This window comes from Amycolatopsis halotolerans (genome assembly GCF_042647905.1).
GTDB lineage: Bacteria > Actinomycetota > Actinomycetes > Mycobacteriales > Pseudonocardiaceae > Amycolatopsis > Amycolatopsis halotolerans.
Map to the genome: position 1 here is coordinate 56,682 of NZ_JBHRWI010000040.1, position 55,789 is coordinate 112,470.

Consider the following 55,789-nt stretch of genomic DNA (forward strand, 5'->3'; position numbering starts at 1 on the left):
CTTCAGGTCGATCACGCTGGCGCCGTTGGGGTTCTGGAACACCGTCGCCTCGCGCGCGGCCGGGTAACGGCTGATGTAGTAACTGTGTTCCTTGTGCCCGGCGTCCTTCATCCCGGAGAAGTACGCCGCGTTGTACAGCGTGGTGGCGAACTGCGAAATGCCGCCGCCCACCTCGCGGGCAGGCGCGCCGTTCTCGATCACGCCCGCCTCGACGTACCCCTGCGGACGCCCGCGCGCGCCGGTGAACCCGTTGAGGCTGAAGGTTTCTCCCGGCTTCACAATCGCGCCGTTCACCTTCTCGGCGACCACGCGGATGTTCGTCCCGGAGTCGGGCGCGAACCCGCCGGTGCTGAATTCGCCGATGACTTCCTTGACGCCGAGCTTGTCCGCCTGCTCGGTGGTGACCTTCGCCGGAGTCTTCTTGTAGATCGCCTTCAGCTCACGGCTGTCGGTCTGCTTCAGCGTGTTCGGCAGCGGCTTGAGGCTCTGCTCCCAGTCGACGGTGTTGCCGTCCGCGGACGGTTCGACGACCGGCTTGCCGCCGGAGAACGCGATGGCCGCGTCCTTCCCCTCCTGCTCGGTCGACTTCAGCTGCGGCGCGAGCGCGTCGGTGACCTTCTTCGGGTCGACCTGCGGCGCGAGGCCGCCGCCGTCGCCGGGCACGAACGTCAACGCGCCCGCGATCTGCTCCGGACTCAGCGTCGCGTCCGCGCCTTCGCCCTTGACCACGATCGGCGCGGACACCGCGGGCTTGGCGAACTCGGTCAGCGCCCGCTGGACGCCTTCAGCGGTGGTGCGCACCGGTGTCGGCGCGACCGGGAGCGTCAGCTCGTTGCTGGAAGCCCAGCCGCTCAGCACCTTCGCGCGTGCCGCCGCGACGTCCAGCTTCTGCCCGGCCTGCGGCGGGACCGCGACCGGGGTGGTGCCGTCGAACCGGATCGTGCCCTCGACCGGCTCCCGGTCGACGCGTCCGCGCAGGTCCTCGAGCGCCGGGTCGAGCTTCTCGGCCTCCGCGTGCGACACCACGCCGAGTTCCCGCGTGCTGAAGAACGACGCGAGCCGCGTGAAGGGGTTGATCGGCTGGTCGCCCGCCTGGTCGAGAGTGCCGCTCCAGTCGAGCCCCAGCCCGGCCTCGGTCGGCGACAGCTTGGTGTGCGCGTTGCCCGCGGTGACGGTGAGCGGCTGGGTGAGCCGCGGCTCGATCTTCCCGCGCAGTTCGCGTTCGGCGACCGGCCGCTCCAGCCCGCCGACGTCCACGCCGGCCACGACGACGCCGCGCGGCACCCGGCCCTGGCTGGTCAGCAGGTCGATGAGGTAGGCGACGACCAGGACGCCGAGCACGCCGCCGCTGATCCAGCCCGCTTTGCGCAGGCCCCGCCTTCGCGGCGGGGACGGAGGTTCCTCGGGCGGCACGACCGGCAGGATCTCGGTCTGGTCGCTGTCGGTTTCCGGCCAGCGCGGTTCGTACTGCACCTCACGACCCCTTCGATTCGCTGCGGTCAAGGGCACAGCGTACGGGCCGAGCCGGACATGCCGGACTACTGCCCCCAGCGGAACAAACCGGTCACCCGGCGTCCGGTTCCGGATTGGCCCCGGCGCGGGCGAGGAAGTCGAAGTCGCAGCCCTCGTCGGCCTGCGTGATGTGCTCCGCGTACAGCGCACCGTAACCTCGTTCGAACCGCGGCGCAGGGGCGGCCCACGAAGCGAGACGACGTTCAAGTTCGGCGCCGTCGACCTGAAGCCGCAACGTCCGGGACGGCACGTCCAGGGTGATCAGGTCGCCGTCGCGGACGAGCGCGAGCGGTCCGCCGACGTGCGATTCCGGTGCCACGTGCAGCACGCACGCGCCGTAGCTGGTGCCGCTCATCCGGGCGTCGGAGATCCGCACCATGTCCCGCACACCTTGTTCCAGCAGGTGCGCCGGGATCGGCAGCATGCCGTACTCGGGCATCCCGGGACCGCCGAGCGGACCGGACCCGCGCAGTACCAACACGGAATCGGCGGTGATACCCAGCGCCGGGTCGTCGATGCGCTTCTTCAGGTCCTTGTAGTTGTCGAAAACCACCGCCGGACCGGTGTGCGTGAGCAGTGCGGGATCAGCGGCGATGTGCTTGATCACCGCGCCGCCGGGAGCGAGGTTCCCGTGCAGCACGGCCACGCCGCCTTCGCTGGCGACCGGATTGTCGCGCGGGCGGATCACGTCGTCGTTGTGCACGCCCGCGTCGGCGAGAGAATCAGCGAGCGGACGCCCGGTGACGGTGATCCGTTCGAGGTGCAGCAGGTCGGTCAAGCGGGACAACAATCCGGGCAGGCCGCCCGCGTAATAGAAGTCCTCCATGAGCCAATCGCCGCCCGGCCGGATGTTCGCCAGCACCGGCACCCGGCGCGCGATCTCGTCGAAATCCTTCAGGGACAACGAAATCCCGCTGCGTCCGGCCATCGCGATCAGGTGGATCACCGCGTTGGTCGATCCGCCGAGCGCCAGCACGGTGGTGATCGCGTCGGCGTACGCGTGCTCGTCGAGGATCTTCGCGATCGTGAGGTCTTCCCACACCATGCCCACGATTCGCGCACCGCTCGCCGCCGCCATCCGGTGGTGCGCGGAATCGACCGCGGGGATCGACGCCGCGCCGGGCAGCGTCAGCCCGAGCACCTCGGCGGCGGACGTCATGGTCGACGCGGTGCCCATCGTCATGCAGTGGCCGGGGGAGCGGGCGAGGCCGCGTTCCAGCTCGGCGAGCTCGCGGTCGCCGATCGTGCCCGCGCGCCGTTCGTCCCAGTACTTCCACATGTCGGTGCCGCTGCCGAGCACCTCGCCGCGCCAGTTTCCGCGCAGCATCGGCCCGGCGGGCACGAAAATCGACGGCAGTCCCGCGCTCGCCGCACCCATCAGCAGCGCCGGGGTGGTCTTGTCGCAGCCGCCCATCAGCACCGCACCGTCGACCGGATACGACCGCAGCAGTTCCTCGGTCTCCATCGCCAGCAGATTCCGGTACAGCATCGGCGTCGGCTTCTGATACGTCTCCGACAGCGTCGCCACCGGGAACTCCAGCGGGAATCCGCCCGCCTGCCACACACCGCGCTTGACCTGCTCCGCGCGTTCGCGCAGGTGCTGGTGGCACGGGTTGATGTCGCTCCAGGTGTTGAGGATGCCGATCACTGGCTTGCCGAGGTGCTCCTCCGGCTCATAGCCGAGCTGCCGGGCACGGGTGCGGTGGCTGAAATTCCGCAGGTCGTCGCCGCCGAACCAGCGGTGGCTGCGCAAGTCCTCGGGTGCCTTCATCGGGCTGAGTCTCCTCGGTCGGCGGATGGCATCTGATATATGATCGTACGTGTCGACGCTCGGAGACGCCCGCCTGGTTGAATGTGCGGGGACGAGCGCGAAAGCCAGGAGGGTCGGCATGCCGTCCACGTTCAGCCTCCCCGCCTCCCGCACCGAGGTGGTGCTGGAGGAGATCCGGCGCGGCATTCTCGCCCGCGAGCTGGTGCCCGGTCAGCAGCTCGTGGAGGCGGAGCTGGCCGCGCGGCTCGGGGTGTCGAAGACGCCCGTGCGCGAGGCGCTCAAGGTGCTGTCCAACACCGGGCTGGTCACGTTCAGCCCGTACAAGGGCGCGTCGGTGTGCGTGGTCGACGCGGAGCTGGCGCGGTCGGTCTACGACGTGCGGATGGTGCTGGAGCCCGAGGCGCTGCGCCGCGCCATCCGGTCTTCGGACCGCACGGCGTTCGACGAGGCCGCGCAGGTCCTCAAGGAAGCGTCGGGCGCGGAGGCCGACCAGACCACGTTGAGCCTGCTGAACCGGCGGTTCCACCGCGCGCTGTACGCGGGTTGCGGCAACCCGCTGATGGTGTCGATGCTGGACGACCTGCGCGACCGCGCGGCGCTGATCACGGTGGTCGGCTGGGACGCGAATCCCAGCTGGCGCAAGGAATGGAACGAGCACAAGGCGGTGCTCGCCGCCGCGAAGAAGGGCGACGAGGACGGCGCGGCCGAGCTGCTGCGCGCGCACATCGCGGCGTTCCTCGACCACGTGCTCGAGGCGATCGGGGAGGAGTGACGGCGTGCGGTTGCTGCTCCTCGCGGACACCCACCTGCCGAAGCGGGCGAAGGAACTGCCCGCACAGGTCTGGGACGAAGTCGCGAAGGCGGACGTCGTGGTGCACGCGGGCGACTGGGTCGACGTGGACACTCTCGACGCGCTTGAGGCCCGCAGCGCCCGGCTGATCGGCGTTTACGGCAACAACGACGGCCCTGAACTGCGGAAACGCCTGCCTGAGGTGGCTCGCGAGACGCTGGAAGGCGTCCGGCTGGCGGTCGTCCATGAGACTGGCGACGCGAAGGGCCGTCCCGCTCGGTGCGACGCGTTGTATCCGGACGTCGACGTGCTGATCTTCGGCCACAGCCACATCCCGTGGGACACGGTGACGCCCGGCGGGCTGCGGCTGCTCAACCCCGGTTCGCCCACCGACCGGCGGCGGCAGCCGTTCTGCACCTACCAAACCGCGGAAATCCGCGACGGCCGTCTCCGCGGCGTCGAGCGGCATGAGCTGCCTCGGCGCGGCTGAACGGGTAGAACGGGAGTCATGGACCCGGCCCGCGCCCTGCGCGACATCGCCTTCCAGCTCGAACGCGCCGGTGAACCGACTTACCGGGTGCGCGCGTTCCGTCAGGCCGCCGCGGTGGTCGACAAGCTCTCCGAAGACGAACTGGCGTCGCGCGTCGGTGCGAAGACGCTTCAGGCGTTGAAGGGGATCGGCAAAGCCACTGCGGGGGTCATCGAAGACGCGTGGCACGACCGTACGCCCGCGTACGCGGCGAAGCTGTCCGAAAAGAAGCTGCCGGACGGCGGTGCTCTGCGTACGGCGCTTCGCGGCGACTGTCACACGCATTCCGACTGGTCCGACGGTGGCAGCCCGATCCTCGAGATGGCCGAGACGGCGCGCGAGCTGGGGCATGAGTGGATCGTGCTCACTGATCATTCGCCGCGGCTGACCGTCGCGCGCGGCCTGTCCCCGGAGCGGCTGCGCGCGCAGATGGACGAGGTCGCGCGAGTGAACGAGCAGCTGGCCCCGTTCCGCCTGCTGCACGGCATCGAGGTCGACATCCTCGACGACGGTGCGCTCGACCAGACCGAGAAGCTCCTGGACCGGCTCGACTTCGTGGTGGCGAGTGTGCACTCGAAGCTCCGCATGCCCGCGCGGGAGATGACTCCGCGGATGCTGGCGGCCGTCGAGAACCCGCACGTCCGCGTGCTGGGCCACTGCACCGGACGGCTGGTCGGCGGACGCAGCAGGCCGGAGTCGCAGTTCAACTCGGAGAAGGTGTTCACCGCCTGCCGCGAGAACGGGGTGGCGGTGGAGATCAACTCGCGGCCGGACCGGCTCGATCCGCCGATGCGGTTGCTGCGCCAGGCCGTCGAGCTGGGCTGCGAGTTCGCGATCGACAGCGACGCGCACGCGCCCGGTCAGCTCGATTGGCAGGTCTACGGCTGCGAGCGGGCGGAAAACGCGGGCATCGGACCGGAACGGATCATCAACACGCGGACGGCTGATCAGTTATTGCGATGACGGGTTTCCGCGCGGGGTCGAGCCAGCGCAGCACTGCGATGAGATCGTTTTGCGCGAGAGCGACACAGCCGGCGGTCGGTCCGCCGGTGGTCACGTGCAGGAAAAACGCCGAACCGGCACCGGGCACGACCGGCGAGCGGTTGTAGTCGATCACCACCGCGTGCGCGTACGCCGGGCCCGCCGCACCGAGGTTCTCGCCCGCCGCTTCGTCGAATTGGCCTGGTGTGCCTCGGTAATGCGTGTTGTAGAGCGGAGAGTGCACATCGGACACCCACCAGTCCGAAGTGGTCACCTGCCGATAGGGGAGCCGGGTACCGGGGTTCGGCTCGATGCCGAAAGCCTCGGTGAGCGGCCAGATTCCGGCTGGGGTAAGGGAAAGTCCTTCGCGCGCGACGCCGATTCCTTGCGCGCCGACTTCCGCTGGGTACGGACCGAGTGCCCGTACCCAGCGGTCGCCGTCGTGGTCCCACGCGGACGCGCTGTGCGCGGTGACCGTGAGAACTTGCCGGGGATTCAGTTGATCTCGTATGGGTCGCCGTAGACCTGCCACTTTAGCGGCGTGTGCAGATCGAGGTTGCCGTCGTTGAGGAACACCAGCTGCTCGGTGTCGACGCGGGACGTGTCCGCGTGCGCCTCTTCCTTCTTCATGACCACCTTGCGCGCGTCGAGGAATGCCTTGAGGTAGGCGGTTTCGTCGCCGCCCTGGGCCGGTGGCTTCGCCTTCGACAGCGCGGCGTCGCGGATACCGCCGAAGCTGTCGGTGCTCGTGCCGGGGCCGTGCATCACGATCGCGTCGTAGTAGATGAACTGGCCGAGCGCGCCGAGACCGTCCGACTTGCCCTGGTTCACCGCCGGGTCGAAGTACACGCGGTCGCGCTCGCTGTTCTGCGCGGCCTGGAATTCCTGAGTGCCCGCGGCTTCCTTCCAAGCGCTCTCGAACGGCGCGCCGAGACCTTCGTGCGAATCGGAGCCGTTGACCTTTTCCAGCGCTGGCAAGAACTTCGCGAGCGGGTTGTCCGGCACGGACTTGGTGTAGGCCTGCACGAGTTCGAGCATGTCGCCGGTGCCGGAGCAGAACCCGATGATGCCCGCGGTGTAGCCGCGGCCGTCCTTGATGTCCTCGATGTACGAGTACTGCTTCTTCCAGTCGAGCGACGAGTTCTCCGCACTCGACACGAGCTGCATCGCGATCTCTTTTTTCTCGGGAGACGCGAGGTCGCCGCCGGATCCCAGCACGGATGAAGACACTGCTGAGGCGGCGAGCGGGGCGGGCACGGCGGCGGCCGAGAGAGCGGGGGTGCTGAACACGAGGGCGAGGGCCGAGGCAGCCGTGAGACCGGCGACCAGCGTGGGCCGCATCGTCTTGCGCATGAGGGGAATCCCTTTCCGCGGTACGTGGGCAAGGCGGCCGGACCGGCGAATGACCGGTTCCGGGTACTGCTGCGGCGTAGCGCCACGATAACCGAGCGTGAAGCCGCGAGGCAAGGGATGCGAAAACTTTTCACAGATGTGAACGCGGTCGATCCACTGTGGACGATGAAGATTGCCTGAAGGCGGCTGAAAATCCACTGGAACAGCGGGAGTCGTCGTTGGACTGTCCACTATGGACGTCAGCAGAAGCTCTCGGCGCACGTTAAAGACATGGTAAACTCGTCCCGAGATGACGACTGCTGCCGCCGCTTCCGCGCCGCGGCACCGGTCCATCCTCGTCGTGGCACTTGCCGCGCTGCTCCTGCTCGGCGTCGCCGTCCCCGGCCCGGGACCGGCCGGCCCGCGTCCGCACGACCCCGAACCGGCCCTGGTCCAGGAACAGGGCCCGCACCTCGTCGCGGCGCACCCGCTGCCGCTCGCCGACGCCCCGGGCGAGATCCGCCTTGCCCGGCCGGATCGGTGCACTGTCCCGTTTTCCGCCGCACCGCCGGCGGAACTGGACCGCGCGCCCGCGCCCGCCGCGGCGCGGGCCCCTCCCGAGTGCTGAGTACTCGTTCCCCACCTGTACCCGGCTCTCAAGAGGATTTCATGAGCAACGGTCATGCTTTGCTGGCCGTCGGCGGCGCGTTTCTCGCCGCCGGCGCCCTCGCCCGCGTCGGCGCCCGGATCGGGCTGCCCACGATTCCCCTGTTCATGCTGGCCGGTTTCGTCTTCGGCCCGCACACCCCCGGACTGTCCCTTGTGGACGATCCGGCCGAGTTCGGCGTGCTGGCCGGGCTCGGCCTCGTGTTCCTGCTCTTCTATCTCGGCTTGGAGTTCTCGCTCGACGACCTCGCCCGCGGCGGCGCCAGACTCGCCTGGGCGGGGCTGGCGTACCTCGTGCTGAACATCGGCGGCGGGCTCGCGTTCGGCTTCGCGCTCGGCTGGGGCACGCGCGAGGCGCTGGTGATCGCCGGCGCGATCGGCATCTCGTCCTCGGCCATCGTCACCAAACTGCTCCTGGAAACCCGGCGGATGAACAACCGGGAATCCCGCCTCATCATGGGCATCGTCGTGCTGGAAGACCTGTTCCTCGCGCTGTACCTGGCCCTGCTGCAGCCCGTGCTGAGCGGCGCCGACGGATTCGGCGCGGCGCTCGCCGACTTCGGCAAGGCGTTCGGCTTCCTGCTCGTCCTCGCCGCGCTGGCCCGCTGGGGCGGACGGCTGGTGTCGCGGCTCTTCGGCTCGGCGGATGACGAACTGCTCACCGTCTGCTTCGTCGGCGTCGCCGTGCTCGGTGCCGCGGCGGCCGAGGAGGTGGGCGTTTCCGACGCGATCGGCGCGTTCATGGTCGGCATGATGCTCGGCAATTCCCAGGTCGCGCCGCGGGTGCACAAGCTGGTGCTGCCGCTGCGGGACGCGTTCGGCGCGCTGTTCTTCTTCATCTTCGGGCTGTCGATCGACCCGGGCGCGGTCGGCACGGTCGTCCTCCCGGTGCTCGCCGCCGTCGTGCTGACGCTGGTGCTGAACCTCGCCGCCGGGGCGTTCGCCGCCCGGCTGCACGGCTTCGACCGGCAGGAAGGCGTGAACATCGGCCTGACCGTGCTGACCCGGGGCGAGTTCTCGCTGGTACTGGCGACGATGGCGACCGCGGCCGGGCTCGACTCGCGGGTGGCCCCGTTCGTCGCCGGATACGTGCTGCTCCTGGCCGTGATCGGACCGCTCGCCGTGCTCCGCTCGGACCGGCTGACCTGGCTGCTTCCGGCCAAGCTCGTGCAGCCGCGGCCGGCCCCGGTGCCGTGAACCGGCGAGGCGGGGCTGTCACTCGCGGCATATTCGGAAGCCACGACCGTCACGCACGGCTATCCTTGGCCCAAGTATGTCCACTCCATCCCCCTTCGCAGAGCTGCGCGCCCAGCTGCCCGAACTGATGCTGCGCGACGAGTACCGGCTCCGTCGTCGTCTCGACGGCGCGCGCCGGTCTCGTGGCAAGCAGGAGACGGCCGAGCGCATCGCTGCCGACGTCGAAACGGCGCTGCTGCGCGTGCAGCAGCGCCGCGAAAGCGTGCCGAAGATCGAGTACCCCGCCGAGCTGCCGGTCAGCAGGCTCAAGGACGAGATCGGCGACGCGATCCGCGATCACCAGGTGGTGATCGTCGCGGGGGAGACCGGGTCGGGCAAGACCACGCAGCTGCCGAAGATCTGCCTGGAGCTGGGCCGCGGCGTGCGCGGGCAGATCGGGCACACCCAGCCGCGCCGGCTCGCCGCGCGCACGGTCGCCGACCGGATCGCCAGCGAGCTGAAGACCGAACTGGGCGACACGGTCGGCTACAAGGTCCGGTTCACCGACCACTCCGGCCAGGACACCCTGGTCAAGCTGATGACCGACGGCATCCTGCTGGCCGAGATCCAGACCGACCGGATGCTGCGCCAGTACGACACGCTGATCATCGACGAGGCGCACGAGCGCAGCCTCAACATCGACTTCATCCTCGGCTATCTCAAGCAGCTGCTGCCGCGCCGTCCCGACCTGAAGGTCGTCATCACGTCGGCGACCATCGACCCGGAGCGGTTCTCGCGGCATTTCGACGACGCGCCGATCGTCGAGGTCTCCGGCCGGACCTACCCGGTCGAGGTGCGCTACCGCCCGCTCGTGGACCCGGACGAGCCCGAGGGCGACCCGGACCGCGACCAGACGCAGGCGATCGCCGAGGCGGTCCAGGAGCTGTCCGGCGAGGCGGCGGGCGACATCCTCGTGTTCCTCTCCGGCGAGCGCGAAATCCGCGACACCGCGGACGTGCTGAACCGGCTGGACCTGCGGAACACCGAGGTACTGCCGCTGTACGCGCGGCTGTCCGCGGCTGACCAGCACCGCGTGTTCCAGCGGCACACCGGACGGCGGATCGTGCTGGCCACGAACGTCGCCGAGACCTCGCTGACCGTGCCCGGGATCAAGTACGTGATCGATCCGGGCACCGCGCGCATCTCCCGCTACAGCCACCGCACGAAGGTGCAGCGGCTGCCGATCGAGGCGGTCTCGCAGGCGTCGGCGAACCAGCGCAAGGGTCGTTGCGGTCGTACCTCGGACGGTATCTGCATCCGGCTGTACTCGGAGGAAGACTTCGAATCGCGGCCGGAGTTCACCGATCCGGAGATCCTGCGGACGAACCTGGCGTCGGTCATCCTGCAGATGACGTCGCTCGGCCTCGGCGACATGAACGCGTTCCCGTTCGTCGAGCCGCCGGACCGCCGCCAGGTCACCGACGGCGTGCAGCTGCTGCAGGAACTCGGCGCGTTCGAGACCGGCGATTCCTCGAAGCTCACCGAGGTCGGCCGGAAGCTCGCGCTGCTGCCGGTCGACCCGCGGATGGGCCGGATGGTGCTGGAGGCCGCGCAGAACGGCTGCGTGCGCGAGGTGATGATCATCGCCGCCGCACTGTCCATTCAGGACCCGCGCGAGCGTCCGGCGGAGAAACAGCAGGCCGCCGACGCGCAGCACTCCCGGTTCGCGGACCCGACGTCGGACTTCCTCTCCTACCTGAAGCTGTGGGAGTACGTCAGCGAACAGCAGAAGACGTTGACCGGCAACCAGTTCCGCCGGATGTGCCGCACCGAATACCTGAACTACCTGCGGATCCGCGAGTGGCAGGACATCTTCGGCCAGCTGCGCCAGCTCGCCAAACCGCTCGGCATCACGCTCAGCACCACGCCCGCCGGACCGCAGCACGTGCACACGGCGCTGATTTCCGGGCTGCTTTCGCACATCGGGCTCAAGGACCCGGCCAAGGGCGACTATCTCGGCGCGCGCGGCGCCCGGTTCTCCGTTTTCCCCGGTTCGGCGCTGTTCAAGAAGCAGCCGCGCTGGGTCATGTCGGCCGAGCTGGTCGAGACGTCGCGGCTGTGGGGCCGGGTCAACGCGCGGATCGAGCCGGACTGGGTCGAACCGCTCGCGCAGCACGTGGTGAAGCGTTCGTATTCGGAGCCGCACTGGGAGCGCAAGCAGGGCGCGGTGATGGCGACCGAGAAGGTGACGCTGTACGGCGTTCCGCTCATCGCGGACCGGCGGGTGAACTACGGCCGCATCGACCCGGAGATCTCGCGCGCGATGTTCATCCGGCACGCGCTGGTCGAGGGCGACTGGCACACGAACCATCGATTCTTCTCGGAGAACCGCGCGCTGCTGGACGAGGTCGAAGACCTGGAGAACCGCGCCCGGCGGCGCGACATCCTGGTGGACGACCAGACGCTGTACGAGTTCTACGACGCGCGAGTGCCCGAGGACATCGTGTCCGTGCGGCACTTCGACAGCTGGTGGAAGAAGGCGCGGCGGAACGAGCCGGACCTGCTGTCGTTCGAGAAGTCCATGCTCATCAACGAGGTCGCGGGCGCGGTCCGCGAATCGGACTACCCGGACTCGTGGACGCAGGGCACGCACGTCTTCAAGCTGACCTACCAGTTCGAGCCCGGTGCGGACGCCGACGGCGTGACCGTGCACATCCCGCTGCCGGTGCTGAACCAGGTGACGCCGGACGGCTTCGACTGGCAGGTGCCTGGCCTGCGCGGCGAACTGGCGACGCAGCTGATCAAGTCGCTGCCGAAAACGTTGCGGCGCAACTTCGTCCCGGCTCCCGACACGGCCGCGGACGCGTTGACGCGAATGTCTCCTTCGGACGGTCCGCTTCTCGACATCCTCGGCGACGAACTGCACGCGATGCGCGGCATCGACGTCCCGCATTCGGCGTGGGACCTCTCGACGGTGCCGGATCACCTCCGGATCACCTTCCGGGTGGTGGACGAGCGCGGCAAGCGGGTGGCCGAGGGCAAGGACCTGGACGAGCTGAAGCGCCGTCTCGCGCCGCGCGTGCGGGAGACGATTTCCAAGGCTGCCAACAGTATTGAGAAGGCCGGCCTGGTGCAGCCGTCCTTCGGCGAGCTGCCGAAGGTGTTCGCCTCGACCCGGCGTGGCCACGATGTGAAGGCGTATCCGGCGCTGGTCGACGAGGGCGCGTCGGTGGCCGTGCGGCTGCTGGACACGCCCGCCGAACAGCAACACGCGATGTGGTCCGGCACGCGGCGAATGCTGCGGCTGAACCTGAACTCGCCGATGAAGTTCATTACGCGCTCGCTGTCGAACTCCTCGAAGCTGGTGCTGAACCGCAATCCGCATGGCAGTGTCGCGGGCCTCCTGGAGGATTGCGTCGACTGTGCTGTCGACGCGCTGATGGCCGCCGCGGGCGGCCCGGTCTGGGACGAGGCGGGTTTCGCCGCGCTGCTGGAAAAGGTGCGGGCGGGGCTGAACCCGAAGGTGCTGGAGGTTTTGACGGAGGTCGAGCGGATCCTGCGTGCGGCCATCGACGTCGAAACGCGCCTGTCCGACACCCGCGGCCCGGCCGAGTCGCTGGCGGACATCCGCCGTCAGCTGGACGGCTTGGTGCACCAGGGATTCGTGACGGAAACGGGCGCCGGACGGCTGTCGAACGTGGTCCGGTACCTGCGCGGCATCGAGCGGCGGTTGGAGAAGCTGCCGCTGGAGCAGACGCGGGACCTGCAGCGCATGGCCGACGTCGCGTGGATCACGAAGGAATACCAGGACGCGCTGGCTGCCTTGCCGCCCGGGACGTCTTCGCCCGCCCTGGCGGAGGTGCGGTGGATGATCGAGGAACTCCGGGTGAGCTTCTTCGCGCAGACATTGGGGACGGCGCATCCGGTGTCGCTGAAGCGGATTACGAAGGCGTTGGACGAGGCGCTGTAGAATCGCCCGATGGCAGGCGAGGGGGACGAGCCGAAGAAGCCCGACGACGATTCCGGCTTCAAGAAATGGTCGTTGATCATCGGCGTGGTGAGCGGCGTTCTGGCTATTCTGGTGGCTGTCAATACGCTGACCGGGTTCAATCCGTTAAAGGAATGGATTTCGCCGCCCACGAGCAAAAACACCCCGGTTTCCGGAGCCGCGGGCGATTCAGTCGCCGGGGCGGGCCGGGCGCAGGCGACGGACACGCTTGCTGGCACACCGCCGACAAGCCCAGTGCGCACAGTCGAAATCACGCCGAGCACCGCCCCGCGCAGCACCCTGGAAACTCCGGACAGTCCCAGCACCACCGTGCCCGCGGAACCGGCGTTCCAGGTGCGGTCCTCTCAATGGGACGGACCGTGTCAGGGCTCCGCGTGCACGATGAGCGCCATTTTCCGTAATGACGGCGGGCCGGGCACCGCGGTGGCGACGTTCTTCGTGCTGCTGCCCGACCGGTACACCTTTATCGCGAAATGTTCCGTCATTCTGGGCTACACGGAACAAAACGGCTTCACGAACGCCGGCTGCACGGCGGACAGCGCGCAGATCCTGACTTACTTTCGCGATCATCCCGGCGGAACTGTGCGAATGCAGGTCAAGATCGGCGACTGAGGACGGCCCGGCTGCCGTAGGCTCGCACGGGAGAAGCGCTCGAAATCCGTCCACGGTGACCCGGTGCGGTCCGGCGTTCAGCCGTACCGGTGAGGCGGAGCCCGCCGTGTGGTGTGCGGACATTCCTGGGGCGGCTGGGAAGGCCGCCGAGGCGAGCGCGCTCACTTCGCCTCCGCGTAAGTGTCCACCGGCTTCGCGTGCATCGGAAATCGCACCGGGCAGGCCTCGCCGAAGACCAGCCTCGCGGCCTCCTGGATCGCCGCCTCCACGATCGCCGCGACCTCGTCCGCCAGCTCCGCGGGCGCATGCACGATCACCTCGTCGTGCAGGAAGAACACCAAATGCGCCGGGTCGGGCAGCCGCCCGCGCAAGGTGGCCAACAAGACCGCGGTCAGGTCAGCCGCGCTGGCCTGCACCACGAAGTTCCGCGTGAACCGCCCCCAGCTCCGCGACGCCCGGCGCGCGCGAGTCTCCGTCGCCTCGTCCTCGGTGAGGCCACCGGTCAAGGCGCGCCAAGCCGCAGACGGGGCCGGGGAGGTGCGGCCCAGTCGAGACCGGACCCGCTCGCCTCGCTCACCCGCCGCGGCGGCGTGCTCCACATAGGACACCGCGTCCGGGAAACGCTGGCGCAGCAACGCAAGCAGCGGCCCAGCCTCGCCAGACGTGCCGCCGTACATCGCGGAGAGCATGGCGATCTTCGCGCGCGAACGGTCGTCTCGCGTGTCCCCGGGGCGGAGCGGGACGTAGCGCGTGCCGGAGAACAGGGCTTCTGCCAATCGGGCGTACAAATCGGTCGCCGCGGCGACTTCGGCCAGGCGGCGGTCGCCGGACAACGCGGTGAGGACGCGCGGCTCCAGCTGTGCGCCGTCGGCGACAACGAGTTTCCAGCCGGGGTCCGCGGACGCACAGGAACGCAGCGCGCGCGGGATCTGCAGCGCCCCGCCGCCCCGGGTGGCCCAGCGGCCGGACACCACGCCGCCGACGACGTAGTGCGGCCGGAATCGTCCGTCGGTGACCCATTCGTCCAGCCACGCCCAGCCGTTGGCCGAATGCAGCCGCGACAGTTCCTTGTACTCCAGCAAGGGCGCGACGGCGGGGTGGTCGATGTCCTGCAGCAGGTATTTCCGCGCTGCCGGGATTTCGATGCCTTCCCGGCCGAGCGCGCGTACGACGCTGGCCGACGAGTCGGGGTTCACCGGCCGTCCGCCCAGGGCCGCCGAGATCTTCGCGGCTAGCTCGACGAGGGCTTTCGGGCGTTGACCAGCGGGTACGCGCGGTCCTAGACGTTCTTCCAGCAGTTGCAGATGGCGGTCAGCGCGCCAGGGGAGCCCGGCGGCGGAGATTTCGGCGGCGGCCAGCGCGCTTGCCGACTCGGCCGCGAGCAGCAGCCGCATCCGGGCGGGGGCCTCGGTGGCGGCCACGCGTTTCTCCTGCTCAGCCAGGACTCGTCGGGCCGCGGCGACGACCGTGACGCCCGGCGGCAGGCCGGGGCCGCGCGGAGAGAACAGCGTGGGCTGGGCGTCCTCGCCGAAGGCCGGGCCGTCGTCGGGCGGTTCGTCCCCGTTCGCCCGGGCCCACGCTGCCCGCAGGCTGCGTGATTCGCCCTCCCGGCCCTCGTAGGCGAGCAGCAGTCCTTCGGCGAGCGACAGGTCGTAGCACCGGCCCAGCCGCACGCCAGCCTTGACCAGCGCGGGGTAGCTCTCCTCGGCCGAGGGCAGCACCCAGCGCGGGCTCTCGGCCGCTTCCAGCCGACGTACCTCGTCGACCCAGTCGGCGCGCGACAGCCCGCGGAGGGTCCCCGCGGGGCCCTCGATCGTGTAGCCGGACTCTTCCTCCCGGCCGGTGATCACCTGCACCGTCACATTGTGCGGACCAGCACCGACAATTTCCGCACACCCGGCGCCCGGCCTGGTTCTCTGCGGTCCGTGAAGGGCTCCTCGAGGGACTCGCAGCCCCATTTCAGCGACTTGAGGGCGGTGCTTCGGGTGCGGTTTGCCCAGGTCGGAGGATCCGGGCGGGGTCAGGCGTCCGTGAGGGGAACCCTGAGGGACTCAGAGTCCCTCAGGGTTCCCCTCACGGATCTCAACAAGCGGTCATACGGTCATAAATCACGCATTCCGGCGGCACTTCCATCCTTTGTGGACGGTCAGCGGGCCTGGGCCGCGCAGCTTAGTTCCCTGACATGGCCGCAGACGTCCGTGAAGGGATCCTTGAGGGAATCAGATTCCCGCAAGGAGCCCTTCACGGACAGCCGGTGACCGGTACCGGAGATTTCCTCCCCGGCCGGGCACTGGTGCGCGGCCGGGCCTTGCTTTACTGTCGAGTAACTCCCATACCGGCGGTACGGAGACCGTCGGCGTGGGCGCTCCCGCAGCAGCAATGGAGGTGCCCGGATGAGTGTGGCCGAGCTGGCCGGTCAGGTGGCCGGCAAGCTGACCGAGACCGTGCGCAGCGTCGAGGTGATGCGGCGCGCCGGGCTGGTGCCGTTTCCCCGCCTCGACGAGGGCCTGCGTTCCCTCGTCGCGATCCGCAAGTACGGCCCGTTCGCCGGCGCGAACCACATCGCGGCCCGGCGTGATTCGACGGCCGTCGGGATCGTCGACGATCTCGGCCCGCTCACCTTCAAGCAGCTCGACGACCAGTCCAACGCGCTCGCTCGCGCCTGGTCGCAGCGCGGCCTCGGCCCCGGTTCGGTGATCGCCGCGCTGTGCCGCGACCACCGCGGGCTCGTGCTCACGATGGCCGCCTCGGGCAAGCTCGGCGCTCGGTTGCTGCTGATGAACACCGGGTTCGCCAAGCCGCAGTTCGCCGACGTCGCCAACCGCGAGGGCGTCACCGCGCTCGTCTACGACCAGGAGTTCACCGGTCTGCTCGACGCGATCGACGGAGACGTCGACCGCTACCTGGCCTGGGTGGACCAGCCGGGCGGCCACGAGATCCCGGTGCTCGCCGAGATCATCGCCAGCACCGACGACCGCCCGGTGCCCGCGCCCGCCAAAGCCGGCGGGTTCGTGCTGCTCACCAGCGGCACCACCGGCACCCCCAAGGGCGCGCCGCGACCGCACACGTCCGCGCTGGCGTCGGCACAGTTCCTGGACCGAATCCCGCTGCGCTCCGGCGAAGCGACCTTCATGGGCGCGCCGCTGTTCCACGGCACCGGGCTGTCGCAGTTCATCCTCAGCTTCGCGCTCGGCTGCACGGTGGTGATGCGCCGGAAGTTCGACCCGGAGGCCACGCTGAAGGGCGTCGCCACGCATCGGTGCACCGCGCTCGTTCTGGTGCCGACGATGCTCCAGCGGATCGTCGACCTGCCGAAGGAAGTCCGCGATCGCTACGACACCTCGTGCCTGCGGATCATCTTCGTCGCCGGGTCCGCGCTGTCGCCGGATCTCGGCAACCGGGCGAACGAGGAATTCGGCGACGTCGTGCACAACCTGTACGGCTCCACGGAAGTCGCAGTGGCGACCGTCGCGACACCGGAGGACTGGAAGCGCGCGCCAGGCACCGTGGGACGCGCGCCGGTCGGCTGCCGCGTCGCGCTGTATGACGAGCGCGGCACCAAGATCACCGAGCCGCACGTGACCGGACGGGTGTTCGTCGGCAGCGGGCTCAGCTTCGGCGGCTACACCGACGGCCGCAACAAGGAGATCATCGACGGCCTGCTCTCCAGCGGCGACGTCGGCCACTTCGACGAGGACGGCCTGCTGTTCATCGACGGCCGCGACGACGAGATGATCGTCTCCGGCGGCGAGAACGTGTTCCCGATCGAGGTGGAAAACCTTTTGGTGGAGCGGGAAGACGTCCTCGAAGCCGCGGTGATCGGCGTCGAGGACCCGGATTTCGGCGAGCGGCTCAAGGCCTTTGTGGTGCGCACGGAAGGTTCGACGCTGGATGAGGACGGCGTGCGCGAGTACGTGAAGGCGAATCTGGCGCGCTACAAGGTGCCGCGGGATGTGGAGTTCTTGGAGGAGTTGCCGCGCAACGCGACCGGGAAGGTGTTGCGGACCAAGCTCAGTTGAGCACGGTCACTGAAAAAAGCCCTCCAGGTAAGGATTTGCGCGGGTTTGAATCTCGGCGAGCGACCCGGCGGCGACGGTGCGTCCGTCGCGCATGAACACCATCGCGTCGGCGTACCCGGTCTCGGCCAGCAGCGTGCCGTCGTGGGTAATGGCCAGCACGGCGGTGCCAGTATCGGCATAGGCGCGCAGGCTGGCCCACACTTCGTAGGCGGTGCCGCGGTCGAGCGAGGCGCTGGGTTCGTCCACCACAAGGAGATCCGGTTCGGACAGCAGGGCCGCCGCGAGCGCGGCCCGCTGGATTTGCCCGCTGGAATGCTGGTGCGGATAAAGATCCAGTGTCTCCGCGGGATAGACCGCTGCCTTGCAGGCGTCCTCGACGCTCCGGCCGCGATAGAGCTGCTGACGCTCGTCCAATTGCGAGCCGACGGTTCGCTCCGCGGCGAACGCCGTGACCCCGGACTGCGGCACGAACCCGACGCTGCCACGAACGCGCACCTCCCCAGTCCGGTGCGCAACCGAAGGAAGCGAGCCCGTCAGTGCCGCCGCGACCATCGATTTGCCGCATCCGGATTCGCCGAGCAGCGCAGTGAGCCCCGCCGGCACCACAAGACACACCGAATCCAGAACCGTCTCGCGCCACCGTCCCGTGTCGACCAGAACGGTCAGCTCCCGCAGCTCAGCCGCCGGACTCACGAACCCCAGCCGATGCCGAAGATCCCCGGTCCGAAGTCCAGCGCGATCGCGTGCACGCCGTTGCCGCTGTCGAGCCGCAGACGGCGCCGGGCGGGCGCTTCGTCGGTGGCGTTCGCGTATTGCCAGCAGCGGGCGGGCACCGCGGTCGGATCGAAGCGGATCTCCAGCAGGTACTCGCGGACCGGGCGGCGGAATTCCCGGTAGTGCGTGGCCCGGCACTGCGGATACGGCGGCCCGGAGTTGCGCAGGGTGTACTCGATGAGATGCGTCTCGCCGCGTTCCAGCGCGCGGTCGAAGAGCAATTCGGCCACCAGGATGCCGTGGTCGTCGTCCACTTCGGCGCGTCCGACGCGGCAGTTGCGCACCGGCTGCAAGTCGGGCACCGCGGTCGCGTCACCCTGCGCGTACACCAGGAGCCAGCGGTCCTGACCGTCCGCACCGGACTGGAAGACCGCGCGCGAGGTGACCGCGAGCTGGCCTCCGTCGGCCGCGATGTCGCAGCGGTCGTGCAGTCCGATGAGCTTCAGCTGGTGCTGCTGGTCCAGCGCGTCCGGCGCGCCGACGCGGTCCAGCAGCGGCTGCAGGATCTCGCGGGTGAAGGTGACCGGTTCCTCGCCCGCCCGGTCGCGCCTGCTCGCGCCGCGCGGACGGGGCGGCGGCAGCAGGCCGAGCAGCGCGCCGTCGGGGACGTCGAGGATTTCCTCCAGCACCCGCACCGCCGACAGCGATCCGGCGCGTTCCGGCTGGCGTTTGCCCGACTGCCAATAGCTGAGCGCCGTCACGCTCACCGTCGCGCCCCGGGCGCGCAGCCGTGCCTGGATCCGGTCCAGGGAAAGCCCGCTGGCTCCGATCGCGGCGCGCAGCGCGCTCGCGAAGGCGGTCCGGGCGCCTCCGTCGGCGTCCGGACCCGCGTGGCCTGCATGTCGCTGCGTCATTCCTTCTCGACCGCCCCCAGCGGTAACCGACTGTGCCGAGTCCGACACAGGCACGGTAGCAGCCGCCGGACCAGGTTGTACCGCCGTACCACTCCGACGAACGGGCTAGTACTGGCAACTGTGAACCATTGCCCTGACCTGCACGGTCGCGCTTCCATGGCCAGGACGGAACGCGCCGCCCCCGGCGCGTCCGGAGCCTCGGCCCCGGCAGCGCGGACCGCGCCCCGCGCCCGGCCGGCGGCCGCGCCCGGAACCGGTGGCCCGGCATGCCCCCAGAGGCCGGGCCACCGGTCATCCGCGCCGGATCCGCCGGACTTGCGCGAGCGGCCGAAGCGGCAGACCATGAGCCCGATCCCCGTCAGCGGGGCGGTTTCCCTCGATCGCAGGTGATCGGTATGGCGAAATTCCTTCTCCTTTACCGCGCCGACCAGTCGGCCGCGGAGCGGATGGCCCAGGCGACGCCGGAACAGCAGGCCGCCGGGATGCAGGCTTGGATGGCGTGGTTCGCGAAAGCGGGCGAAGCGGTGGTGGACGGCGGCGCGCCCACCGCGGGCGGGGACGGCACGATCGGCGGGTACTCGATCCTGCAGGCCGATTCGGCGGACGCGGTGCGGAGTCTTCTCGAGGGGCACCCGCACACCGAGATCGGCACGATCGACGTGCTGGAAATCCTTCCCCCGCCGGGGGCGTGAAATGGCCGAGCCGGAGTTCGACGGCAAGTGCGCGTTCGCACTGAGCCTGGGGCCGGCGGACAAAGCGCCCGCGGGCAAAGCGCAGCACGCGCTGGAGGTCGACGGCAAGACGTACTACTTCGCCGGGGCGGTGCCGAAGCTGCTCTTCCGGCTGATTCCCGGCAGCCGGGAGCGGGCCGAGCGGAGGTGGGCGGCAGCGTGAGCCGCGGGAGCGTCTGATTGGTTACCAGCGGGTAGGCTCCGGGCATGGTCCTGCGGCAGAACATCCTGATCACCGGAGCCAGCTCCGGTCTCGGCGAGGGAATGGCCCGGCAGTTCGCCGCTCGCGGCCGCAATCTCGCGCTGTGCGCCCGGCGCACCGAACGGCTCGACGACCTGGCCGCCGAGCTGCGCGCCGCGTACCCGGGCATCACCGTCGCGACGCGCGCGCTCGACGTCACCGACCACGCGCGCGTCTTCGACGTGTTCGAGGAGTTCCGGACGGAGCTCGGCAGGCTCGACCGCGTGATCGTCAACGCCGGGCTCGGCAAGGGGCAGCCGGTCGGCGCAGGCCGGTTCGACGCCAACCTGCAGACCCTCGAAACCAACCTCGTCGGCGCGGTGGCCCAGATCGAGGCGGCGGCGGGGATCTTCCGCGAGCAGCGCGACGGGCACCTCGCGGTGATCTCGTCGTTCATGGCGCTGCGCGGTTTTCCCCGGAACCTCACCGCGTACTCCGCGTCGAAGGCCGGGATCTCCGCGTTCACCGACGGCGCGCGGCTGGAACTGAGCAGCCACGGCATCACGGTCACCGACGTTCGGCCCGGCTACATCAGCTCCGAGATGACCGCGCGCTCGACCAAGCCCAACCCGCTGATGGTGTCGGCCGAAGCCGGAGCGCACGCGCTGGTCAAGGCGATCGAAGCGGAGCCGAAGCGCGCGTACGTGCCTTCGTGGCCCTGGGTACCGCTGAGTCTCGCGGTACGCTTCGCTCCGGGCCGGTTGCTTCGGATGTTTTCCTGACGGGACGGGCATAAATGGGTGCGATCTACCTGATCCGGCACGGGCAGGCGTCGTTCGGCGCGGCGGATTACGACGCGTTGTCGCCGCTGGGTTTCGAACAGTCCACAGTAGTCGGCGCGGAGCTGAAACGGCGCGGGGTCGAGTTCGCGCAGGTGCGCTCGGGAACGCTGGCCCGCCAGCGGGACACCGCGGCGACGGCGTTGAAGGTCCTCGGCTGCGACGTGCCGGTGATCGAGGACGAACGCTGGAACGAATACGACCACGTCGACATCGCGGCGCACCACGCGGGCGGTGCGCCGCAACAGGATTCGCGCGAGTACCAGCGGTTGCTGGACGCCGCGCTGACCGCGTGGGTCGACTCCGGCGACACCGGTCCGTGCGCGGAAAGCTGGCCCGCCTTCCTCGGCCGCTCCACGGCGGCGCTGGCGGAACTGGCCGGTTCGCTGGGCAAGGGCGAAAACGGGCTCGTGTTCACCTCCGGCGGGGTGCTGGGCGCGGTCGCCGGATCGTTGCTGGGCACGCCGGGGCCCGGGCTGCTGAAGCTGAACCGCGTCACCGTGAACACCGGAATCACGAAGCTGACGTCCGGCCGCGGCGGCGTGAACCTGTTGTCCTTCAACGAGCATCCGCATCTCGAAGGCGAGAACGCGCGGCTGCTCAGCTACCGGTAGGAGGCCGGCGTGCGGTTCGGTGAGGTCACGGTCGTCCCGGTGAACGGGCACGGTCCGGAAGACGTGGTCGTGGACGCCGAGGGCCGGGTCTACACCGGCGTCGACGACGGCCGGATCCTGCGGCTTTCCCCGGACGGGCGGCGGATCGACCTGATCGGCGACACCGGCGGCCGCCCGCTCGGGCTGGAACTGTACGGCGATGACGAACTGCTGATCTGCGACGCCCGCGCCGGGTTGCTGACCATGCCGCTGGCCGGCGGCGAGACCACGACCCTCGCGACATCCGGTGCCGGGCTGGATTTCGTGTTCTGCAACAACGCCGCGGTCGCCGCCGACGGCACGGTCTACTTCACGGACTCCTCGCGTCGCTTCGGCATCGACAACTGGCGTGACGACCTCATCGAACAGACTGCGGGCGGACGGCTGCTGCGCCGAGCGCCGGACGGTCACATCGACCTGCTCGCCGACGGTCTCCAGTTCGCGAACGGCGTCGCTCTCCCGCCGGACGAGTCCTTTGTGGCGGTTGCCGAAACCGGCGCGTGCCGGGTGAGCCGGGTCTGGCTGACCGGTCCGCGCGCGGGCGACCAGGACGTCCTGATCGACGATCTGCCCGGCTTCCCGGACAACATCGCGACCGGTTCGGACGGCCTGATCTGGATCACCGAGGCCAGCCCGCGCGTCCGCGCCCTCGACGTCGTGCGCCGTCTGCCCCGCGCGGTCCGGACGGCGGTGCGCGCTCTGCCGGACGCGGTGCAGCCCGCGCCGAAACGCCGGGTGGGCGCGGTCGCCGTCGCCCCGGACGGTTCGGTGGTGCGGGAACTGCGCGGCGAGATCCCGGGATTCCACCTGCTGGTGGGCATCCGCGAGTACCACGGGCGCCTGTGGTTCGGCTCCCTGGAGGAGAACGCGCTCGCCTACACCGACCTCTGATCAGCTTCTTGACTCTCACACCGTGTCAGGCGGTCAACTCTAAGACGTCATGTTCACTATCGGAGATTTCGCCCGGCACGGCCGCGTCTCGGTCCGCATGCTGCGGCACTACGACGCGACCGGACTGCTGCGCCCGGCCCACGTCGACCCCGCCACCGGTTACCGGTACTACGCCGCCGCCCAGCTGGCGCGCCTCAACCGCGTCATCGCGCTCAAGGATCTCGGCTTCACTCTCCAGCAGGTCCAGGAGATCCTCGACGAGAAGGTCACCGCTGAGCAGCTGGGCGCCATGCTGCGGTTGCGGCGGGCTGACCTGGAGGCGGCGATGGCGGCCGCGGCGGCCCGGCTGGTCCGGGTCGAGGCGAGGCTCCGCGCGATCGAAAGCGAGGGGCACATGCCCGAGAACGACGTCGTCATCAAGAGCGTCCCCGCCGTGCGGGTGGCGGAGCTGACCGCGATCGCCGCGAGTTTCGAGCCCGAGGACATCGGCCCGGTCATCGGACCGCTCTACGCCGAGCTTTTCCGGCGGCTGGAGGCGGCGGGCATCGGGTGCACCGGACCCGGAGTGGCCTATTACGAGGACGTCCCGGAGGCCGACGGCAAGGTCGTCGTCCACGCCGCCGTCGAGGTTTCCGCCCCGCCGCGGGACGGCGACGTCCGGGTCCACGACCTGCCGCCGCTGGACCACGCGGCGGCCGTCGTGCACCGCGGCTCGATGGAGACGATCGATCCGGCGGCTCAGGCCCTGGCCCGCTGGATCGACGCCAACGGCTACCAGTCGACCGGCTACCCCCGAGAGGTCAACCTGGAGTGCCCGGAAAACCGCGACGACTGGGTGACGGAACTCCAGGTCTCGGTGACCCGGGCCTGACCAGCGGTCCGTGAAGGGCTCCTTGGGGGAATGAGATTCCCTCAAGGAGCCCTTCACGGACAATCAGCGGCCGGTCCACTGTGGACTGCGACCGGCGGTCCAGGCGGCGTAGAACTCCTTGTGGTCCTTGGCCGTCATCAACAGCGCCTGCGTGATGGCTTCCAGCTCGATCGAGCTGCCGAGGTCGCTGTCGAGTTCGCGGGTCAGCAGCACCTTCGTGGTGGAGTACGCCAGCGCCGGGCCGTCCGCGAGCCGTCGGGCCAGCGCGGTGGCCTCGTCGGCCAGTTCGGCGTCCGGCACCACGCGGTTCGCCAGCCCGATCGCTTCGGCGCGCGCGGCGGGGAGTTTGTCACCCAGCATCAGCAATTCCGTCGCCCGGCCGAGGCCGACCAGGCGCGGCAGCAGATACGCCGAACCCATGTCCGCGCCCGCCAGGCCGACCTTCGTGAACAGGAACGCGAACTTCGCCGATTCGGCCAGCAGCCTGAAGTCGCTCGCCAGTGCGAGGACCGAACCGGCGCCGGCCGCGACGCCGTTGATCGCCGCGATGATCGGGATCGGCGTTTCGCGCATGGCTTTCACCACCGCGCCGGTCATCCGGGTGAATTCGAGCAGTTCCGCGGTGTCCATTTTCTGCAGCTCGCCGATGATTTCCTCGACGTCGCCGCCCGAGCAGAATCCGCGGCCCTTTCCGGTGAGCACGAGCACCCGCACGTCGCCGCGGTGCGGCAATTCGGCGACCAGGTCGCGCAGGTCGGCGTAGACGTCGAAGGTGAGCGCGTTGAGCTTTTCCGGACGGTCGAAGGTCACCGTCGCGACCCCGTCGTCCACGGTGAACTCGAAGTGCTCCCACGATTTCGTGAGCGGGACACTGGCGCGGAACGGGCTCATTTCTGGATTCCTCCACCGTCGAGTACGAGGGTCTGTCCGTTGATCGCGGCCGCCTCCGGGGCGGCGAAAAACTCCACGGCGTACGCGATTTCGCCGGGTTCGAGCAGCCGTCCGAGCGGGGAGGCGGCGGCGAGCGCGGCTTCCGCGTCCGCCTCGCCGCGGCCGGTGCGCTCGCGGATCCGGGCCACCGACGTCGCGGTCATATCGGTGCGGACGAACGACGGGCACACTGCGTTCGACGTGACGCCGGTGCCCGCCACTTCCGCCGCCACAGCCCGCATCAACCCGACCGCCGCGTGCTTCGACGCGGTGTAGCCCGAGGTGTAGCGCGCGCCAGCCAGTCCCGCAGTCGACGCGACCGTGACGATCCGTCCGAAGTCGCGTTCGCGCATCCCCGGCAACACCTCACGGGTGCACAGGAACGCGCCGGTCGCGTTCACCTCGAACTGGCCGCGCCAATCGTCGAGCCCGGTCTTCGCCAGCGGCGCGCTCGACGACACCCCAGCGTTGTTGACCAGCACGTCGACCGGTCCGAGCTGGGCGAAGTACGCGCGGACGGCGGCCTCGTCGGTGACGTCGCAGTCGGCGCGGCCGGGGGAGTGCACCGTCGCGCCGGCGTTGCGGAACCGTTCGGCGACGGCCGCGCCGATGCCGCGCGTGCCGCCGGTGACCACGACAACTCGGTCCGAAAAACTGCTCACTCCCGAAAGCTACACTGCAGCGGGCTGAGGTGTATAGAGTTGCCTCGTGCCCGACACCGAACCCGCCCGCACGCCCCAGGAGCTCGTGATGACGCTGCTGGGCAGCTACGTGCGCCCGCGCGAAAGCAGGCGCGTGTGGTCCGGCGGTCTCGTCGCGCTGCTGCACGAGCTGGGGTTCTCCGACGGCGCGGCGCGGATCGCGCTGACCCGGCTGGTGCGCCGCGGCCTGCTGTCCCGGCACCGCGAGGGCAGGCTGGTGCACTACTCGCTGACCTCGCGCACGGTCGCCCTGCTCGACGACGGCGACCGGCGGATCTTCGGCCTCGGCCGCCGCGACGAACCGGCCGGGACCTGGACCGTGCTGTGGCAGAACATCCCGGAAACCCGGCGCAAATCCCGCGAACGGCTGGTGCGGCGGCTGCGCTTCCTCGGGTTCGGCCCGGTCCAGGACGGCACCTGGCTCGCCCCGCACGACCGCGAGGCCGAGGTGCTCGCGGTGCTCACCGAACTCGAGGTCGCCGAGCACGCCGGGCTGATGCTCGGCACCCCGTCCGCCGCGCTGGACGTGCGCCGCCTGGCCGGACGGGCCTGGGACCTCGACGGACTGTCCGCCCGTTACGCCGCGTTCGTCGCCGAATTCGGCGATTGCCCCGGCGATCTCAGCGACGCGCAGGCGTTCGCCGTCCGCACCCGCCTGGTGCACACCTATCGCGAATTTCCTTCACTGGACCCGGAACTGCCGTCCGAACTGATCCCGGCGCCGGAAACCCGGGACGCCGCGGTCAAGCTGTTCCACGACCTGTATTCGGCGCTCGCGCCATCCGCGCAGCGCCACTTCGACCGAACCCTGTCCACGAGATGAGGAACCCGATGACCGGAACAGCCGACACCCAAGCCGCGCTCAGTTACACGTCCTACCTGGCGCTCGACGAGGTGCTCGCCGCACAGCGCCCGCGCTCGGACGAACACGACGAACTGCTGTTCATCGTGATCCACCAGGTCTACGAACTGTGGTTCAAGCAGATCCTGCACGAGGCCGCGTTCCTGCAGGAGAACCTCGAAGCGGGCAACACCGCGCATTCGATCCGCACGCTGCGCCGCATCCTGACCGTGCTGAAGGTGGTGGTCGCGCAGATCGACGTGCTGGAGACGATGACGCCGAGCCAGTTCACCAGCTTCCGCGCCCGCCTCGACGCGTCGAGCGGCTTCCAGTCCGGTCAGTTCCGCGAGCTGGAGGCGGTGCTCGGCCGCCGCGACGAGCGCGTGTTCGCGCACTACCCGGACGGCGGCGAGCAGCGCACCCGGATCGCCGACGCGATGCGCCGTCCCTCGGTCTTCGACTCGTTTCTGACGTATCTGTCCGGAAAGGGCTACCCGGTGGCCACCGACCGCGACGTGACCCGTCCGCTGGAGGCGTCGCCGGAGCTGCAGGAGGTGCTGCTGAAGGTGTACCAGGACGACGGCGGCCCGTCGGTGCTCGCCGAGGCGCTGGTCGACCTCGACGAGGGCCTGCAGGAATGGCGCTACCGGCACGTGAAGATGGTCGAACGCACGATCGGCGACAAGACCGGCACCGGCGGTTCGTCCGGCGCGACCTACCTGCGCACCACGCTGTTCACCCCGATGTTCCCGGACCTGTGGGCCGTCCGGAGCCGGTTGTGACCACAGTGGAATCCTTACGCGCCAAGGAAAACGCGCTCGCCCCGCACTACTCGCGGTTCCGCGTCGCCGACCGGCTGCTGCTGTCCGCGCATTCGCACCAGGCCTGGCCGGACGTCGCCGAAGAGGGCCTGCGCGAAGCGTTCGCCGACGCCGCGGAGGAGGTGGACGAGAAGTGGGGCCGGGCGTTCGCGAAGGCCGACGAGCTGCGGAACGGGTTCCGGCAGTGGCTGTCCGATCCGCACGGCGACTACGCGCTCGGCCAGAACACGCACGAGCTCGTGCTGCGGTTCCTGTCCGCGATCGAGCTGCGGAAGCGGCCGCGATTGGTGACCACGGACGGAGAATTCCACACTCTGCGCCGCCAGCTCACGCGGTTGGCCGAGGAGGGCGTCGAGGTGGTCCGCGTGCCCGCCGCGCCCGTGGCCACTTTGGCCGAACGGCTCGCCGACCAGGTCGACGACCGCACCGCCGCGGTCCTCACGTCGGCAGTGCTGTTCGAGACGTCCTGGATCGTGCCGGGCCTCGCACACCTGGCGGAAACCTGCCGGAGCCGCTCGGTCGAGCTGGTCGTCGACGCCTACCACGCGGTCGGCGCGGTCCCGTTCCCGCTGCACGACCTCGGCCTCACCAACGCGTGGGTCCTCGGCGGCGGCTACAAGTACCTGCAACTCGGCGAGGGCAACTGCTTCCTGCGCCTGCCCGCGCACGCGCAAGAACTGCGCCCGGTGATTACCGGCTGGTACGCGGAATTCGGTGCCCTAGCCGACGAACGCCGGCCAGACGAAGTCGCGTACGCACCAGGAGGCGACCGGTTCGCCGGAGCCACCTACGACCCGTCGAGCCACTACCGCGGCGTGCGGGTGCAGCGGTTCTTCGCCGAGGAAGGACTCACCGCCGAGTTCCTGCGCGAGGTGTCGCAGCACCAGGTCGGCCTGCTCGCCCGCTGCTTCGACGACCTCGGCCTCCCCGACGACGTCGTCACCCGCGATCGGGACACCCCGCTCGACGCCATCGGCGGCTTCCTCTCGCTGCGCAGTCCTGTTGCCGGGCAACTGTGCGAACGCCTGGCCGCGCGCGGCGTGCGCACCGACAGCCGGGGCCATTACCTCAGGTTCGGCCCCGCGCCATACCTGTCGGATGAACAGCTCGAGACCGCGATTTCCACCCTTCGGGAAGCTGTCGCGGATCTGGGGTGAAGCTCCCGGGATGCGGGTGGTGGCCCGGAGAACGGCGAAGTAGGTTGACGGTGTGCACCAGTGAGCGGGCAACCCCCGTTCCCCGGTGCGCACCGTTCACACATTTGCGCGGCCACGAGCCGCGTGGGAGACAAAGGAGTCACCACCGTGACCGAAGGAGTGTTCGGCCGGCACAGCGGCCATGAGCAAGTCGTGTTCTGCCACGACGAGGCCAGCGGGCTGAAGGCCATCATCGGCATCTACTCCACCGCTTTGGGCCCGTCCCTCGGCGGAACCCGGTTTTACCCCTACGCCACCGAAGACGCCGCGCTGGACGACGTTCTCGCGCTCTCCAAGGGAATGGCGTACAAGAACGCGCTCGCCGGCCTCGACCTCGGCGGCGGCAAGGCCGTCATCATCGGCGACCCGAACACGCTGAAGTCCGAAGCGCTTCTGCGCGCTTTCGGCCGGTTCGTGGATTCGCTCGGCGGCCGTTACATCACCGCCTGCGACATGGGCACCTACGTGCGCGACATGGACGTGGTCGCCCGCGAGACCCGGCACGTCACCGGCCGCTCCCCAGAGGACGGCGGGGCCGGCGACTCCTCTGTGCTCACCGCTTTCGGCGTGTACCAGGGAATGCGCGCTTCGGCGGACCAGGTCTGGGGCGTCCCCGAGCTGACCGGCCGCCGCGTCGGCGTCGCCGGGGTCGGCAAGGTCGGCCACATCCTCGTCGGCCACCTGGTCGAAGCTGGCGCCCACGTGGTGATCACCGACGTCGCGCTCAGCGCGGTCGAACGCACTCGCGCGGCCTACCCCGGCGTCGAGGTGGTGTCCGATGTGGACACCATGATCGGCACCGAGCTGGACGTCTTCGCCCCGTGCGCGATGGGCGGCGTGCTCACCGACGAGACCGTGGCCGCCCTGCGAGCCCGAATCGTCTGCGGTGCCGCGAACAACCAGCTCGCCCACCCCGGCGTCGACAAGCTGCTCGACGACCGCGGCATCCTGTTCGCCCCCGACTACCTGGTCAACGCGGGCGGCGTGATCCAGGTCGACGACGAACGGCACGGCTTCGACTTCGCCCGCGCCCAGCGCAAAACAGCGGCCATCTTCGACACCACGAAGGCGGTGTACGAACTGGCCAAAGCCGATGGCGTGCCTCCCGCTGCCGCCGCCGACCGCCTGGCCGAACGCCGGATGACCGATGTCGGCCGCCTGCGCTCGATCCTCACGGTGTAGCAAGGAAAACGTCCGTGAGGGGAACCCTGAGGGACTCTGATTCCCTCAAGGTTCCCCTCACGGACCCGCCCGCCTACCGTCGCCCGGATGCGCCCCAATGTGGCATTGGGTGCGTCAGATGCACCCAATGTGGCGTTCGGTGCGTCGCATGCACCCAATGCCACATTGGGGCGCTAGCCCCCACCGCCCGCGGACCGCAGCCGACGCACTCAACGATCGGGGCACCCACACCACCCCCGCACCCCGATACGAAGCCACAACGCGGTCTGGGGTTGCTTGTCAAGGCATCTTTCCCGCCTTGACAAGCAACCCCAGACCGTAGTCACAATCAAGCTTCGGGGTGCCCCCACGCACCCACTAGCTCACTAAGAGGAGCGGCGATCAGCCGCTCTTCCGCCGAAAAGTCCGCTTGTTAGCCGCGGGCCCATGAGCGTGCTGCCCCTGCTGCCCGGCGTTCTCGTGCGCGGCCCCTTCCCGGGACTTCGCCTGCTTCCGCTCGAGCGCCTCGCGGAACTTCCGCTTGACGTCGCCCTCCCCGTCGCTGGGTGCCGGTTGCGCTTCACTCATGGCTGACCTCCGAAGGTGACGACGTGATACCCCGTCAGCCTGGCGCCCTTCGCGCACCTTGGCGAGCCATTTCAGAGTGATGCCACCCGGCGGTGGCCGGCTTCGACAGCCTTCCGCGGCTCCGGCACGACAGCCTCGGCGAAGACCGGACGAACCCGTTGAACGGTGCGCCATCCGGCACCGAGGACAAGCCCGAACCCGGCCGCACCAGCCAAAATCACCGCGACCCACCCGGTCGCCGCGATGAAAAGCAGCTCCCCGGCCCGGCCGTAGGCGAACCCGGCAAGCACCGCCCACCCCACCGCGGCCGCTCCGGCCGCCGCGAGCGGGGTCGTGACCACTGCCACTGCGCCAACCGCGAGCGCCACCGCCGCCACGGCATAACCGGGATGCGCGGTCGCCCCGGCAAGGTCCGCCGCGATCGCGGCCGCCACCACCGCCACACAACCGAGCGGGAAACCGAACCCGCCGGCCAGCCGTCCTTCAGTACGCATGCCCCATGGCACCTCGCGCGGGCGCGTGCACCAGGGCGTGCGGACAGGTTCCGTACGCCCCGGCGCTGGTTTTTGACAGCTTCTTGACCTCGGTCAGGCGCGAGCGGTCGCGCGGACGACCGCGGCCACGATCTCCGGCCACAGCGGTTCCGGCAGGTCATGCCCCATGCCCGGGACGACGACCAGCTCCGAGTCCGGGATCGCCGCCGCAGTGGCCTTCCCGCCGCTGACGTCGATCATCACGTCGGAATCGCCGTGCAGCACGACCGTCGGCACCTGGACGTCGTGCAGTCGTTCGGTACGGTCGCCCGACGCCATGACAGCGGCGGCTTGCCGCTGCATCCCTGCGGGGTGCCGACCCCGGTCGTAGTTGCGGGTCGCCTTGCGCCGCAGGTATTCCTCGGTGGCCGGATAGCCCGGCGACCCGGTCACGCGGTAGTTCGCGACGCTCAGTTCGATCTGCTCCTCGCGCGTTTCCGGCACCGGCTTGGTGAGCGTCGCCAGCGCCGCGGGCGAGACCTGGCCGACCGACCGGTCGCCGGTCGTCGACATGATCGACGTCAGGCTCAGCACCCGGTCCGGGTGGTCGATCGCGAGCTGCTGCGCGACCATCCCGCCCATCGAAGCGCCGACGACGTGCGCCTTCGCGAAACCGAGCGCGTCGAACAGCCCGACCGTGTCGTTCGCCAGGTCCGACAGCAGGTACGGCGCCGGGGCAGTGCCTGCGACGATCCCGGAGAGGTCCGGCGCGCCCAGTTCGTCGAACCAGGTGGACAGGCCCGCGTCGCGGTTGTCGAAGCGCACGACGTGGAAGCCCTGGCGCGCGAGCAGCTCGCAGAAACCCTCCTCCCAGGTGATCATCTGGGCGCCGAGTCCCATCACCAGGACGATCGGCGGGGCGGCCGGGTCGCCGAACGTGTCGTACTCGAGTTCGAGGCCGTTGGCCTGTGCGCGTGGCATGCCCCGATCATGCCGCAGCGTGGAACCGCGTGTGGCCGAGCCGGCGGGTTCCCGGTTACGGTGCACGGCATGCCGACTCCGCGTGCCGGACAGCGCGCCCGGTCCCGTTCGGCCGCCGGGCTGCCCGCGGTCACCGCGAAAAAAGTGATCGACGCGGCGGTGAAGCTCACCGTCGAACGCGGCTTGGAAAGCTGGACGCTGCGGCAGCTGGCCGCCGCGATCGGCGCGTACCCGGCGGTCGTTTACCACCACGTCGGGGACCGGGACGCGGTGGTGTGCGCGGTGCTCGACCGGGTCGTCGGCCAGCTGCGGCTCCCGGACGACGGGCTGGAGTGGCAGGAGTGGTTCGTCGAACTGCTGACCGGCCTGCGCGAGCTGCTGCGCAAGCACCCGGGCACCGCGCGCCGGATGGCGTCGTTCGGCCCGTCGGTGGCGGCGGCGACGCCCACGGTGGACCGCGGCGTGCAGATCCTGCTGGACGCGGGCTTCGGCGACGAGAGCGCGCTCGCCTACACCGTGCTCACCACCACCGCGTGCCAGTACGTCGCGTTGGAGGACGACCGCGACTGCAGCCTCGCCTTGCGCCTGGACAACACCGAGGAGTATGCCTCTTACCGCGACCGCGAGGACCTTCCCGGCATGGCCGCGTTCGGGCGCTCGATGCGAGAGCTGCTCAGCGACCCCGAAGCGGCGGCCGGTTACCATCCGCGACTCTTCGACTTCGCGATCCGCCGGTGCCTCGACGGGCTCACCTGCAGATTGGCCCAGCTGAACGGGTGAAATTCGCGAAATTGCTCCGCCAGGGCGTTCGCACTGGGCCGTCCGCGTGGTCATGGTGAAAAGTCGGGGCGCCGCTGCGCCGACCGACACCGATTCGACGCTTTCCCGGCGTAGCGTGGACAGTTACCGGGGGCCTTGCCTCCGGAAGGGGCCCCCGGCACTTTCCTCCCCCCTCGTGGTGCCGGGGGTTCTCCTTCCGGGTACCTCAGTGCTGGGGCGGATGCTGGATCGCGGGGAAGACCTGGCCCACCACGGTCACGAGCGACATCGTGAGCAGCGTGTGGACCTGGCGCCGGTCCAGCGAGCGGTGCACGAGCCACTCGCGGCCCGCCGCCTTCACCATGCCGGCGAACGCGCGCACCGCGGCGTTCAGCTCCTCGCCGTGCGCGCTGTCGCGGGACAGCCCGACCGCCTCCAGCACGCGGTCGGCCGACGCGCGGTCGGCCTCGGCGACGATCCGGTCCACCTCCGGATCGCGGCCGATGCCCTCCGGCGCGATCGCGGCGAGCCACAGTTTCTCCTGCCCGCGCACCATGTCGAGCAGCCAGTCGATGGCGGCGTCCGCGCGCACTTCCAGCGGTCCGTCCGGCAGAATCTGCACCGCAATCCGTGGCACGGTAAGCGCGCGCCGAACTATTTCGAGGTACAACTCCCTTTTCGTTCCGAAATAATGATTGATCAGTCCGCGGGCCACGCCTGCCTCGGCCGCGATGTCCGAAGTGGACACTTCCGAATACGGTCGTTCGCCGAACAGTCTCGCCGCACAGGCGTAGATCTGCTCTTTGCGTTCGTCCGGTTCGAGTCGCCGCCACTTCGGCGCCGGATCGGTGCTCATGGCATCAGTTTGGCATGATCGGTTCAGTAAGGCGGATTAACCGGGCGGAATGTCGCAGCGGAAACACGTTCGGCTGCTACCGCGCGGTATCGCTTGACGGCCCCGCTCAGTCCGGAAGTTCGATCGGAGCGAGGTCCGCGAACCGGTCGCCCGGACCGGGGTTCGCCGGATCGCTCGCGCCGCCGAAGTGCCGCTGCACGCCCCACACCGCGTTGAGCGCGGTCTGCACCGCGCCCTCGGCCCAGCCCGCTGTCCACGAGATGTCGTCGCCCGCGAGGAACAAACCGCGATAGCGCTCAGGAAGTGAATCCTGCACGAAGTGGGTGAAAAGCCGGTGCTGGTACCGGTAATGCCCGGGAAGGTTCGCCTTGAACGCGCCCATGAAATGCGGTTCCGCCTCCCACGACACGGTCACCGGGTCGCCCACGATGTGCCGCCGCACGTCGACGCCGGGGTAGATCTCGCGCAGGGACTGCAACATCACCTCGACGCGGTCGGACACGGAAAGCGGCAGCCACTTCAGCGAATCGTCGGCCCACGTGTAGGACAGGCAGATCACCGCGGGCCGGTTCGGGTCGTCGCCGAGAAGGTAGGTGCCGCGCGGCATCCGGTCGGTGAGCGTCATGCTCATCGTGTCGCGGCCGGTGACCGGGTCCTTTTCGAGCCAGAACGGGCGGTCGACGGGCACGAACACCTTGGAGGAAGCCATATAGTGCGTGCGCTCGATGGCCGTCCAGTGGTCGATCGGGAACAGCGCCTCGTCGCATTCGATCTTCGACAGCAGCATCCAGCTCTGCGCGGTGAACACCGCGGCGCCGAACGTGCGGATGTGGCCGGACTCGTCGGTGACGGTGATGTTGTTCGGCGCGGTGCGGTGCAGCCGCGTGACGCCGGGGCGCGGCTGGCCGTTTTCGTGCAGGGAAGCCAGATTCGTGCCGGACGGCCAGTGCGCGAGCTGGTCCGGGACGTGCTCCCACAGCCGCTTCGGGAGCTGTTCGCTGCCGCCGACGATGCTGCGGTGCTCGTCGTCCGCCCCGGTATAGACCACCCGGAGGATTTCGAGAATCGAGTTCGGGAAGTCGGTGTCCCAGCCGCCGGTGCCGAATCCGACCTGCCCGAAGATCTCTCGATGCTGAAACGAGGAAAATGCCGGGGAATCGCACAGGAATCCGTAGAAGGTCTGGTTGTCGAGCCGGGGCACCAGCTCGTTCCAGATCTTTTTGACCGTCGCCGCGTCGCGATTGCGGATCGCGGTCTGCATCTCCGCGAACGACGCGTGCTCATCGAGCGTGCGTTGCCACGCCTTCGCCACTTCGCCGTACACGTCGGGCAGATCTTCGGGCGTGCGCGCGTAATGACTGCGGCCCTTGAGATCGACGACGGTGCTCGGCGTGGCGGGCGAAAGCGGGTTCGGGAACGGCGTGGTTTCCAGCCCGGCCGTGTCGAGGTAGTGGAACAGCGACGTCGACGCCGGCGGGAACCGCATCGCGCCCATCTCAGCGACGACGTCGTCGGGCAGGCCGGGGAAGCGGTGCGTGCGCAGCCGTCCGCCGATCCCGTCGATCTCGTACACGACCGGCCGCAGCCCGAGCTTCATCAGCTCGTACGCGGCCACGATGCCGGAGAGGCCGCCGCCGATCACCGCGACCTCGGTGCCGTGCGCCCGCTCCGGCACGGTGCCGAGCCCGGCGGGATGCGCGAGGTAATCGTCGTAGGCGAACGGGAAATCGGGGCCGAACATCGTGATCGGCCTGCCGGCCGGTTCCTCGGCGTGGATCGCGGCGGGAACTGCGGAGGTCATGCCCGGGGTCCTTCGGTGAGAGAGCGGTACAGCGACGGCCGTCGGTCGGCCAGGTACGGGGTTTCGGCTCGCGCTTGAGCGAGCACAGCGGGGTCGAGGTCGGCGAACAGCAGCTCTTCGTCCGGCCCTGCCTTCGCGACGACTTCATCCGGCGACGCGACTGTCGAGCGTCCGCAGTAGCTCAGCTCGCCTTCGGTGTCGCAGCGGTTCGCGTACACGACGTACAGCTGGCTTTCGTGCGCACGAACCGGAATGAGCAAGTCCGCGACGCGCTCGTAGGGCCGCATCAGCGCGGTGGGCACGAGCAGCACCTGTGTGCCCGCGAGCGCGTGCGCGCGGACCAGTTCGGGGAACTCGACGTCGTAGCAGATCAGCAGACCGGTGCGGAGGCCGTTGAAGTCAGCCTGCACCACCGGCTCGTCGCCGGGGGAGAACTGGTCGCGGTCGAGATCGCCGAACAGGTGGGTCTTGCGGTAGTTCGCGAGCCGTTCCCCTTGCGCGGACAGCAGTTGCGCCGAGTTGTACACCGCGTCGCCGTCGCGCTCGGGATAGCCGTAGACCAACCCGATCTGGTGCTTGGCCGCCAACGCGCCCAGCTCGGCCGCGCGCGGTCCGTCCGCCGGTTCTGCGAGCTCGGCGACGGCTTCCGCGCCGATGTTGTAACCCGTCGTGCCCATCTCGGCGGTCACGATGAGCTCGGCCCCGCGCTCCGCCGCCGCGGCCATTGCCTCGGGCAGCCGGTCGTAGGGTCCTTGGTGGACGGCGATGATCATCGGACCTCCGCGAGCCGCGAGCGGCGGATGCTGTAGCCGAAGTAGATGACGAGGCCGAGCAGCATCCACGCGCCGAACACGATCCAGGTCGCCCCGTCGAGGCTGAACATCATGTAGGCACAGCATGCCACGCCGAGGATCGGCGTGACCGGTGAGAACGGCACCCGGAAAGTGCGTTCGGCTTCGGGACGGCGCTTGCGCAGGATCAGCACCGCGATGTTGACCAGCCCGAACGCGAACAGCGTCCCGATGCTGGTGGCGTCGGCGAGCTTGCCGAGCGGGATGAACGCGGCGAGCACCGCGACGAACCCGGACACCACGAGCGTGTTGGTGCGCGGCACGCCGGTCTTCGGATGCACAGTGGACAGCGATTTCGGCACGAGCCCGTCGCGGGACATGGCGAACAGGATCCGCGTCTGTCCGTAAAGGACGGTCAGCACGACGCTGGAGATCGCCACGATCGCGCCGATCGCGAGCAGGATCGCCCAGAGCGGGTTGCTCGAGATCGTGGTCAGCACGTGCGACAGCGCGGCTTGCTTGTCGCCGAACTCCTGCCAGGGCAACGCGCCGATCGCGGCGAACGCGACCAGGCAGTAGAGCACGGTCACGATCGCCAGCGACAACAGAATCGCGCGCGGCAGGTCCCGCTGCGGGTTGCGCGCCTCCTCGCCGGCGGTGGAGGCGGCGTCGAACCCGATGTAGGAGAAGAACAATTTCGCCCCGCCCGCGCTCATCCCGGCCAGCCCGAGCGGCAGGAACGGAGTGAAGTTCTGCGCCCGGACGGCGGTGAACGCGATGGCGCAGAACAGAATCAGCGTGCCGATCTTCACCACGACCATGATCGCGTTGGCCCGCGCGCTCTCCTTCGCGCCGGACAGCAACAGCACCATCGCCAGCAGCACCACGACAATCGCCGGAATGTTGACGAGCCCGCCGTCGCCCGGCGGCCCGCTGAGCGCTTCCGGCAACGCGACTCCGAACGCCAAGTGCAGCAGTTCGTTGACGTACTGCCCCCACCCGACCGCGACGGACGCGACCGAGACGCCGTACTCCAGCACCAAACACCAGCCGCACACCCAGGCGATCAGCTCGCCGAGCGTCGCGTACGCGTAGGAGTAAGAGGAGCCCGACAGCGGGATCATGCCCGCCAGTTCGGCGTAGGAAAGCGCGGAGAACAACGCGGTGATCCCGGCGAGCACGAACGAGACCACGACAGCGGGCCCGGCCACCGGGACCGCCTCGCCGAGCACCACGAAAATCCCGCTGCCCAGGGTGGCCCCGATGCTGAGCATGGTCAGCTGGCTGAGCCCGAGCGACCGCTTCAGCGGGCCGTGATCCGCCTCGGCCACCAGATCGGTGACCGGTTTGCGGCGCAGCATCGCCGCGGCGAGCCTCCCGCGCGCAGGACTGGAGGAGGTGGTGCTCACCGGGCGGCTCCTAGCGATCGATTGTGACGGCTCTGTCGACTTCGAGCCACGGTATCGATCGAAAATTGCCCCGAGAACCGAGATCTGTTGTGGATTGCGGGTGGTGGGAGGTGATTCATTGCGCTCTCGGGGTCGGTTTCTGCGGAGTGGTATGGCCTGGAGAGGTTCGGGGTTCCGGGCCGGGAATGACTGTAAGTGATCGGTTCCAGGGGGTCGCGGTGGCGGGTTTGCCTGCGGAGATCGAGTGGTGGCGGGCGGCGGTGCGTTGTTCGGGTGATGCCGGTCGTCGGGTGCGGACCAGTTGGGCGGCAGCGCCCGGAGCGCTGGGTGACGGTGCTCTGGGTTCCAGTGCGGGGCTGAGGGCAGCGGGGCGTTGCTCAGGTGCAGGCATCGCGTGTGTGGGCCGGTTGGACGGAGGGCTTGGGCTAGGGAGCTGCGGGTTTCGGTTGCGAGGTCGGGAGACCGGGCAGCGCGGCCTCACTCGGGTGGTGCCAGTCGTCGCCGCACACGGGCCGGTTGGGCGAAGGGACGTGGGGCGATAAGTGAGGGTGCTCCGGGTTCTGGTTGCGAGGCTGGAAGACCGTGGCAACGGGGCGTTGCTCGGGCGGTGCCGGTCGTCGCGTGCGGGCCGGTTGGCTGAGCGACTCGGGACGATGGGCGGGGTGTTCCGGGTGCGTCGGCTCCGTTAGCGGGAGCGGCTGCGGCAGGCCGGTGGGCGAAGGGGCTCCGCACTCAGTCCGGCGGCTTCGGACGCAGGCGGAATCCTGCTGGTTGCCCGAGCAGGGAGGCACTGGCAGAGCCAGGTCAGGAAGCGGGTGCTTCCGGAAGCAGCAACGTGAACGTCGGCGGATCGGGCCGCGAAAGGCGTAAGCGGCCGCCTTCGGCTTCGGCCAGGCTTCTGGCCAGGCGGAGGCCGATGCCGTGCCCGCCGGGGGTGTGGTCGGCGAACGGGTCGCGTTCGCCGAGGTCCGGGCCTTCGTCGACGACGTCCACGGCCAGGGCTCCGCCGGCGTCGCGGGCTCGGACGGTGATGGTTCCTTCGCCGTGGTTCAGTGCGTTGTCCAGCAGGACGGCGAGCACTTGGCGGACGGCGGGAGCTGATGCGCGGACTGGCGGCGGGTCGGTGATGTCCAGGCGCAGCTGGCGGTGGTCGGGCAGCGGGGCGTCGGTCAGCCCGGCCAGGAGGGCGGTGAGATCCAGTTCGTCGCGAGGGGTGCGGCGTTCCCTGGACAGCGCGAGCAGGTCTTCGACGGTGCGTTCCAACCGGTCGGCGGCGGTGATTCCGGCGCGCACGGCGGCATAGGGGTCGCGGCCGGGGGTCTCCAGGGCAGATTCCAGCTGCAGGCGCAGTCCGGCCAGCGGGGTGCGAAGTTGGTGTGACGCTTCGGCGGAGAAGGCGCGTTCTCGTTCCAGGGTTTCGCCGATGCGGGCCGCGGTGACGTCCAGCGCCGCGCCGACGCGGTCGATTTCCGGGATCGCCGAGCGCCGGGAGCGTGCGGAGAAGTCGCCTTCGCCCAGGCGGGCCGCCGCGCAGGCAAGATCTTCCAAGGGACGGGTCAGCCGCGCGGCGATTCGGCGGGCGACCAGCCAGCTCGCGAGCACCGCGCCGATCGCGCACCCGGCCATCACCAGCCAGGTGATGCCGACGTCGCGGGTCAGCGCGGACCGGGGGAGCGCCGCGCGCACGATGCCGGTGAGGCGGGCTCCGGTCAGCACCGGGACGGCCAGCACGTCCTCGTCGCCGACCTTTTGGTTCAGCATGTCGCTGCGGGTCGCGCTGACTCCGCGCACGACGTCGTCCGCGATCGGCGGGCCGTCTCCGGCGAGGAGGTGGCCCTGCGGGTCGTAGACGCCGACCTCGGCGCCGTCCTCGTTGTCCGGGACCTGGACGGGCTCGCCGGCGGCGAGCGCGTCGGACACCACGACGGCCGCGCCGTCGGCGGCTCGCTCCAGCGCGGACGTGGTGTGCGTGCGGAAGTACCACAGCGCCCCGACGGCGAGCGGCAGTCCGAACAGGCTCGTGGCCAGTACCGAGGAGAGGACGGTGAGCGTCACGATCCGGCGGCGCACCCCGTTCAGTCCCCCTCTAACCGGTACCCGTGCCCGCGCAAGGTCGCGATCCTCGGCACCTCGTACGGCGACTCGGCGGCCGAGGCGAGCTTGCGGCGCAGCGCGGCGATGTGCACGTCGAGCGTCTTGGTGGAGCCGTGCCAGTGCGAATCCCACACGTCGGACATCAGCGTGTCGCGGCTGACCGCCTGCCCCGGCTGGACGGCCAGCCGCGCGAGCAGGTCGAACTCCCGCGCCCGCAGTGCGACCTCCCGGCCGTTCAGGCTGACCCGCCTGCTCGCGATGTCGACCTCCAGCGCGCCGATCCGCACGACCGGCGTCGACGGCGCGGCGGGTGCGCCGCGGCGGAGGTGCGCGCGCACCCTGGCGAGCAGTTCGGCCAGCCGGATGGGCTTGGTGAGGTAGTCGTCGGCCCCGGCCTCCAGCCCGACCACGACGTCCATCTCGTCGGCCCGCGCGGTGAGGATCACGAGCACCGCGCCCGGCATGGCCGAGCGCAGCCGCCGGCACACCTCGACGCCGTCGACGTCCGGGAGGCCCAGGTCCAGCAGTACGAGATCGGCCGCCGTCTCGCGCAGCGCGCTGCGGCCGTCCCGGCACCATCGCACTGTGTGGCCGTGCCCGCGCAGCGCGGAGTCGAGGACGCTGCCGATCGCCGCGTCGTCCTCCACCACCAGTACCTTCGCCATGAGGGAAGCCTAACCGGCCCCTCCCGGCGTTGTCCGCGCGTCCACAGTGGACCCTCAGCGGGACGCGGCCGAGGTCGGGCATAGTGGCTGCATGCTCGGTCTGTACCCGGAACTCGATCCGTACGACCACGGGATGCTGCCGGTCGGCGACGGCAATACGCTGTATTGGGAGGAATGCGGCAATCCCGAAGGCAAACCGGTCGCGTTCCTGCACGGCGGGCCTGGGGGCGGCGCGTCCGCGCGGCACCGGCGGCTGTTCGACCCGGAGCGCTACCGGATCGTGCTGTTCGACCAGCGCGGCTGCGGCCGGAGCACGCCGCACTGCAGCGAGCCGGACGTGGACCTGTCGGTGAACACGACCTGGCATCTGGTGTCCGATATGGAGCAGTTGCGCGAGGACCGCGGCATCGACCGCTGGCAGCTGTTCGGCGGCTCGTGGGGAAGCGTGCTCGCGCTCGCCTACGCCGAGACGCATCCGGAGCGGGTGACCGAGCTGGTTCTCCGCGGCGTCGCGACGCTCCGGCTGAAAGAAGTGCAGTGGCTCTTCGGCGGAGGCGCGGCGTGCATGTTCCCGGAGGCGTGGTCGCGTTTCCTCGCGCCGGTGCCGTACGCGCGCCGCGGCGGCGACTTGCTGGAGGTCTACCACGAACTGCTGAATCACCCGGATCCGAACGTGCACGGGCCCGCCGCGCTCGCTTGGAGCCGGTGGGAGGGCGAGACCGTCAAGTTCACTCCGCAGGAAGAAGTGGTGGCCGCGTTCGCCGAGCCGGAGTTCGCGCTCGCGATCGCGCGGATCGAGAACCACTACTTCCGCCACGGCGGCTGGCTCGCCCCTGACCAGCTGATCCGCGGTGCCGGGAAGCTCTCGGGCATCCCGTGTGTTCTGGTGCAGGGCAGGTACGACGTGGTCACTCCCGCCACCACCGCCTGGGAACTCGCACAGGTGCTGCCCGGCGCCGAGCTGAAGATGATCGGCGACGCCGGGCACGCCTTCGACGAACCGGGCACGCTGCACGAGCTGATCAGCGCGACCGACCGGTTCGCGGCAGGGTGGGAGGGCAGGTCCGGGCTGTCGAGCGCGGAAGTCGAACGAAAGGAAATCCGCATGCTGTTCGGTGACGAGCACGTTCGCCGTTACGAGGAGACCGACGGGCAGGTCGGGCACGACTGGCAAGAAGGCGTGCCGACGCTGGTGCTCACCACGAAGGGCCGCAAGACGGGTCAGGACCGCAAGTTCGCCCTCATCTACCAGGACGACGACGGCAACCCGGTGATCGTCGCCTCGAAGGGCGGCGCGGAGAACCACCCCGGCTGGTACCTGAACCTGCAGGAGAACCCCGAGGTCGGCGTGCAGGTGTGGGCGGACAAGTTCACCGCGCGCGCCCGGACCGCGACCGGCGAGGAACGCGCCCGGCTCTGGGAGAAGCTCGCCGCGGTGTGGCCCGCCTACAACGACTACCAGAAGAAGACCGACCGCGAGATCCCCGTGGTGGTGCTCGAGCGGGTGTGATTCCCGCCGCGTCCCGGGTCCGCGCGGCGCCGAACCGGAGCGTCTTCCGCTACGAATGACGCTCATGGCGCTGCGCACCCGGACCCGGGACAACTGGACCCCGCTCGAAGGGGAGCTGCTCGGCTTCCGCGGCATGCAGAGGTACGGCAGGCGGTTCGCCAAATCCGGCCGGGGCGCCTGGTACCACTTCGCGATCGAGGTCGTGTGGCAGCTGCTCGCCCTCACGAGCCGGTTCCGCGTGCGCGGCGCGCGGAACATCCCGGAATCGGGCGGCGTGGTGGTGGCTTCCAACCACCTGTCGAACGCCGACCCGACGACGCTCACCGCGTTCTGCCTCGGCTCCGGCCGGGTGCCGCGGTACCTGGCGAAGGCGAGTCTCTGGAACGCCCCGGTGATCAAGTCGGTGATGCGTTCGGGCAAGCACATCCCGGTCCACCGGGGCGCGCCGACCGCCGCGGGCGCGTACCGCGACGCCGTCGCCGCGGTACGCGCGGGCGAATGCGTGGCGATCTTCCCGGAGGCCGGGCTCTCCGCGGATCCGGACGGCTGGCCGTCGAAGGGCAAGACCGGCGCGGCGCGGATCGCGCTGGAGACCGGCGTGCCGGTGATTCCGGTCGCGAACTGGGGCACGCACGAGCTGCTGCCCGCCGGATCCTGGTACCCGCATGTCCCGCCGCGCCGGAAGATCGAGTTCGTCGCCGGGCCGCCGGTGGAGCTCGCCGATCTGCGCGGGCGGGAGCTGACCAGGGACGTGCTGGAGGAAGCGACGGCGCGGATCATGGCCGCGGTGACGGAGCTGCTGGCGGAGATCCGGGGCGTGCGTCCGCCGGCCTGACAACCGGATCCGGCGGTCCGGCTCGGCGCGGCGGCGACCACTGTGGACAATTCAGCGGCCCCCAGTGCGGCGGCACGGACCAGGTGGCGTCCAATTCCGGTGAGCATCGCCCGGATCCGCCGTCCGAGCACGCGCCGGGGCGAGCGGCCGCGCTGAAAGCGGGCGCCGTCACGCCGCCCCGCGCGGGCGCGGCGGGTAGTTTCAACGGTATGAGCGCAGACTATGACGTGGTGGTCCTCGGGGCCGGAGTCGGTGGGTACGTCGCGGCGATCCGGGCTTCGCAGCTGGGCCTGAGCGTGGCGGTCGTGGAAGAGAAGTACTGGGGCGGGGTGTGCCTCAACGTCGGCTGCATCCCTTCGAAGGCGCTGCTGCGCAACGCGGAGCTCGCGCACACGGTGAAGGAGGAGGCCAAGACCTACGGCATCTCCTCCGACGGGGAGATCCGGTTCGACTACACCGCGGCGTACGAGCGCAGCCGCAAGGTCGCGGACGGGCGCGTCAAGGGCGTGCACTTCCTGATGAAGAAGAACAAGATCACCGAATACGACGGGCGCGGCACCTTCGTGGACGCCAACACCCTCGAGGTGAACGGCGAGCGGATCACCTTCACCTACGGCATCATCGCGACCGGCGCGACGGCTCGGCTGCTGCCGGGCACGCAGCGCAGCGAGCGCGTGGTCACCTACGAAAAGCAGATCCTCGAAAGCGAGCTGCCGGGCAGCATCGTGATCGCCGGAGCGGGCGCGATCGGCGTGGAGTTCGCGTACGTGCTGCGCAACTACGGCGTGGACGTGACGATCGTCGAGTTCCTCGACCGGATGGTGCCGCTCGAGGACGCCGAGGTGTCCGCCGAACTGGCGAAGCGCTACCGCAAGCTGGGCATCAAGGTGCTGCTGGGCACCAAGGTCGAGGCGATCGACGACTCGGGCACCAAGGTGCTGGTGACCGTGTCGAAGAACGGCGAGCAGCAGGTGCTCGAGGCCGACAAGGTGTTGCAGGCCATCGGGTTCCGGCCGAACGTCGAGGGTTACGGCCTGGAGAACACCGGTGTCGCGCTCACCGAGCGCGGCGCGATCGCGATCGACGGCCGCGGCCGGACGAACGTGCCGCACCTGTTCGCGATCGGCGACGTGACGGCGAAGCTGATGCTGGCGCACGCGTCGGAGTCGATGGGCATCGTGGCGGCGGAGACGATCGCCGGCGCGGAGACCATGGAACTGGACTTCGTGATGATCCCGCGCGCGACCTACTGCCAGCCGCAGATCGCGAGCTTCGGCTGGACCGAGGAGCAGGCGCGCGAGAAGGGCTTTGACGTCCAGGTGTCGAAGTTCCCGTTCACGGCCAACGGCAAGGCGCACGGCCTCGGCGACGCGGCGGGCTTCGTGAAGGTGCTGAGCGACGCGAAGTACGGCGAACTGCTGGGCGCGCACCTCATCGGCCCGGACGTCACGGAGCTGCTGCCGGAGCTGACGCTGGCGCAGCAGTGGGATCTTACGGTGCACGAGGTTTCGCGCAACGTGCATGCGCACCCGACACTGGGCGAGGCGGTCAAGGAAGCGGTGCACGGACTGGCCGGTCATATGATCAACTTCTGATTCTTCGACGGTCGCCCTGGTCCGCGATGGTTTCGCGGGCCGGGGCGCTGTTGTTTCCGGACTCTGGCAGGGAAAACACCAGCTCCGGCCGCGACCACGAGATCCTCGGCGGTTTCGGCGGGACACTCCCGATCTGCCGGGCGCCCATGCGTTCGTAGAACTTCACCGCTGGCGGATGCGACACCACCCGTACCTCGGATAGCCCGTTTTCCCTTGCCGTATCGAGAATTTGCCGGACAAGACGCGCACCCAGCCCCGTTCCCTGCGCTTCGTCGGCGACGAACAACAGGTCTAGTTCGGCATCGGTGAGCGCGGCGAACCCGACCGGTCCCGAAGGGCCGCGCGCGACCAGAACCTGGTGCTGACGAAGGTAATCCGGCGTGACGACGTATCCCTCCAGTATTGAGGCGTACTGGCCTTGGTAAGCCGATGATGCGTGCATGAGGTCGGTGAGCGCGGCGGCGTCGGCAGCGGTCGCGCGGTCGATCTTGAACATGGCTGCCACGTTAACCGGCACCACCGACAAAAACTGATCACCTGGCTCGGCGGGCGGGCAAAGCCGCGGCGCTGAGCAGACAGAGCACAGCACCAATCCCCAGGGAGAAGCGCACGCCGAGCACCCCGGCAGCGATCCCGCCGAGGGTGATGAAAATCGGTTTGGCAGTACGGGTTCCGGTCGACCAGGCGGTGAGCGTCCGAGTCAGCACAGCGTCGTCGATCAGCGACAGGCGATACGCCGAATAGGTCGGGTTGAAGATGCCCGCCACCAGCAACAGCCCGAAGTTCGCGGCGATCAGCAGAGTGACTCCGGCAGCTCCGGAAATGGCGAACGGCAGCACGAGCAACCACGGCGTACGCGCGAAACTAGTCCACAGCAAGACTTTCTGCGCGCCGTATCGAGAACTGAGCGTCGGTGCGAGCCGAGCGCCGAGCAGTCCGCCAAGGCAGGGGACACCGAGCACGAGCCCGTATTCCCACGGCGCGAAGCCGAGATCCCGCAGCATAAGCACGGTTTGCAGCGGCGTGACCCACAGGACCGCGCCGCTGAACAACACCGAGTTGAAGAACAGCGGCCGCAATTCGGGACTCTGCAGCAGGTAACGCCATCCGTCGGTGAACCCTCGGCGCGCCGGACCCTCGGCGACAACAGGCGGCGGCTCCGGCGCGCGCAAGCGGCGGATTCCGAGCGCGGACAGCAGGAACGAAAACGCGTCGATGAGCATCGTCGCGGTAGCGCCCAGCGCGCTGATCAAGACGCCGCCCAATGGCGGTCCGGCGGACCAGCAGATCCAATCGGTGCTCTCGAAGCGGCTCAAGGCGACCGCCCGCTCGTCCGGCGCGACAAGGGCTTTCAGATGCGCGCCGCTGGCCGCGGAGAAGATGACGGCCGAGGTGGCGACGACGATGTCGACGGCGTAGAGCTGCGGCATGGTCAGCACGTGCAGCGCCGCCGCCAACGGCACGCTCGCCAAGGCGGCGCAGCGGACCAGGTCTCCGGTGATCATCGCGGGACGCTTCCGGGCGAACTCGACGCGCGGCCCGAGCGGGAAAGCGAGAACCGCGCTGGACGCGGCCGAGATGGCAGTGATCAGCGAAACCTGCCACGCGGGCGCGTCGAGCACGAGCACCGCGACGAGCCCGAGCGCACCCGCGCCGACCGTGCTGCCCGCCGTGCTGATCGCGTACGCGGCCCACAGCCGCGCGAAATCCCTCCCCAGATTCGCCACATGAGCAGAGTGCCAGCTCCGCTTCGTACCCCGGAACGGCCCATCCGAATCTCACCAGATGGGTCATCCGGGCAGATACCACTTTGGTCGGTGGTCTTAACCGCGGTCGCTCTTTAGATTCACGTGACCACAGTCGGTGGCCGGGGGCGAGGACAGGAGCTGTCATGAGAAGAACGAGCCGGGTGGTCGCGTATTCCGCGCCCCTAGCGGTCGGGGTGGTGCTCGCCGGGAGCGGGGTCGCCGTCGCGCAGCCGTCTGCGGCGGACGCGGCGAACGCCCGCGCCGGAGCCGGGATCAGCGCGTTGCAGGGAATCAAGAAGACCCTCAGCCCGGCCGAGCAGAAGCAGTCCAGCCAGCTCGTCGTGGAAAAGCGCCTGCGCGCCGACCGCGGTCTCGCCGCACTGCTTCCGGATTACCGCACCGGCCTGCCGGTCAGCCAGACCGGCACGGTTTCGGTGGACATCGCGGGTACCGCGGGCGCCGCGATCGCGAAGGCCGTGCGCGCCGCGGGCGGCACCGTTCAGTCCACATCGTCCAATGGCTCGGTTCGCGCCCAGCTGCCGCTGAACGCGGTGGACCGGATCGCGGCGCGCGGCGACGTCCGCCAGGTCCAGCCCGCGACGCAGGCGATGACCTGGAACGAGCCCGACGCGCAGCGTCAGCAGCTGGCCAAGAAGGCCGTCGCCGCTGTGCAGGTGTCCGAAGGGGACAAAGCCCACGGCGCGGACACCGCCCGCACGGATTACGGCGTGAACGGCACCGGCGTGAAGGTCTGCGTGCTTTCCGACGGCGTCAACTCGTTGAAGAAGTCGCAGGACGCTGGGGAACTGCCCGCGGTCGACGTGCTGCCCGGCCAGGCGGGCAGCGGCGACGAGGGCACGGCGATGCTGGAGATCGTCCACGATCTCGCCCCGGGCGCGACCCTCGGTTTCGCGACCGCCTTCACCAGCGAGTCGAGCTTCGCGGACAACATCCGCGCGCTGCGCAACACCGGCAAGTGCACGGTGATCGTCGACGACGTCGCGTACTTCGACGAGTCGCCGTTCCAGGACACGCAGGTCGCGCAGGCAGTCAATGACGTGACCGCGGCAGGCGCGCTCTACTTCTCCTCCGCGGGCAACTCCGGCAACCTCACCGACGGCAGCAGCGGCTACTACGAAGGCGACTTCCGCTCGTCCGGCACCACGCTGCCGGGCGTTACCGGGACCCCGCACGACTTCGACCCTGGCACCGGCGTGCAGACCACCGACCCGCTGTCGGCGGGCTCGCTCGGCAGGCCGGTGACGCTGTTCTGGTCGGACCCGTGGGGCCACTCGACCAACGACTACGACCTGTTCCTGCTCAACGCCTCCGGCAGCGTCGTCGCCTCCAGCGCCAACCCGCAGAACGGTTCGCAGAACCCGTACGAGAGCCTGACCGTGCCGACGTCCGGCTCCGGTTACCGTCTCGCAGTGGTCAAGTACAGCGGCGCGGACCGGTACTTCGCGGTCAACGTGGTCCGCGGCCGGTTCGTCGACTCCGGTTCGCTCAAGGGCTTCAGCACCGCAGGCGTGACCTCGGGCCACTCGGCGGCGGCCGCGGCGTTCTCGGTGGCTGCGGCCCCGGCGGCGACCGCGTTCGGGCGTCCGCTGGAGACCGGCGACCCGGCGAACCCGGCCGGTCCGTACCCGGGTCTGTTCACCTCGGCCAGCAAGTGGGAGCGCTTCACCTCCGACGGCCAGCGGCACCTCTTCTACAACGCCGACGGCACTGAGCTGACCCCGGGCAACGTGTCCTCGACCGGCGGTGCGACCCGCGCGAAGCCGGACATCACCGCGGCCGACGGCGTGGCCACCTCGGTGACCGGCTTCCAGCCGTTCTTCGGGACCTCCGCGGCGGCCCCGCACGCGGCGGCGATCGCGGCGCTGCTGCTGTCGGGCAAGCCGTCGGCGACCTCGGCGGACGTCCGCACGGCGCTGGTGTCGAGCGCGATCGACCTGGGCGCGCCCGGGTTCGACGCGGTGACCGGCAACGGCGTGATCATGGCCGGTCCGGCGCTGGCCGCGCTGGGCGTGCCGAAGAAGTAGCGCAGGTTCTCGCTAAGGGGCGACGATCCGTGAAGGGCTCCTTGAGGGAATCTGATTCCCCCAAGGGGCCCTTCACGTACTTCTGCGGGAGCTGGGAACCCGCCCTTTTCAGCGGCCGGCGACCAGCAGGTGAAACGCCCGCGGCCCGTCGCCGAGGCGGTCGTGGCGGCGGAGTTCGAGCCCCGCGTCCTCGAGTGCTTTCTCGATCTCTTCCGGCGGGCGCAGCCGGAAACCGTGGCCGGTGAACGGCATTTCGCGCATCATCTCGGGATCCCCGATGCCGACGACGAACCGGCCGCCGCCGGAGAGCACTCGCGCGACCTCCGCGAACGCGGGCACCAGGTCGGGAATGAAGTAGACCGTGTTGACGGTCAGCGCCGCGTCGATGGTCCCGTCGCCCAGCGGAAGCTCTGCCATCCCGGCTTGGTGCAGCACCAGCCGTCCGGCGGCGAGGTTCTTCGGGAACGTCCGCCGCGCCCGGGCCAGCGCCGTTTCGGAGATTTCCGCGCCGTGCACGGTGCCGCCCTCGGTGGCGCGCAGCAGGAGGTCGAGACCCAGTCCGCCGCCGAAACCGAGGTCCAGCGCGGTTTCGCCGCGACGGATCTCCAGCGCGTCGACCGCTCCGGTGACCGGCCCGCGGTTGACGTTGTTGAGCAGCCGGACAACAGCCTGCCCGGCCCGGCCGCGCGGATGGCCCAGCTGTTTGGCGAAACCGGCGAGCAGCGTGTCACGTGGTCCCATGCACCCAGTGTGCCGCGATATGGCAACGTGCGGGCGAACTGACTTTTGAGGAGGCCGCGTGCAGGAGAAGACTGTGTCGGAGAAGACCGCTGTGGTCACCGGGGCAGGTTCCGGGCTGGGCCGCCGGATCGCCGAAGCGCTGCTCGGTGCCGGTTACCGGGTCGCGCTCGCCGGACGCCGCGAGGACGCCTTGCGCGAGACGGCCGGTTCGAACGCGAACGCGCTGGTCGTGCCCACAGACGTCGCCGATCCCGCTTCGGTGGAGGCGCTTTTCTCGACGGTGCGCAACGAGTGGGGCCGATTGGACTTGCTGGTGAACAACGCCGGAGTTTCGCTCGGCGGCACCGTCGCGGATCTGTCCGTCGAGGACTGGCGACGCACTGTCGACACGAACCTCACCGGCATGTTCCTGTGCGCGCAGCAGGCCGTGCGGCTGATGCGCGACCAGGACCCCCGTGGCGGCCGGATCATCAACAACGGCTCGATCTCCGCGCACGCGCCGCGCCCGGCGAGCGTCGCGTACACCGCCACCAAACACGCAGTCACCGGCCTGACCCGGTCGATTTCGCTCGACGGCCGCGCCTGGAATGTCGCGTGCGGACAGATCGACATCGGCAACGCGGCCACCGAGATGACCGAGCGGATGGCCGCGGGCATCCCGCAGGCCGACGGACGGCTGCTGGCCGAGCCGACCTTCGACGCGGGCCACGTCGCCGACGCGGTGCTCTACATGGCGGGCCTGCCGCTGGACGCCAACGTCCAGTTCCTCACCATCACCGCCACCACGATGCCGTTCATCGGCCGGGGATGACCTTGTCACGACGGAACTCGTCGAACAGCCGGTAGAACATCTGCTCAGTGTCCACATAGGAGTGAAAACCGGCGCGGCGCGACTTCGACGTGTCCGCGAACATGTCGTAGTCCCGCGAGAACACGAAGTCGCCGAAGGCCCACGAAGAGACGTCGGCGTACGAAGCGGTGAGACCGTGCTTCGCAGCCATCTCGGTCCACAGTGGTTCCTTGTCGGCCATCACCGTGGTCAGCGGCAGCTGTAGCGGCGGAGCGACTTCAAGGTCGAAGTACGCGGCTAGCTTCGGCCACAGCTCTCGCCAGCGAAAGAGGTCGCCATTGGCGATGTTGAACGCTTCGTCGCGGCTCGACGTCGCCGCCCACACCGTGCCTTCCGCAAGCAACTGTGCGTCCGTCATCTCCAGAAGGCTGTCGTACGCGCCGGGCTTGCCGGGAAACCGGAGCGGCAGACCGAGTTCCTTCGAGATCGAGGCGTAGACCGCGATCACGAGAGCGAGGTTCATCGGGTTGCCCAGCGTCGTCCCGCCGACGACGGACGGCCGGATCGCCGACCACGACCAACCGCCGGCCGCGGCGCGGCGTTCCAGGAATTTTTGCTGGTCCACGTTGAACTCCGGCGGCATGTGCTGTCCCGCGTCGGCTTCGCGGGCGGGAGTCTTGAACGGCCCGAGGTGCGCGCCGTAGACCTTGTAGCCCTGCATCAGGCTGACGTGTTCCAGCGGGCCTTCGTCGAGCCCGTTCACCAGGTTCTCCAGCATCGCCACGTTCGGCGGCACGAGTTCCGCCCACGTCGGCCGGTCCTGATAAGCGGCGTAGAACAGGTGCGTCGCGCCGACGCCGGCCAGCGCCGCCCGGGTGCCCGCCGGGTCGAGCAGGTCGACGGCGAGGCCGCCCGGCCCGCCGCGACGGGAGAGCCCGAGCACCTCCCAGCCGTCGAGAGTCCGCAGGTGGGAGATGAGTTTCCGGCCGATGATCCCGTTGGCCCCGGCCACGAGGGCCACGCGTGTGCTGCTCATGTCTTCGATCCTGATCTCGCCGGGTGGATAAATCCAAGGCTTACTTCTCACGGCTTCGATAAGCTGTGTTTATGACAAGTCTTCGGCAGCTCGAGTACCTGGTCACGGTGGTCGACACCGGTTCCTTCACCCGGGCCGCCGAGCAGTTGCACGTGACGCAGCCCGCGCTGTCGCACCAGATGCGGGCGCTGGAGCACAGCGTCGGCGGGCCGCTGCTGGAACGGTTGCCGCGTGCGGTCCGGCTCACGCCGATGGGCCGCGCGATGCTGCCGCACGCCCGCGCCGCGCTCGCCGACGCCGAACGCGCCCGGTGCGCCGCGCGGCAGGCTTCCGGCCAGGTCGCCGGAGAGTTGCTGATCGCGACGGTCTACTCGGTGAGTCTCGGGGTGCTGCCGCCCGCGCTCCGGGTGTGGCGACGCGAGCGGCCGGACGTCGACGTGCGGCTTTTCGAATACCGCCATGCCGACGAGTTGCGCGACGCCATGCTGGCCGGCGAAGCGGACCTCGCGATCGGCCCGCGGCCGGCTGACTGGACCGGCCCGGTGCGGTCGCTGGGCACCGAGGAGTTCGTGGTGGTGCTCCCGGCCGACGGCGCCATGGAGTCCACTTCGGACGGTACGGTCGAGCTGGCCGATCTTGCCGACTGCGCGTGGGTGCATTACGCGCCTGGTCACGGCTTAGCGGAACTCCTCGACGCTGCCTGCGCGGAAGCTGGCTTCCGGCCGCGGCCTGCCGTGCGTACGGAACAAACCGCCGCCGCACCGTTGCTCGCGGCGGCCGGATTGGGACCTGCGCTGGTTCCGGCGAACGTGCTGCCAGCGGAGTTCAGCGGGCGAGTTTTGCGTCCTGGCAAGCCGATTCGACGTGAGCTGGTCGCGTACGGTCGCAGCGAACCGGATCCGTTGACGGCAGCGTTCGGCGAAGTGCTGAAGCAGCACGCTCGGGTCTAGTCACGCAGCCGAGTCAGGTCGATTCCGGTGAACGGCGTCGTCACCGCGTCGTGGACCCGGGCGGACCAGACGGCGTGCCCGTGTGCAGTCCACAGTGGAATCGCCGGGAGATCGCGCAGGGCTTCGTTCTCGGCGATCCGGAACAGCTGCGCGGCTTCTTCCGGTGATGTGGTGGTTTCGGCGGAATTGAGATCGGCACCGAAACCGGCGTCGGTGTAACCGGCGGCGTCCGCAAGAGCGTGGAGGATGTCGGACGGGCTCGGCGACACGGCCTTGACCTCCAACGCAGACGGTCCGGTCGGCTTGCCTCCCGTCGCTTTCCGCTGTGCGGTGACCGAGATTCCCAGGCTCTTCGACAAACCGTCGGCCAATGCCTGCGGCCACGTGCCGTCGAAACTGTCGTAGTACACCGCGGCGTCACCGGTGAATCCCGCTTGGTTCAACAGGGATTTGGCGGCCGGGCCGTCGAAAGTGCACGGACGGCAGCTCCCGGAACGCTCGCCGGGCGCGACCGCCGGCGGCAGCAACCCCTTGGCCGCGTCCGCCTGGTGGGCGAGCGGCCCGGATTCCAGTGCGCCGCGGTCGGTGCCGAGTGCGAACGCGTGTCGCACTGTCGGGTCCGCGAATCGCGTCGCCTCAGCGGAAAACACCAGGTAGCCGGCGCGGGGGAGCGCCCACATCGCGTGCCGGTCGGCGAAATCGGCGTGCATCGCCTCGTGCCGGTCGCCGGGGACGGACGTGGCGACGTCGAGCTTGCCCTCCTTGACCTCGTCGTACTGCTCGGCCGGATTGCCGACGCGCAGGTTGATTTCCTTGGCCCGTCCCGGATCCGCGACTACCCGGACGAGCTTGCCGCCGGACCCGGATTGCCAGTCGCCCTCCAGGCGCAGCGGGCCGTTGCCGATCGGATGCCGGGCGAATCCGTTCCAGTCGCGCGATTTCAGCACCGACGCGGGCATCGGCACCAGTCCGGGTGCGGACAGCCAGGCCGGCACCTGGTTGGACGGCCGGTCGAGCACGATCCGCAGCCGCGCCGGGTCGACCGCGGTGATTTCCTTGGCCCGCAGCGACTTCGTGAGCACCGGCGTGCTGGCCCAGTGATGTCCCGCGATCGCCTTCCACGTGTCTACATAGGATTGCGCGGTGACCGGCGTGCCGTCGTGGAACTTCCCGGGCCGCAGCTTGACAGTCCAGGTCACCTGATCCGTGCTGCTGATCGACTCGGCCGCGCGCGGAGTGGCTTTTCCGCTGGCCGGATCGTAATCGGCGAGCGGCGTCCACAACGCGCCGGTGACGAGCCGTCCGGACGGATCGGTGACGTCGGCGGGCACCAAGGTGCCCGGTTCGCCGAGGCCGACCGACAAGACGCCGGGCTGAGCGGGTTCGGCCGACGACGAACAGCCGGAGAGACCGGCCGCGACGAGGGCGGCGAGCGTGAGCGGGACCAGCAGACGCGATCGCATGCTGACTTACTACCAGGTGGAAAGCCACTAAAGGCGGTTGTGTCCGGTTAGGGACCGTCTTAAAGTACTTCAGTCACACTGGGGTCTCCGGGAGGTTTCGCGTGCGCCGTTGGTGGATTCGTTCCGGACTGGCGATGGCGACGGCAGCGGCGACACTGGTCGCCACGGGATTGCCCGCCGCGGCCTGCGAGGACGACAAGCCGGTCACCGAAGCGAAGCACTCACTGGGCGACCCGGGCGCGATCAAGGGCGTGCAGCCGGTCGGCAATGTGCCCGACGCGCAAGGAGCCATCTCGGCGAACTTCCTCAGCTACGGCAAACGCGACGTGATGGTCGTGTCCGGCCAGTTCGGCTTGAAGGCCTACGACCTCACGGACAATCCGGCGAAGCCGCGCGCGATCGGCGAGCTGAGCCTGCCCGGGCTGTGGGAGACCGAGGACACCGAGGTCGACGCGAAGCGCAAGCTCGTGTTCCTGTCCCGGGACCCGCGCGCGTTCAAGGGCAACACGCACACCGGCGAGTCCGGGATCTACGTGGTCGACGTCGCGCATCCGGAGAAGCCGGAAATCCTCAGCTACGTCAAGGTCCCGGCGGGCCACACCACCAGCTGCGTCGACGACTGCCGCTACCTCTGGACCGGCGGCCCGGCGAAGGCCGACAACCAGCCCGCGGACTGGGGCGGCAGGCCGATCTGGGTCACCGACGTGCGCAACCCGCGCAATCCGAAGGTGTACCCGGACCCGATCGAACTCGCCCGCAACGACGGCAAAACCGACTACGTGCACGACGTGCAGGTGGACAAGATGGGCGTCGCGTGGGTGTCCGGCGCGGGCGGCGTGCGCGGCTACTGGACGTCCGGGCTCCACCGCGACCCGGTGCAGAACCGCTACCGCTGGGCGACCGCCCTCAAGCCGGTGCCGTACGCGGGCGGCGGAGTGTCGGAAACCGCCGCGCCGTCGAAGTTCATGCACAACAGCTTCCACCCGGTCGGCGCGCGCGACGACGGCGCCTGGCGCGGCCACGACCTCGTGTACGCCACCGAGGAAAGCTTCCTCCCCGGCTGCGCGGGCGACGGCGTGCTGACGATTTCCTCGCTGGACGGCTCGTACCAAGGAGAAGGCTGGCGGTCGACGCCGGAGAAGCCGTTCCGGATGCGCAGCATCGGCACCTGGGGAGTCGCCGGACAGGAAGGCAGCGACCCGGTGTCCGACGACTGCTCGGCGCACTACTTCGACCTGCGCGGGCATGTGCTGGTGCAGTCGTTTTACGCGCAGGGGACCCGGTTCCTGGATGTGAGCGACCCGTCGAACCCGACGCAGATCGCGTACTTCCGGCCAGCGGACGCGGCTTCGTGGGCGCCGTACTGGCATGACGGGTACGCGTATGTGGCGGATAACAAGCGTGGGATCGACATTCTGAAGCTCACCGCTTAGCGGGCGGCTAGTTCGCGGAGGAACTGGCGTGCGGAGAAGGTGACCGTGTGCTCGGCGAATTCGTTGGCTGCCTCGTCTTGTTCCGGTACGCCGAGGTTTCGCCAGGTGACGAGGTCGCCTCGTCGCGAAACCTTCGCGGCGATGGCACCGCACTCGATGTCTTCGCATTCGGGGCAGACGTACAGCAGCGCCCGACCGTCCGGTGCATCTCCCGGAGCCTCGCCGAGCATGCGGGCCAGGCGTTGCGGGTCGCGCGGGTGATCGGTGGCCAACACCGAGATCAGGTCCAGTTCAGTGTCGACCATGCCGCGGAGGCTGGCGCCGTCGACCTCGAAGTCGAGATACCGGCGCTCACGCTGATACTTCCGGCGCTCGCGGATCGCGGGGACCAGTCGGATGCGGTTCACGCCAGGCTCCCAACCGGATATCGGACCGCCAGCCCGTCCAGCAGCGCCTGCAGCCCGATCTCGAACAGATGGTCCAGATCGAGGTCATACCCCTCGGCAAGATCCTCCACCATCCGCGCCAGCACCGGATACCGCCCGGACCCGGTCAACGCCGCATACCCCCGCGCCTGCGTCTCCATCCACTGGTCCTCGGTGATCCCCGTCGAGCCCATCGCGTGCCGCTCGCGTTCCAGATGGATCGCCGTGCCCTGAATATGGTTGTAGAACAACACATTCAGATCGCACAGATCAGCCGCGTTCAACCCGAACACCGCCAACGCGGCCAGCGCGCGTTCGTTGTGCGCGGCCAGATTCGGCAGCGGCCAAGGCCGGGTGAGCGGCACGAGATGCGCCAGCCACGGATGCCGCCGGTGCACGGCCCACAGCGTGCGCCCCGACAACTCCAGTTGCGCCCGCCACCCCTCCGGTTCCCGGGCCGGGTAACCGATCTCGCCGTAGACGTGGTCCGCCATCAGGACAACCAGTTCGTCCTTTCCGGACAGATACCGGTACGGAGCCATCGCCGGAACGCCCAGCCGCGCGGCCAGTCCGCGCATCGACAGGGCCGCGACACCTTCCGCGTCAGCGATCGCGATTGCCGTGCGCACCAACCGATCCCGGGTCAAGGTTGGCCGCTTCGAGTCGGTCGCAGTGTGCTGACCAGCGACGACATGCCCCGACCGGGGTTCAGCGCGGATCACGCCTTCGCGGCGCAACACGTCGAGCGCCTTGGCTGCGGTGGCGTTCGCGACGCTGTGCGCCGAAGCCAGCTGACGCGTCGAAGGCACCTTCGCGCCCGGCGGCAACTGCGAGATCTCTTCGCGCAGGGCGGCAGCGATGCGGAGGTACGGCGGATCGGTCGGCATCGGTGTCCTGTCTGTACTAGGTCAGCGGGGTATCTGTACTAGGTCAGTTTTGGCAGCGGAAACCAGGTCAGGGCAGGTTCATCAGGGTAATAATGCACCGTATCAAGGGGTGAGGACATGCCTGAAGCACTGGTTTGCGGCGCGGGAGTCGCCGGATGCGCGTCGGCCTACTGGCTGCGCCGCAACGGCTACGACGTGACGGTCGTCGAGCGCGCGGACGGACTGCGCAATGGGGGTCAGGCGATCGACATCCGCGGCGTCGCGCTGGAGGTCATCGAGCGGATGGGCCTGGGCGAGCAGGTCCGCGCGGCACGGACCCGGATGCGCGGGATGTCGATGCTCGACGCGTCCGGCAACGAGGTGTTCCGTTCCGAGGAACGCGCCTACAGCAGCGGCAGGCTCGACAGCGCGGACATCGAGATCCTCCGCGACGACCTGGTCGAGCTGCTGCACAACGCTGCCGACGTCGAGTACCGCTTCGGCGACGAGATCACCGCGCTCGACGCCGAGTCCGGGCGGGTCGAGTTCGCCAAGGCCGAGCCGCGCACGTTCGACCTGATCGTCGGCGCGGACGGCGCGCACTCGGCGGTCCGGCGGCTCGCGTTCGGCCCGGAGGACCAGTTCCGCCGCTACCTCGGGCAGTACCTGGCGATCTTCCCGGCGGCCAACACCGTCGGCCTCGAAGACTGGCAGATCTGGTTCCAGGGCGAGGGCGTCGGCGGCGCGGTCTACCCGGTTCCCGGCAACAAGGAGATCCGGGTGACGCTGGGCTTCGGCGAGCCGGAGTACCGCGAGATCCGGGACGTCGCGGAGCAGAAGAGGCTCGTCGCCGAGCGCTTGAGCGAGGTCGGCGGCCCGGTTCCCGAGCTGGTCAAAGCCATGGAGGACGCCCAGACGTTCTTCTTCGACGCGATGCTCCAGATCCACCTCGACCGCTGGACGACCGGCCGGGTCGCGTTGGTCGGCGACGCCGGGTACTGCGCGTCCGTGCTCTCCGGACAGGGCACGAGCCTCGCCCTGGTCGGCGCGTACATCCTGGCGGAATCCGGAGCGGACTACGAGACCCGCATGCG

The 55,789-nt window shown here is 69.5% G+C and carries 52 protein-coding genes and 1 pseudogene (2 of these 53 only partly in view); 28 read left to right on the forward strand and 25 right to left on the reverse strand.

Going from position 1 to position 55,789, the window contains the following annotated elements; translation table 11 throughout:
* Together ACFORO_RS30080 and araD are read right to left on the reverse strand one after the other, a co-directional pair.
* A protein-coding gene (locus ACFORO_RS30080; RefSeq protein WP_377868332.1) for a VanW family protein crosses the window boundary here: on the reverse strand, positions 1-1,473 show its 5' portion. Its footprint begins 303 nt before the window's first position; the window shows 1,473 of its 1,776 coding nt (coding positions 1-1,473); its start codon is at positions 1,471-1,473; its stop codon lies off the left edge, out of view.
* Positions 1,474-1,564: 91 nt separating this feature from the next.
* Positions 1,565-3,283, reverse strand: coding sequence for an L-arabinonate dehydratase (gene araD / locus ACFORO_RS30085; RefSeq protein WP_377868333.1), 1,719 nt, complete (start codon positions 3,281-3,283; stop codon positions 1,565-1,567).
* A 118-nt stretch (positions 3,284-3,401) separates the two neighbouring features.
* Here araD and ACFORO_RS30090 point away from each other — a divergent pair, with 118 nt between their 5' ends.
* The 3 genes from ACFORO_RS30090 to ACFORO_RS30100 are packed head-to-tail and all read left to right on the forward strand — an operon-like array spanning position 3,402 to position 5,565.
* Complete coding sequence (locus ACFORO_RS30090; protein ID WP_377868334.1) at positions 3,402-4,055, forward strand: GntR family transcriptional regulator; 654 nt, start codon at positions 3,402-3,404, stop codon at positions 4,053-4,055.
* 4 nt (positions 4,056-4,059) lie between these two features.
* Positions 4,060-4,563, forward strand: a complete 504-nt coding sequence (locus tag ACFORO_RS30095) for a metallophosphoesterase family protein (RefSeq protein ID WP_377868335.1) — start codon at positions 4,060-4,062, stop codon at positions 4,561-4,563.
* Between the two features lie 18 nt (positions 4,564-4,581).
* Positions 4,582-5,565, forward strand: a complete 984-nt coding sequence (locus ACFORO_RS30100; RefSeq protein WP_377868336.1) for a PHP domain-containing protein — start codon at positions 4,582-4,584, stop codon at positions 5,563-5,565.
* On the opposite strand, the gene ACFORO_RS30105 is transcribed toward ACFORO_RS30100, so the two are convergent.
* Both ACFORO_RS30105 and ACFORO_RS30110 read right to left on the reverse strand, forming a co-directional pair.
* Positions 5,531-6,115: a L,D-transpeptidase family protein gene (locus ACFORO_RS30105; protein WP_377868337.1), complete on the reverse strand. Its 585-nt coding sequence runs from the start codon at positions 6,113-6,115 to the stop codon at positions 5,531-5,533. The genes ACFORO_RS30100 and ACFORO_RS30105 overlap by 35 nt on opposite strands.
* The gene (locus tag ACFORO_RS30110) at positions 6,079-6,936 is read right to left on the reverse strand and encodes a chitosanase (protein WP_377868338.1); all 858 of its coding nucleotides are present in this window, start codon (positions 6,934-6,936) and stop codon (positions 6,079-6,081) included. The genes ACFORO_RS30105 and ACFORO_RS30110 overlap by 37 nt, the downstream gene beginning before the upstream one ends.
* Positions 6,937-7,225: 289 nt before the next feature.
* On the opposite strand from ACFORO_RS30110, the gene ACFORO_RS30115 reads away from it, so the two are divergent.
* From ACFORO_RS30115 to ACFORO_RS30130, 4 genes are all read left to right on the forward strand, one after another.
* The gene (locus tag ACFORO_RS30115) at positions 7,226-7,543 is read left to right on the forward strand and encodes a hypothetical protein (protein ID WP_377868339.1); all 318 of its coding nucleotides are present in this window, start codon (positions 7,226-7,228) and stop codon (positions 7,541-7,543) included.
* A 41-nt stretch (positions 7,544-7,584) separates the two neighbouring features.
* The gene (locus tag ACFORO_RS30120) at positions 7,585-8,778 is read left to right on the forward strand and encodes a cation:proton antiporter (protein ID WP_377868340.1); all 1,194 of its coding nucleotides are present in this window, start codon (positions 7,585-7,587) and stop codon (positions 8,776-8,778) included.
* A 76-nt stretch (positions 8,779-8,854) separates the two neighbouring features.
* A complete protein-coding gene (gene hrpA / locus ACFORO_RS30125) occupies positions 8,855-12,727 on the forward strand; it encodes an ATP-dependent RNA helicase HrpA (RefSeq protein WP_377868341.1) in 3,873 nt (1,290 codons plus the stop codon).
* Positions 12,728-12,799: 72 nt separating this feature from the next.
* Positions 12,800-13,378: a hypothetical protein gene (locus ACFORO_RS30130; RefSeq protein WP_377868342.1), complete on the forward strand. Its 579-nt coding sequence runs from the start codon at positions 12,800-12,802 to the stop codon at positions 13,376-13,378.
* Between the two features lie 161 nt (positions 13,379-13,539).
* On the opposite strand, the gene ACFORO_RS30135 is transcribed toward ACFORO_RS30130, so the two are convergent.
* Positions 13,540-15,234: a bifunctional 3'-5' exonuclease/DNA polymerase gene (locus tag ACFORO_RS30135; RefSeq protein WP_377868343.1), complete on the reverse strand. Its 1,695-nt coding sequence runs from the start codon at positions 15,232-15,234 to the stop codon at positions 13,540-13,542.
* 537 nt (positions 15,235-15,771) lie between these two features.
* Between ACFORO_RS30135 and ACFORO_RS30140 the strand changes: the two genes are divergently transcribed.
* Positions 15,772-17,397: an acyl-CoA synthetase gene (locus ACFORO_RS30140; protein WP_354747706.1), complete on the forward strand. Its 1,626-nt coding sequence runs from the start codon at positions 15,772-15,774 to the stop codon at positions 17,395-17,397.
* A gap of 6 nt (positions 17,398-17,403) precedes the next feature.
* Here ACFORO_RS30140 and ACFORO_RS30145 read toward each other — a convergent pair whose 3' ends face one another.
* Together ACFORO_RS30145 and ACFORO_RS30150 are read right to left on the reverse strand one after the other, a co-directional pair.
* Positions 17,404-18,090 carry an ATP-binding cassette domain-containing protein gene (locus ACFORO_RS30145; protein ID WP_377868344.1) on the reverse strand — a complete coding sequence of 229 codons (687 nt, stop codon included), beginning with the start codon at positions 18,088-18,090 and terminating at the stop codon, positions 17,404-17,406.
* Complete coding sequence (locus ACFORO_RS30150; protein WP_377868345.1) at positions 18,087-19,025, reverse strand: hypothetical protein; 939 nt, start codon at positions 19,023-19,025, stop codon at positions 18,087-18,089. Before ACFORO_RS30150 ends, ACFORO_RS30145 begins: the two co-directional genes overlap by 4 nt.
* A 395-nt stretch (positions 19,026-19,420) precedes the next feature.
* Between ACFORO_RS30150 and ACFORO_RS30155 the strand changes: the two genes are divergently transcribed.
* Genes ACFORO_RS30155 through ACFORO_RS30180 form a run of 6 tightly spaced genes read left to right on the forward strand, consistent with a single transcriptional unit; the run spans position 19,421 to position 23,191 of the window.
* A complete protein-coding gene (locus ACFORO_RS30155) occupies positions 19,421-19,717 on the forward strand; it encodes a YciI family protein (protein ID WP_377868346.1) in 297 nt (98 codons plus the stop codon).
* A gap of 1 nt (position 19,718) precedes the next feature.
* On the forward strand, positions 19,719-19,919 hold the full coding sequence (locus ACFORO_RS30160; RefSeq protein ID WP_354747698.1) for a hypothetical protein: 201 nt from the start codon (positions 19,719-19,721) through the stop codon (positions 19,917-19,919).
* 44 nt (positions 19,920-19,963) lie between these two features.
* Positions 19,964-20,719 carry an SDR family oxidoreductase gene (locus tag ACFORO_RS30165; RefSeq protein ID WP_377868347.1) on the forward strand — a complete coding sequence of 252 codons (756 nt, stop codon included), beginning with the start codon at positions 19,964-19,966 and terminating at the stop codon, positions 20,717-20,719.
* A 14-nt stretch (positions 20,720-20,733) separates the two neighbouring features.
* Entirely contained in the window at positions 20,734-21,390 is a 657-nt protein-coding gene (locus ACFORO_RS30170; RefSeq protein WP_377868348.1) for a histidine phosphatase family protein, read from the forward strand.
* A gap of 9 nt (positions 21,391-21,399) precedes the next feature.
* Complete coding sequence (locus ACFORO_RS30175) at positions 21,400-22,320, forward strand: SMP-30/gluconolactonase/LRE family protein (protein WP_377868349.1); 921 nt, start codon at positions 21,400-21,402, stop codon at positions 22,318-22,320.
* A 49-nt stretch (positions 22,321-22,369) separates the two neighbouring features.
* Positions 22,370-23,191, forward strand: a complete 822-nt coding sequence (locus tag ACFORO_RS30180; RefSeq protein WP_377868350.1) for a MerR family transcriptional regulator — start codon at positions 22,370-22,372, stop codon at positions 23,189-23,191.
* A 63-nt stretch (positions 23,192-23,254) separates the two neighbouring features.
* Here the strand turns inward: ACFORO_RS30180 and ACFORO_RS30185 are convergent, their stop codons facing one another.
* Both ACFORO_RS30185 and ACFORO_RS30190 read right to left on the reverse strand, forming a co-directional pair.
* Positions 23,255-24,082 (reverse strand): enoyl-CoA hydratase family protein, encoded by an 828-nt coding sequence (locus ACFORO_RS30185; RefSeq protein WP_354747688.1) that lies wholly within the window; start codon positions 24,080-24,082, stop codon positions 23,255-23,257.
* The gene (locus ACFORO_RS30190) at positions 24,079-24,783 is read right to left on the reverse strand and encodes an SDR family NAD(P)-dependent oxidoreductase (protein ID WP_377868352.1); all 705 of its coding nucleotides are present in this window, start codon (positions 24,781-24,783) and stop codon (positions 24,079-24,081) included. The genes ACFORO_RS30185 and ACFORO_RS30190 overlap by 4 nt, the downstream gene beginning before the upstream one ends.
* An 88-nt stretch (positions 24,784-24,871) precedes the next feature.
* On the opposite strand from ACFORO_RS30190, the gene ACFORO_RS30195 reads away from it, so the two are divergent.
* From ACFORO_RS30195 to ACFORO_RS30210, 4 genes are all read left to right on the forward strand, one after another.
* Positions 24,872-25,645: a PaaX family transcriptional regulator gene (locus ACFORO_RS30195; RefSeq protein ID WP_377868391.1), complete on the forward strand. Its 774-nt coding sequence runs from the start codon at positions 24,872-24,874 to the stop codon at positions 25,643-25,645.
* Between the two features lie 8 nt (positions 25,646-25,653).
* Entirely contained in the window at positions 25,654-26,445 is a 792-nt protein-coding gene (locus ACFORO_RS30200) for a tryptophan 2,3-dioxygenase (RefSeq protein ID WP_354747684.1), read from the forward strand.
* On the forward strand, positions 26,442-27,641 hold the full coding sequence (locus ACFORO_RS30205) for a kynureninase (RefSeq protein ID WP_377868353.1): 1,200 nt from the start codon (positions 26,442-26,444) through the stop codon (positions 27,639-27,641). The genes ACFORO_RS30200 and ACFORO_RS30205 overlap by 4 nt, the downstream gene beginning before the upstream one ends.
* A gap of 147 nt (positions 27,642-27,788) precedes the next feature.
* Positions 27,789-28,862, forward strand: coding sequence for a Glu/Leu/Phe/Val dehydrogenase dimerization domain-containing protein (locus tag ACFORO_RS30210; protein ID WP_377868354.1), 1,074 nt, complete (start codon positions 27,789-27,791; stop codon positions 28,860-28,862).
* 381 nt (positions 28,863-29,243) lie between these two features.
* On the opposite strand, the gene ACFORO_RS30215 is transcribed toward ACFORO_RS30210, so the two are convergent.
* The 3 genes from ACFORO_RS30215 to ACFORO_RS30225 all read right to left on the reverse strand — a co-directional run bounded on the left by ACFORO_RS30215 (position 29,244) and on the right by ACFORO_RS30225 (position 30,883).
* Positions 29,244-29,429: a DUF5302 domain-containing protein gene (locus ACFORO_RS30215; protein WP_344287092.1), complete on the reverse strand. Its 186-nt coding sequence runs from the start codon at positions 29,427-29,429 to the stop codon at positions 29,244-29,246.
* Positions 29,430-29,500: 71 nt separating this feature from the next.
* Positions 29,501-29,923 carry a hypothetical protein gene (locus ACFORO_RS30220; protein WP_377868355.1) on the reverse strand — a complete coding sequence of 141 codons (423 nt, stop codon included), beginning with the start codon at positions 29,921-29,923 and terminating at the stop codon, positions 29,501-29,503.
* A gap of 93 nt (positions 29,924-30,016) precedes the next feature.
* Positions 30,017-30,883: an alpha/beta fold hydrolase gene (locus tag ACFORO_RS30225; RefSeq protein ID WP_377868356.1), complete on the reverse strand. Its 867-nt coding sequence runs from the start codon at positions 30,881-30,883 to the stop codon at positions 30,017-30,019.
* A gap of 69 nt (positions 30,884-30,952) precedes the next feature.
* Between ACFORO_RS30225 and ACFORO_RS30230 the strand changes: the two genes are divergently transcribed.
* Complete coding sequence (locus tag ACFORO_RS30230; RefSeq protein WP_377868357.1) at positions 30,953-31,663, forward strand: TetR/AcrR family transcriptional regulator; 711 nt, start codon at positions 30,953-30,955, stop codon at positions 31,661-31,663.
* Between the two features lie 205 nt (positions 31,664-31,868).
* On the opposite strand, the gene ACFORO_RS30235 is transcribed toward ACFORO_RS30230, so the two are convergent.
* The 6 genes from ACFORO_RS30235 to ACFORO_RS30260 form a co-directional block, all read right to left on the reverse strand.
* Positions 31,869-32,498 (reverse strand): TetR/AcrR family transcriptional regulator, encoded by a 630-nt coding sequence (locus ACFORO_RS30235; RefSeq protein WP_037715077.1) that lies wholly within the window; start codon positions 32,496-32,498, stop codon positions 31,869-31,871.
* A 106-nt stretch (positions 32,499-32,604) separates the two neighbouring features.
* Complete coding sequence (locus ACFORO_RS30240; protein ID WP_377868358.1) at positions 32,605-34,299, reverse strand: flavin monoamine oxidase family protein; 1,695 nt, start codon at positions 34,297-34,299, stop codon at positions 32,605-32,607.
* The gene (locus ACFORO_RS30245) at positions 34,296-35,072 is read right to left on the reverse strand and encodes a carbon-nitrogen hydrolase family protein (RefSeq protein WP_377868359.1); all 777 of its coding nucleotides are present in this window, start codon (positions 35,070-35,072) and stop codon (positions 34,296-34,298) included. The genes ACFORO_RS30240 and ACFORO_RS30245 overlap by 4 nt, the downstream gene beginning before the upstream one ends.
* Entirely contained in the window at positions 35,069-36,451 is a 1,383-nt protein-coding gene (locus ACFORO_RS30250) for an amino acid permease (protein WP_354749834.1), read from the reverse strand. The genes ACFORO_RS30245 and ACFORO_RS30250 overlap by 4 nt, the downstream gene beginning before the upstream one ends.
* Before the next feature lie 852 nt (positions 36,452-37,303).
* On the reverse strand, positions 37,304-38,569 hold the full coding sequence (locus ACFORO_RS30255) for a sensor histidine kinase (RefSeq protein ID WP_377868360.1): 1,266 nt from the start codon (positions 38,567-38,569) through the stop codon (positions 37,304-37,306).
* A 5-nt stretch (positions 38,570-38,574) separates the two neighbouring features.
* Positions 38,575-39,258 carry a response regulator transcription factor gene (locus ACFORO_RS30260; protein ID WP_377868361.1) on the reverse strand — a complete coding sequence of 228 codons (684 nt, stop codon included), beginning with the start codon at positions 39,256-39,258 and terminating at the stop codon, positions 38,575-38,577.
* Positions 39,259-39,349: 91 nt separating this feature from the next.
* Here ACFORO_RS30260 and pip point away from each other — a divergent pair.
* The 4 genes and pseudogenes from pip to lpdA form a co-directional block, all read left to right on the forward strand.
* Positions 39,350-40,288, forward strand: a pseudogene (pip, locus tag ACFORO_RS30265) (prolyl aminopeptidase); the annotation flags it as partial.
* Between the two features lie 75 nt (positions 40,289-40,363).
* Positions 40,364-40,768, forward strand: coding sequence for a nitroreductase family deazaflavin-dependent oxidoreductase (locus ACFORO_RS46675; protein ID WP_446681580.1), 405 nt, complete (start codon positions 40,364-40,366; stop codon positions 40,766-40,768).
* A 55-nt stretch (positions 40,769-40,823) separates the two neighbouring features.
* Positions 40,824-41,603, forward strand: coding sequence for a lysophospholipid acyltransferase family protein (locus ACFORO_RS30270; RefSeq protein WP_377868363.1), 780 nt, complete (start codon positions 40,824-40,826; stop codon positions 41,601-41,603).
* A 209-nt stretch (positions 41,604-41,812) separates the two neighbouring features.
* Positions 41,813-43,198: a dihydrolipoyl dehydrogenase gene (lpdA, locus tag ACFORO_RS30275; protein WP_377868364.1), complete on the forward strand. Its 1,386-nt coding sequence runs from the start codon at positions 41,813-41,815 to the stop codon at positions 43,196-43,198.
* On the opposite strand, the gene ACFORO_RS30280 is transcribed toward lpdA, so the two are convergent.
* Both ACFORO_RS30280 and ACFORO_RS30285 read right to left on the reverse strand, forming a co-directional pair.
* Positions 43,188-43,694, reverse strand: coding sequence for a GNAT family N-acetyltransferase (locus tag ACFORO_RS30280; RefSeq protein WP_377868365.1), 507 nt, complete (start codon positions 43,692-43,694; stop codon positions 43,188-43,190). The genes lpdA and ACFORO_RS30280 overlap by 11 nt on opposite strands.
* 37 nt (positions 43,695-43,731) lie before the next feature.
* Entirely contained in the window at positions 43,732-44,925 is a 1,194-nt protein-coding gene (locus tag ACFORO_RS30285; RefSeq protein WP_354749809.1) for an MFS transporter, read from the reverse strand.
* 164 nt (positions 44,926-45,089) lie between these two features.
* On the opposite strand from ACFORO_RS30285, the gene ACFORO_RS30290 reads away from it, so the two are divergent.
* Positions 45,090-46,991 (forward strand): S8 family peptidase, encoded by a 1,902-nt coding sequence (locus tag ACFORO_RS30290; protein ID WP_377868366.1) that lies wholly within the window; start codon positions 45,090-45,092, stop codon positions 46,989-46,991.
* Between the two features lie 108 nt (positions 46,992-47,099).
* Here the strand turns inward: ACFORO_RS30290 and ACFORO_RS30295 are convergent, their stop codons facing one another.
* The gene (locus ACFORO_RS30295) at positions 47,100-47,732 is read right to left on the reverse strand and encodes a class I SAM-dependent methyltransferase (protein WP_377868367.1); all 633 of its coding nucleotides are present in this window, start codon (positions 47,730-47,732) and stop codon (positions 47,100-47,102) included.
* Between the two features lie 58 nt (positions 47,733-47,790).
* On the opposite strand from ACFORO_RS30295, the gene ACFORO_RS30300 reads away from it, so the two are divergent.
* Positions 47,791-48,543: an SDR family oxidoreductase gene (locus ACFORO_RS30300; RefSeq protein WP_377868368.1), complete on the forward strand. Its 753-nt coding sequence runs from the start codon at positions 47,791-47,793 to the stop codon at positions 48,541-48,543.
* On the opposite strand, the gene ACFORO_RS30305 is transcribed toward ACFORO_RS30300, so the two are convergent.
* The gene (locus tag ACFORO_RS30305; RefSeq protein WP_377868369.1) at positions 48,527-49,558 is read right to left on the reverse strand and encodes an SDR family oxidoreductase; all 1,032 of its coding nucleotides are present in this window, start codon (positions 49,556-49,558) and stop codon (positions 48,527-48,529) included. The two genes, ACFORO_RS30300 and ACFORO_RS30305, sit on opposite strands and share 17 nt — an antisense overlap.
* 71 nt (positions 49,559-49,629) lie before the next feature.
* On the opposite strand from ACFORO_RS30305, the gene ACFORO_RS30310 reads away from it, so the two are divergent.
* Positions 49,630-50,508 (forward strand): LysR family transcriptional regulator, encoded by an 879-nt coding sequence (locus tag ACFORO_RS30310; protein WP_354749800.1) that lies wholly within the window; start codon positions 49,630-49,632, stop codon positions 50,506-50,508.
* Here the strand turns inward: ACFORO_RS30310 and ACFORO_RS30315 are convergent.
* Complete coding sequence (locus ACFORO_RS30315) at positions 50,505-51,971, reverse strand: ABC transporter substrate-binding protein (protein ID WP_377868371.1); 1,467 nt, start codon at positions 51,969-51,971, stop codon at positions 50,505-50,507. The two genes, ACFORO_RS30310 and ACFORO_RS30315, sit on opposite strands and share 4 nt — an antisense overlap.
* A gap of 134 nt (positions 51,972-52,105) precedes the next feature.
* Here ACFORO_RS30315 and ACFORO_RS30320 point away from each other — a divergent pair, with 134 nt between their 5' ends.
* Positions 52,106-53,404 carry an LVIVD repeat-containing protein gene (locus tag ACFORO_RS30320; protein WP_377868372.1) on the forward strand — a complete coding sequence of 433 codons (1,299 nt, stop codon included), beginning with the start codon at positions 52,106-52,108 and terminating at the stop codon, positions 53,402-53,404.
* Here the strand turns inward: ACFORO_RS30320 and ACFORO_RS30325 are convergent.
* Positions 53,401-53,811 carry a hypothetical protein gene (locus ACFORO_RS30325; protein ID WP_377868373.1) on the reverse strand — a complete coding sequence of 137 codons (411 nt, stop codon included), beginning with the start codon at positions 53,809-53,811 and terminating at the stop codon, positions 53,401-53,403. The genes ACFORO_RS30320 and ACFORO_RS30325 overlap by 4 nt on opposite strands.
* Positions 53,808-54,716 carry a TetR/AcrR family transcriptional regulator C-terminal domain-containing protein gene (locus ACFORO_RS30330; RefSeq protein ID WP_377868374.1) on the reverse strand — a complete coding sequence of 303 codons (909 nt, stop codon included), beginning with the start codon at positions 54,714-54,716 and terminating at the stop codon, positions 53,808-53,810. The genes ACFORO_RS30325 and ACFORO_RS30330 overlap by 4 nt, the downstream gene beginning before the upstream one ends.
* A gap of 117 nt (positions 54,717-54,833) precedes the next feature.
* On the opposite strand from ACFORO_RS30330, the gene ACFORO_RS30335 reads away from it, so the two are divergent.
* On the forward strand, positions 54,834-55,789 hold the 5' portion of the coding sequence (locus tag ACFORO_RS30335; RefSeq protein ID WP_377868375.1) for an FAD-dependent oxidoreductase. It continues 106 nt past the right edge of the window; only the first 956 of its 1,062 coding nucleotides appear in the window; it begins with the start codon at positions 54,834-54,836; its stop codon lies beyond the right edge, outside the window.

What these genes read in the sequence shown, in the direction of transcription:
- ACFORO_RS30170 (WP_377868348.1), top strand. Translation starts at nt 20,734, where the DNA reads ATGGGTGCGATCTACCTGATCCGGCACGGGCAGGCGTCGTTCGGCGCG.
- ACFORO_RS30270 (WP_377868363.1), top strand. Translation starts at nt 40,824, where the DNA reads ATGACGCTCATGGCGCTGCGCACCCGGACCCGGGACAACTGGACCCCG.
- ACFORO_RS30250 (WP_354749834.1), bottom strand. Translation starts at nt 36,451, where the DNA reads ATGCTGCGCCGCAAACCGGTCACCGATCTGGTGGCCGAGGCGGATCAC.
- ACFORO_RS30260 (WP_377868361.1), bottom strand. Translation starts at nt 39,258, where the DNA reads ATGGCGAAGGTACTGGTGGTGGAGGACGACGCGGCGATCGGCAGCGTC.
- ACFORO_RS30290 (WP_377868366.1), top strand. Translation starts at nt 45,090, where the DNA reads ATGAGAAGAACGAGCCGGGTGGTCGCGTATTCCGCGCCCCTAGCGGTC.
- ACFORO_RS30180 (WP_377868350.1), top strand. Translation starts at nt 22,370, where the DNA reads ATGTTCACTATCGGAGATTTCGCCCGGCACGGCCGCGTCTCGGTCCGC.
- ACFORO_RS30320 (WP_377868372.1), top strand. Translation starts at nt 52,106, where the DNA reads ATGGCGACGGCAGCGGCGACACTGGTCGCCACGGGATTGCCCGCCGCG.
- ACFORO_RS30155 (WP_377868346.1), top strand. Translation starts at nt 19,421, where the DNA reads ATGGCGAAATTCCTTCTCCTTTACCGCGCCGACCAGTCGGCCGCGGAG.
- ACFORO_RS30245 (WP_377868359.1), bottom strand. Translation starts at nt 35,072, where the DNA reads ATGATCATCGCCGTCCACCAAGGACCCTACGACCGGCTGCCCGAGGCA.
- ACFORO_RS30115 (WP_377868339.1), top strand. Translation starts at nt 7,226, where the DNA reads ATGACGACTGCTGCCGCCGCTTCCGCGCCGCGGCACCGGTCCATCCTC.
- ACFORO_RS30165 (WP_377868347.1), top strand. Translation starts at nt 19,964, where the DNA reads ATGGTCCTGCGGCAGAACATCCTGATCACCGGAGCCAGCTCCGGTCTC.
- ACFORO_RS30150 (WP_377868345.1), bottom strand. Translation starts at nt 19,025, where the DNA reads ATGACGCAGCGACATGCAGGCCACGCGGGTCCGGACGCCGACGGAGGC.
- ACFORO_RS30235 (WP_037715077.1), bottom strand. Translation starts at nt 32,498, where the DNA reads ATGAGCACCGATCCGGCGCCGAAGTGGCGGCGACTCGAACCGGACGAA.
- ACFORO_RS30220 (WP_377868355.1), bottom strand. Translation starts at nt 29,923, where the DNA reads ATGCGTACTGAAGGACGGCTGGCCGGCGGGTTCGGTTTCCCGCTCGGT.
- ACFORO_RS30110 (WP_377868338.1), bottom strand. Translation starts at nt 6,936, where the DNA reads ATGCGCAAGACGATGCGGCCCACGCTGGTCGCCGGTCTCACGGCTGCC.
- ACFORO_RS30100 (WP_377868336.1), top strand. Translation starts at nt 4,582, where the DNA reads ATGGACCCGGCCCGCGCCCTGCGCGACATCGCCTTCCAGCTCGAACGC.
- ACFORO_RS30200 (WP_354747684.1), top strand. Translation starts at nt 25,654, where the DNA reads ATGACCGGAACAGCCGACACCCAAGCCGCGCTCAGTTACACGTCCTAC.
- ACFORO_RS30230 (WP_377868357.1), top strand. Translation starts at nt 30,953, where the DNA reads ATGCCGACTCCGCGTGCCGGACAGCGCGCCCGGTCCCGTTCGGCCGCC.
- hrpA (WP_377868341.1), top strand. Translation starts at nt 8,855, where the DNA reads ATGTCCACTCCATCCCCCTTCGCAGAGCTGCGCGCCCAGCTGCCCGAA.
- ACFORO_RS30195 (WP_377868391.1), top strand. Translation starts at nt 24,872, where the DNA reads ATGACGCTGCTGGGCAGCTACGTGCGCCCGCGCGAAAGCAGGCGCGTG.
- ACFORO_RS30330 (WP_377868374.1), bottom strand. Translation starts at nt 54,716, where the DNA reads ATGCCGACCGATCCGCCGTACCTCCGCATCGCTGCCGCCCTGCGCGAA.
- ACFORO_RS30310 (WP_354749800.1), top strand. Translation starts at nt 49,630, where the DNA reads ATGACAAGTCTTCGGCAGCTCGAGTACCTGGTCACGGTGGTCGACACC.
- ACFORO_RS30295 (WP_377868367.1), bottom strand. Translation starts at nt 47,732, where the DNA reads ATGGGACCACGTGACACGCTGCTCGCCGGTTTCGCCAAACAGCTGGGC.
- ACFORO_RS30215 (WP_344287092.1), bottom strand. Translation starts at nt 29,429, where the DNA reads ATGAGTGAAGCGCAACCGGCACCCAGCGACGGGGAGGGCGACGTCAAG.
- ACFORO_RS30140 (WP_354747706.1), top strand. Translation starts at nt 15,772, where the DNA reads ATGAGTGTGGCCGAGCTGGCCGGTCAGGTGGCCGGCAAGCTGACCGAG.
- lpdA (WP_377868364.1), top strand. Translation starts at nt 41,813, where the DNA reads ATGAGCGCAGACTATGACGTGGTGGTCCTCGGGGCCGGAGTCGGTGGG.
- ACFORO_RS30315 (WP_377868371.1), bottom strand. Translation starts at nt 51,971, where the DNA reads ATGCGATCGCGTCTGCTGGTCCCGCTCACGCTCGCCGCCCTCGTCGCG.
- ACFORO_RS30225 (WP_377868356.1), bottom strand. Translation starts at nt 30,883, where the DNA reads ATGCCACGCGCACAGGCCAACGGCCTCGAACTCGAGTACGACACGTTC.
- ACFORO_RS30185 (WP_354747688.1), bottom strand. Translation starts at nt 24,082, where the DNA reads ATGAGCCCGTTCCGCGCCAGTGTCCCGCTCACGAAATCGTGGGAGCAC.
- ACFORO_RS30160 (WP_354747698.1), top strand. Translation starts at nt 19,719, where the DNA reads ATGGCCGAGCCGGAGTTCGACGGCAAGTGCGCGTTCGCACTGAGCCTG.
- ACFORO_RS30090 (WP_377868334.1), top strand. Translation starts at nt 3,402, where the DNA reads ATGCCGTCCACGTTCAGCCTCCCCGCCTCCCGCACCGAGGTGGTGCTG.
- ACFORO_RS30280 (WP_377868365.1), bottom strand. Translation starts at nt 43,694, where the DNA reads ATGTTCAAGATCGACCGCGCGACCGCTGCCGACGCCGCCGCGCTCACC.
- ACFORO_RS30305 (WP_377868369.1), bottom strand. Translation starts at nt 49,558, where the DNA reads ATGAGCAGCACACGCGTGGCCCTCGTGGCCGGGGCCAACGGGATCATC.
- ACFORO_RS30120 (WP_377868340.1), top strand. Translation starts at nt 7,585, where the DNA reads ATGAGCAACGGTCATGCTTTGCTGGCCGTCGGCGGCGCGTTTCTCGCC.
- araD (WP_377868333.1), bottom strand. Translation starts at nt 3,283, where the DNA reads ATGAAGGCACCCGAGGACTTGCGCAGCCACCGCTGGTTCGGCGGCGAC.
- ACFORO_RS30240 (WP_377868358.1), bottom strand. Translation starts at nt 34,299, where the DNA reads ATGACCTCCGCAGTTCCCGCCGCGATCCACGCCGAGGAACCGGCCGGC.
- ACFORO_RS46675 (WP_446681580.1), top strand. Translation starts at nt 40,364, where the DNA reads ATGCTGTTCGGTGACGAGCACGTTCGCCGTTACGAGGAGACCGACGGG.